Origin of the sequence: Streptomyces gobitricini, assembly GCF_039532985.1 — a bacterium.
GTDB lineage: Bacteria > Actinomycetota > Actinomycetes > Streptomycetales > Streptomycetaceae > Streptomyces > Streptomyces gobitricini.
Map to the genome: position 1 here is coordinate 1 of NZ_BAAASR010000032.1, position 57,087 is coordinate 57,087.

Sequence of the window (57,087 nt, forward strand, 5' to 3'; positions counted from 1 at the left end):
GTGAGGGGGCGCGGTGAGGGGGCGGGCGGGGCGGAGGGCGAGGTTCGGGAGGGCGGCGGGGGCGGGGGGAGCGAGGGCGGGGGCGGACGGCGGGGGCGGACGGCGGGGCAAGTGAGGCGTGGGGCCGCCGAGCAGGGCGCCGCGTCAGTAGCGGCCCGCGAACCAGTTGGCGGCCGCCGCCGTGTGGAGGGGGAAGGCGAGTTCCGCCGGGGCGCGCAGGAGGTGGTGGCCGGCCGTTTCGTCGGTGGCGGCGGAGGGCGGGAGGTCGCGGGCCGGGCGTTCCGGCAGGAGGCCGAAGACCAGCAGGTGGCCGGCGGGCGAGCTCATCACGTCGGCAAGGGTCACGTCACCGGCCGGGGCCTCGATGCCGGTTTCCTCCTTCAGTTCACGCACCACCGCGTCCCGCCAGTCCTCGGCGTGGTCGATGAAGCCTCCGGGCAGGGCGATGCCGCCGCGCTGCGGCTCGATGGTGCGGGTGATGACGACGAGGCCCGTGCCACGCGCGTCGGCCGCGGGCAGCAGTGCCACGGCGACGGGCAGCGGGTTGCGGTAGGCGACGGCGCCGCAGGCCGGGCAGGCGCGTGGCCGGCCGGAACCGGCCGGGTAAGGAGCGCCGCAACTGGTGCAGTGGGAGTCCTTCACGGAGTGGGACTGTACCGATTCCTCCCCCACCTGGTAGATGGTGTGCATGACAGGTCTTGCTTCCGTGGCTTCCCGTCCCCGGGCTCTGGTGGCGGCCGCCGCCGCGTTCCTCTCCGTGTCGACGGCCGCTGTGCCCGCAGCGCGGGCCACGTCCGAGCCGAGGGCCCCGAGGGAGTTCGTGGCTCTCCGCTCCGTCGACCCGACGATCATCCAGGAGATGCGCTACACGACCGAGCACAACTTCGTGGGGGAGCCGGTGGACGGCTACCGGCAGCCGGTGTGCATCCTGACCCGGCCGGCCGCGCGGGCGCTGCACCGGGCGCAGGTGAAGCTGCTGCGGCAGGGTTATTCGCTGAAGGTGTACGACTGTTACCGGCCGCAGCGGGCCGTGGACCACTTCGTACGGTGGGCGAAGGATCCGCGGGACGAGGAGATGAAGGCGGAGTTCTATCCGTTGGTGCCCAAGTCCCGGCTCTTCGCGGACGGGTACATCGCCGAGAAGTCCGGGCACAGCCGGGGCTCCACGGTGGACGTGACGATCGTGAGGCTCCCCGCGGCGCCGACCCGTCCCTACGAGCCGGGTGAAGTGCTGGTGCCCTGCTACGCCCCGCGGGGGGAACGGTTTCCCGACAACTCCGTGGACATGGGGACGGGTTTCGACTGCTTCGACTCCCTCTCCCACACCGACGACCCGCGCGTGCGCGGGGTGCAACGGGCGAACCGGCAGATGCTGAAGAGCACGCTCGGCACGGAGGGGTTCGTCAACCTCCCCGAGGAGTGGTGGCACTTCACGTACCGGCCGGAGCCGTTTCCCGGCACGTACTTCGACTTCCCGGTCTCCAGGCGGTCGGTGGCGGGGCGCTGAGTCACGGTCTCGCGGGTCGTCGGCGCGGGCGGCCGGGGCGGGCGGCCGGGGCGGGTGCTCGCGGCCCGCACCCCGGCCGGTGGGGGTACGGGCCGCCGTGGCTCAGGTGGTGACGGGCTCGCGGGTGCGGGCGGCGCGGGTCAGGGCGTGTTCGACCACGGCGACCAGTACCGCCTTGACCGACTCCCGTTCCCGCGCGTCGCACATTATCAGCGGCACCTCCGGGTCGAGGTCGAGTGCCGCCCGGACCGTCTCGGCGGGGAAGCGGGCCGTTCCCTCGAAGCAGTTGACGGCCACCGCGAAGGGGATGCCGCGCCGCTCGAAGTAGTCGATCGCGGCGAAGCTGTCCTCCAGACGACGGGTGTCGCACAACACCACCGCTCCCAGGGCGCCTTGTGCCAGCTCGTCCCAGAGGAACCAGAAGCGGTCCTGGCCCGGCGTACCGAAGAGGTACAGCACCAGGTCCTCGCGGACCGTGATGCGACCGAAGTCCATGGCGACCGTGGTCGTGGACTTGGTCTCCACACCGTGCAGGTCGTCGACCGGCCGGCCGGCCTCGGTGAGGGTCTCCTCCGTGCGCAGCGGCCTGATCTCGCTGACCGCGCCCACCAGGGTGGTCTTGCCCACCCCGAACCCGCCCGCGACCAGGATCTTCAGCGTCACCGGCTCGACCGGTCGCTTCTTGCGGCCGGTGCTAAAGCGCCCGAAGGCCATTGATCACCTCACGGAGGATGCTGACGTCCGGCAGCTCGGCCGGCGGTACGGGACGGGTTACGTGGACGAGTTCGTCCTCGACGAGGTCGCCGACCAGGACGCGGACCACCCCCACGGGGAGGTCCAGGCCGGAGGCCAGCTCCGCGATCGACCGGGGGAGGTCGCTGCACCGCTCGACGATCTCCACGTGTTCCGGTGACAACGTCTGGTCGCGGCCGGGGTCGTCGGCCGCGGGCTCGGGGACGACCACCGCGATCAGGTCGAGGCGGTGGCGGGTGGCGCTGCTGGTACGGCCGCGTGTCATCGCGTACGGGCGGACCACCGGGCCCGCTTCGTCGTCGAACCAGTGGTGCGGTTCATGGCGGCCCCGGCGTCTGTGCCGGTTCCGCGGACCTGCTGCGTCACTCATCGCATCCCCCTCACCCTCCGGTGTGCGGTCCGGTCCGAGGTGCCGTCGCCAGGTGGGCCCCGACCCGCTTGACCATCAGCGTCATCTCGTACGCGACGAGCCCGACGTCGGAGTCGGCGTCCGCCAGCACGGCGAGGCAGCTGCCGTCGCCGGCGGCCGTGACGAAGAGGAAGGCGTCCTCCAGCTCCACCACGGTCTGCCGCACACGGCCGGCGTCGAAGTGGCGGCCGACGCCCTTGGCGAGGCTGTGGAACCCCGAGGCGACGGCTGCCATGTGCTCGCTGTCCTCACGGCTGAGGTCCCTGGAGGCCCCGGTGGCGAGGCCGTCGCTGGAGAGCACCAGCGCCTTGCGGATGGAGCCGACCCGGTCGACCAGCTCGTCGAGGAGCCAGCTCAGCTCGCCGGTGGAGCCGGTTGAGTCGGGTACTGCTGCGGCGTTCGGTGCGGTCATCGACCGTCCCCCTCGGGTGTCGTTCCTCGTGCTGTTCCGCCGTGGCCGGCGGGCGGGGCGCTCTCGGCGTTCTGCCTGCGGCCCCGCTGCCAGCCTCGTTGCATCGCTGCCATACGGCTGCGTACTTCTTCCGCTTCGCGCTCGGTGGCGTCTTCCGAGCCGCGATCGGTGTCCTCGTCCTCCACGGCGGCGCGCCGGGCAGCCTCCCGGAGCTGGGGCGCGAGGCTCGCCTGGCGTACGCGCCGGGGAAGGCCGCGAAGCAGCAGGGTGGCGTCGTCGTCGGACGCAGCGGGGGGAAGGTTCCCCTCCGGCCCTCTGGACGCGGTTTCGGCCGGTGCGCCCGATGTGGTCCCGAACGGTGTCCCGGGCGCCGACGGCGTCCCGTGTGCGGTGCGAGTGGGGGCCGTCTGCGCGGGGGGCGTCTGCGCGGGGCCGGTCTGGGCGGGCGCGCCCGGCGCCGGGTGCGTGCGGCCGCGTTCGTCCAGGCGTCGGCCGCGGTGTGCGACGAGCGTCGGCGGTTTGCGGCGCGGGAGCGGGACGAGGCCGCCCGTCGTCGCCTCGGGAGCCTGGTCGGTGGCCTGCTGGTGCTGCTCGTGGTCGGTGTGGCGGCCGGTCACGGGGCGCAGCGGCGGGCGGGCGCGGAACAGCCCGCCGCCCGTGTTGTCCTTCTCCACCAGGTCGCTGAGCCGGTCGTCGAGGTCCGTGAGGCCGGCGAGCCGGTCGTCGGCGTCGAGCGCGCCGACCGGGGCCTCCAGCTCGACCGGTCCGTCGAGGACGGACGGGCCGGTGGCGGAGGACAGGCGGGAGGGCGCCTTGGAGAGGGGCGCCCGCCGGTGCGGGGCCTCCTTGCCGCTCTTGCGGTCGAGCCGGAAACCGGCGCCCTGGGTCTCGGGTGCGTCGGTGAGCAGCGCGGCCGGAATGAACACGACCGCGGTGGTCCCTCCGTACGGAGAGGGCTGGAGCGAGACCCGCACGTTCTGGCGCTGGGCGAGGCGGCTGACGACGAAGAGGCCGAGCCGGTCGGTGTCGGAGAGTTCGAACTCGGGGGTCTCGGCGAGCCGCAGGTTGGCGTCGAGCAGCGCTTCGGGGGCCATCCCGAGGCCACGGTCGTCGATTTCGAGGGTGAAGCCGTTGGCGACCCGCTCGCCGTGGACGTGGACGGCGGTGTGCGGTGGGGAGAACACGGTGGCGTTCTCCAGGAGCTCGGCGATGAGGTGGGTGAGGTCGGCGACGGCCGGGCCACCGACGCCGATACGCGGCAGACGCCGCACCTCTACGCGTTCGTAGTCCTCGACCTCGGCGACCGCGGCACGTACGACGTCCATCAACTGGACCGGCTTGCGCCACTGCCGTGAGGGCGCCGCGCCGGAGAGGATGACCAGGCCCTCGGCGTGGCGGCGCATGCGGGTGGTCAGGTGGTCCAGGCGGAACAGGTCGGCGAGTTCCTCGGTGTCCTCGGTGCGCCGTTCCATGGTGTCGAGCAGGGTGAGCTGGCGGTGGAGGAGTACCTGGTTGCGGCGGGCGAGGTTGACGAAGACCTCGGACACGCCGCGGCGCATGTCGGCCTGCTTGACGGCGGCCTCCACGGCGGCCCGCTGGAGGGTGTTGAGGGCCTGGCCCACTTGGCCGACCTCGTCCCTCTCGTACTCCAGGTGCGGCACCTCGGTCTCGACGTCGACCTGCTCGCCGGCGGCGAGGCGGCGCATCACACTGGGCAGCCGTACGCCGGAGACCTCCTGGGCCTCCTTCCGCAGCCGGCGAAGGTCGCGCACGAGGCCGCGGCCGACGCGTACGGAGACGACGACCGATATGAGCAGGGCGAGGAACCCGAGCACGCCGGCGACACCCGCCTTGAGCAGCACGCTGTGGGCGGCGGGCTCGACGCGGTCCTGGTAGCGGTGGCCGGCCTCGGCGTTCTCGCGGGCGAGTTCGTCGAGGACGGGGGCCGCCAGCTTCTCCCAGCGCGCGGCGTCGATGGTGCGGGTCTCGCCGGTGGCCCCCTCGGCGAGCAGCGCGTCCTCGGCGTCGCGCAGCGGTTCGGTCCGGGGGCCGCGCCAGTACGCCTCGAAGACCTCGCGTTCGGAGCCGGGCATGAGATCCAGGTTGACCTCGTAGAGCAGCTCGCGGTGGGCGGCGAGGTCGGAGATGGCACGTATTTCCTGGGCGGTGATCCTTTTGCTGATGAGTGAGGAGACCACCAGGGCGTCCTCGCGGGAGAGCATCTCGCGGGCCCGTACGACACCGGTCAGAGCCCGCCCCTGCTTGTACACCTCCACGTTCTCCAGGGCGTGGAGGTTGCCGAGGAAGCTGTAGCAGGGGTCCACGAGGCGGTTGTAGAAGTCCAGTGCCTGGAGGCGGCCGACGGCGCGGTTCTCGACGGAGCGGCGCAGTGCGCCGAGGTCGTCGAGGGCCGCGAGGAGGGAGGTGAGCCTCGCGGACGCCTGGGTGCTCAGGGCGTCGACGACACCGGGGTCCTTGGCGCTGGCCCGGATCCTGGCGATGGCCCGGTCGGTCGCGGTGCGGTCGCGGCGGAGTACGGGCAGGGCCTCGGCGGAACGTGGGTCGGCGAGGTAGATCAGCGTCTGGCGGCGCTCCCGCTGGATGACGTTGACGGTCTCCTCGAGCGGGTGCGCGACCCTTTCGACGATACGGCCGACGTCCAGGAGCCGGCCGGCCTCGCGGCCCGTGATGTAGGTGGCGAATCCCCACAGGCCGGTGAGGGAGAGGAGCGGCACAAGGAGCAACGCCACGATCTTCCTGCGGATCGACTTCCCGCGAAAGCGCATGGCCTCCCCCACTCGCACCCGCCTGTCGCCCGGCGTGGGTGTACACGTCAACACAGCAATAAACGGCGCGAGCCTACTACTGCATCACGGACAACTCGAAGGGACGTCCGGGCGATTTTCAGCCGCACTGTTCCGCGCAGATCGTGAGTTGTCCTGGTATTCGGCGAGTTGACGGTCGCCACTGGGGCGGATGGCCCCTGGCAGGGCGTCATTTCTGCGTGATGGCCGGATGGCTGGAATTGCATGTTCCGGGGGAATCTTCCCCGACCGTCGATCGTCCTCCTGTACGGGAAGGCGAGAACTGTCGGCGTAAAGCGGCTCAAGGCGGGCAGCCACCCCTTGAGACGGTCGGGCGTGGGGAGTGGCGGTTCGGATGGAGACGGCGGCGCGACGCGAACTGTGGGTGGAGGAACCGGTGGGGAGGCGGAGGCTCCCCGATCCCGTGCGTATGGCGGCGGTGCGCGCCGTGCTCATCACGGCGCTGACGCTCATACAGGCGATGGTGGCGTTCTTCTGTACGCTCACGGCCTCCTGGCTGGCCTTCCCGACGGTGCTCAGCAGCATCGGCAGCACGGTGGTCGCGACCTGGTCCGTACTGGACGTGTGGGTGACCCGGCAGGTGTGGAACCAGCGCCACGGCGTCGTGTCGACGCCGAGCAGTACGGCACGTCACCTCCGCCGGGAGCGCCGCAGGGCCCAACGGGCCGCCCGCACGGAGGCACGCGGGGAAGCGCGTGGGGAGGCCCGTGGGGAGGCCCGTGGGGCGGTGCGCGTACCGGGCCGGCAGGGCGCGCGCGACAATCGGCTGTCGCGGGCCTGACCCCGGCACGGCCGGGCTGCGGACGGGCCCCCTGCCTGGCGGGACGGAGCCGGCCCACGCTCGGCCGGGCTGTACGGGCCGGGTGGCGCGGGGCGGCGCGGGGGCCGGTGCGTACGGGCCGGGTGGCGCGGGGCGGCGCGGGGGCCGGTGCGTACGGGCCGGGTGGCGCGGGGCGGCGCGGGGGCCGGTGCGTACGGGCCGGGTGGTGCGGGGCCGGGTCACGCGGCCTCGCCCGCCCGTCGGAGCCGGGTCGCGCGGCCCCGCTGGTGGAAACCGGCTCGTGCGGGGCCGGTTCGTCTGCGGTGCGCGGGCGTGTGTGCGATACGGCTAGTCGCTGAGCGCCGGTTCCGGTGCCGGGCCGCGCTTGAACATGCGGGTGGCGGTGATTTCGCCGTGCACCACCGCTTCCCCCTCGGTCGCCGGCTGCGGCAGGCCCGGGCGCAGATGCTCCTCCACGCTGATGTACTTCAGCCCCGCCCGGAGGTCCGCGTCGTTGCGCAGGCGGATGACCAGGGGGAACTCCGCGAGAGCGGTCGTGTCGAACAGGCCCGTGGTGTAGAGCAGCTGGACGCCGAGCGCGTCCGAGACCGCGCGCTGGAGCTCCAGCAGGTACGTGGCGTTGGCTCGGCCGATCGGATTGTCGAGGAACAGCGTGCCGGCGTGCCGGTGCTTGTCTCGGCCCCGGTCGTTGCTCCGCAGGGCGGCCATCGTGCAGTACAGGGCGATGGCGGCCGTGAGCAGCTGACCACCGGAGAAGACGTCGCCCATCTGCCCGACCGGAACCCGCTCGGCCCGCAGCACCGCGTCGGGCTTCAGGATTTCCACCGCCACCCCCTTGGGCTGGAGGGCGGCCTGGACGCCCCGCAGCAGCAGCGACATGCCGTCGCGGCGGAGGTCGGAGTTCTTCTTGACGGCCGCGCGGGTCGCTTCGTCGATGACCTCGCCGAGCCGCTCGACGAGCGTCGCCTGGTCGGGCTCCTCGAACCGGATGCGCAGGAACTCCTGGCCGGACCACTCGCCGAGGCCCTCCGGGAGCCGCGACAGCCGCTGCGCCGAACGGAGCGTGGCCAGCGCGGACTCGACCAGGCCCCGCAGCCGGTCGACGATCGAGTCGCGGTTGCGCTCCAGCTGCGCCAGCTCATCGGTGAGGACGCGCAGGCGGGGTGCGAAGGCGTCGGCCCACTTGGCGGCGTGCTCCGGCAGGGCCGACGCGGGCAGTTCCCGGATCTGTTGCCGGGCAGGGGTGCGAACCTGCTCGTAACGGGTGGAGTTGGCGTGCCGTACGAGGACGTCGCAGGCTTCCCGTACGCCGGCGTCCGCGGCCGACAGGTCGGTCGCGCAGCCGCGCAGGGAGCGCCGCGTCTCGGTGGCGGACCGGCGTGCCTCCTCCAGGCTGCCCGGGTACGGTTCGGGGCTCTCCTGGTCCTCGTCGGCGTGCTCCCTGAGCAGGTCGCGCAGGAGGGCGGCCGTCTCGTCGAACCCGCTCGCGGCGTCCTCGGCGACATGGTGGGCCTGGAGGAGCCGGGCGTGCGTGGCGCGGGCGGTCTCCAGCGCCTCGGTGCGGATCGCCAGTTCGGTGGTGGCGGTCCGCAGGAGGGACTGGGCGTGGTCGGCGTCGGTGGGCACCAGCTCCTCGGGCAGCTCGGTGTGCGCCTCGCCCTCCGTGGGGGCCAGGCGCTCGGCCTCGCCGCGCAGTCGGCCGAGCTTCTCGCTGGCCTCCGACGTCCGGGACTCCAGCATCTGGACCAGGGACTCGGCGCGGGCGGCCGCGGCCTGACGCGACGGGCCGTCGGCGCCGTCCGGGCTCTCCAGCAACTGGGCGGCGCGGGTGCGGACCTTGTTGGTGAGGCGGTCCAGTTCGGCGAGGGCGGCGCTCTCGTCGCTCTCGGCCCGGGCCTGCTCGGCGCGCAGGTCCGCGCCGACGCCGACCTTCTCGTACAACTGGGAGGCCGCGCGGTACGCCTCACGGAGGGCGGCGAGAGGCACGCGGGGAGCGTCGGCGTCCTCCTCCGGCAGGTTCTCGGGGGCGCCGGCGATCTCGGCGCGTTCGGCCCGTAGGGCGCGGGCGGTGCGATGGGCGTCGTCGGCGGCACGCTGCGCCGCGCGGCGGTCCTCGTCGGCGGCACGGGCCCGTTCCAGGCAGGTCTGGGCGCGGGCCTCGGACTCGGCGGCCTCGTCGGCCAGCTCGCGGAGCCTGGCCTGCCAGCCGGCCCGCTCGCGCAGCCGGAACGCGAGGCCGGCGAGGGCGTCGGCGACCCGGCGGGCCCGCTGCGCGGCTTCCTGCCGCTCGTCGCGCACGCGGGCGGTGTCGGCCGCCACCTCGTCGGCCTCCGCCCGCACGGTGCGGGCCTCGGCGAGCGCTGCCTCGGCGGCTTCGGCGGCCACGCGCGCGGTGGTGGCGGCTTCCGCGAGTTCGGTGAGCATGCCGGGCGGGCAGTCGTCGCGCCAGGACCCGATGCGGGCGGCGAGCGACCGGTCGCCCGTGAGGCGGGCGGCGAGGGTGCGGATCTCCTCGTCGCGGGCGGCGGCGCGGGCCCGCAGCGCCTGGCGCTCCTCGTCGGCGGCGTGCTCGTCGTGCATGGCCGGGTTCGGCGGGACGAGGAAGACGTCCGTGTCCGTGTCCGTCCCCGGGCCCGTCGGCGCCGGGACGGGCGCGAGCAGCGCGGCGGCGGTGCCCACGGCCACCGCTGAGCGCGGCAGCAGGGCCGCGCCGGCCAGGACCTCGCGGGCCCTGGCGTACGAGACCGGGTCGGTGATCACGATGCCGTCGACCAGCTCGGGGCGGGCGGTCAGCACGGCGGCGTGGTCGGCGGGCGCGACCGCCTGCGCGAGGTAGCGCCAGCCGGGGAGGGCGGGGATGCCCTGCTCTCCGAGGTACTCGACGGTGGCGAGGACGTCGGGACCCGGCGGCAGGAGACCGCCGTCACCGAGGGCGCCGAGGATGCGGGAGTCGTCGGCGGCGGCGGTACGCAGCTCGAAGAGCTTGCGTTCGGCGGAGGCGATGCCCTGGTCGAGGAGGTCGCGCAGTTCATCGGCGTACCGGTCGAACTCCTCCACCGTGAGCGGGCCCTGGCCCGCCCGCGCCGGTCCCGGTGCCCCGTCGCCGCCGGACCGGGCGTCCGCGCCCTGGCGGGGTCCCGGTACGGCGGGCCGGGCGGTGGACGGTTCGGCGTGCCCGGGGGCGGACGGCTCCCCGGTCGAGGGCCTGCCGGTCACGGGCCCCGCGGCGGCGGGCTGCGCGGCGGACGGCAGGCTCAGCAGTTCGGCGAGGCGTTCCTCGGCGGCGATGGACTCGGCGGCGCGGCGCTCGGCCTGGTAGGCGTTCTCCGCGGCCTGGGCGGCGTCCGCGGCGCGCGCCGCGGCCAGTTCGGCACGGGACTCCGAAGCGGCGGCCTCGCGGGCGCGGTCAGCCGCCGCGCGGGCGGCGTCACGGGCCGCGTCCCAGGCGGCGACGGTGGTCTTCTCGGCGTCGCTGGCGGCGAGCGCGGCGCGGGCGGGGTCGGCGTCCGGGGCGGTGTCGTCGAGCCAGCCGGCCCGTACGGCTTCGGCGGTCTCCTGCTCCACCTCGGCGAGGCGCTGTCGGAGGTGGCCGGCTTCGCTGCGGGCGCGCTGGGCCTCGGTGGCGGCGGCGGTGGCGTCGTGGTGGGCGGTCTCACCCGCCTCCTGGAGGGCGGCCGAACGCTCCTCCTCCTCGTCGGCGTGGCGCTCGCCCTCCTCGGCGGCCGCGTGCAGCGCCCGTACGAGGTCGGCGGCGGCCTTCGCGCGGGCGGCGAGCGCGGGGGCGGCGTCCCGCTCGGCCTCGCGGATGGCGGCCGCCACGCGCGCGGAGCGGTCGGCGGCGGCGCGGTGCCTCAGGACCGCCTCGGCGGCCTGCCAGGCCGCGTGGAGAGTGCGGGCGTCGATCAGTTCGCGGCGCTGGGCTGCGGCGCCCTTCTCGGCGGCGGTGAGGGCCAGGGAGGCGTGGCGGTAGGCCAGTTCGGCGGCGACGCGGGAGGCGCGGGCGCGGGCCTGCTCGGCCTCGGTGACCGTGTGGGCGGCCTCGGTGACCCGCTGGGCGAGCTCGGCGGCACGGCCGCGTTCCGCACCGGCGCGGGCGGCGAGGCGGGTGGCGAGTGTACGGGTGCGGCGCTCGGCACCGGCGTGGACGTCACGGGCACGCGCGCGGGTGTCGGCCGCGTCGACGATCCGGCCGAGGAGGTCGACGGAACCGGCGGTGAAGTCCCGCTCGGCGGTGAGCTCGGCGCGGCGGCCCAGCTTGTTGCCGAAGCCGCTGACCAGGTCCGCGAGGCCGTCCGTGTCCCGCGTGTCGGTGACCGCACGCAGCAGGAGGTCGGTGAAGTCGGAGTCCTTCTTGACCGCGAAGAGGCCGGCTGCCTCCCCCTCGTCCGCGTTCATCTCCCGCTGGTAGCGGAAGAGTTCGGGGTCCAGGCCGAGGTCGCCGAGGTGTTCGTTCCAGCGGTCGTGGATCTCCTCCCAGTACACCTCCAGGTGCGGGTACGCCTTGCCGGCCTCCGTGAGGGCGTCACGGAAACCCTTCATGGTGCGGCGGCGTCCCTGGGCGCCGGAGACACCTTCGGCGGGCGGGCGTACGGAGGTGGCTTCGGCGACCGGGAGGGAGTCGAGCCCGAGGCCGGGCCCCGGGCGGAAGGAGTACCAGGCCTCGGCGAACCTGCGCGGGTCGTTGGAGACCTGCCTGCCGCGCCACTCGCTGACCTTGCCGACGACGACGAGCTCGCCGGTGAGCGTGTGCTGCCACTCCAGGGCGACGTGGCCGCAGTCGTCGGCGAGCAGGAACTTGCGCAGCACACCGGAGCTGGCACCGCCGAGGGTGTTGCGGTGGCCCGGCAGCATCACCGAGAAGATCAGCTTGAGCAGGACGGACTTGCCGCCGCCGTTCTCCAGGAAGAGCACGCCCGCGGGCGCGGGGCGGCGCGGCGGGCCGACCGGCTCCTCCTCGAAGAACTCCGCCTGGGTGGGGGCGGGGTTGGGCACCGGCGCGCCCACTCCGCGCAGGTCCAGCACGGTGTCGGCGTAGCGCGCACCGGCCGGCCCGATGGAGTAGAGGCGGACCCGGGACAACTCGTACATGTCGGCGGACTCTCAGTCGTGTGCTGTCGTGTTGCGCTTGCGCGTGTGAGGCGTGGAGTGTCGGACGTGGGCGGGTCAGGCGTGGAAGGGCAGACCGGCGTCGGCGGCCAGCTCGAGGTCGTCCCCCTCCGGAGGCGGCAGGAGGGTGGCGGAGCCGTCGGTGACGGGGACGACGCCCAGGTCCAGGAGTTCGGCCATGGCGGCGCTGCCCGCCATGTCACGGACCTGGAGCTGGTAGCGGGCGGTGGTGCGGTAGGAGCCGCCGCCCTCGTCACCGGTGCGCTGGAGGAAGCCGGAGTCGGTGAGGAAGGCGACGGCTTTGCCGATGATGCCGGTGGTGGATCCGGCGAGCCGGCGGGCGTCCTTGGTGGCGCCGGTGGCGCTGCGCCGCGCGTAGATGCGCCAGGCGGCCTCCAGGCCGGGTGTGTCGGTGGCGGGGTCGGTGTTCTCGCCCTGTTCCTCGGCGCGCTCCTCGAGACGGCGGCAGGCCTGGCGTACGAAGGCGTCGACGCCGTTGACGGTGATGCGGCCGATGTACCCGTCGTCGGCGAGGTCCTCGGGGCGCGGGAACGCCATGGCGGCGACGGCGAGGTGGGCCAGGCCGTGGAGGAACCGGTCGGCGGAGTCGGTGGAGGCGCGGCGGGCGTAGTCCCCCATGCGGACGGCGAAGACGGAGTCCTCCGCGGCGGTGACGGCCATGCCGGCGCGCGGGGAGACCTCCAGGACGATGAGCCCCAGGCCGGTGGCGACGGCGTCGGCGACCCGCGCGAAGGCGGGTTCCTCGCGGTAGCGGCGGAGGAGGTCGGCGTATTCGGCGTCGCGGGCGGGGAGCAGCTTGGGCTGGAGCCCGAAGGAGACGAGGCGGGCGGCGTCGGCCGCGTCGGCGGGTGTGACGGGGGAGCCGCCGAGGGGGGCTCCGGTGGGCGCGGCGGTGCCGGACGCGGCGGGGTGCGCCGCCTGGGTGGCGTCCGGCTCGCTCCACGCGTCGGCGTGCTCGGCGTGGTGGTCGCTCACGGCTGGGGCTCCTCGGTGCGGGTGGATCGGTGTCGTGATGGGGACGTGGGGGGCTGTCCGACGCCCGGAGGGCGGCCGGGGCTGTGCCGTGCGGGCTCGCGGCGGCGGCGCTGGGCGACGGCGGAGCTGCCCGGCGGGCGTTCCGGGGCCTTCGGCTCCGGGGTGCGAGGGCCGGGGAGGCCCTGCACCCGGCGCTGGGCGCCGCCTCCGGCGCGGCGCGCCCCCAGGCGGCCGGGCAGGTGGGGCGCCCCGCCCGGGCCGAGGGGCGGGCGGGACGGCGCGCCTGGGGCGGCGGGCGGGCGCACCGCGTGGTGGTCCGCGGAACTCCGGCGCGCGCCGGAGAGCGGCCCGACGCCCGGAGGGCGGTCGGGGCGCCCGACGGCGGGGCGGGTGAGGGCAGCGGGCCGGAGGGCGGCGCGAGGGGGCGTGCCGCCGACGACGCGGACGAGCACGGGGCTCGTCATGTCGCGTCCGTACGGTCGGCGGCCATGCCCGCCGCGTCCAGCAGAGCGGTGCCGACGATCAGGTCCGCCCCGCCGAACTCGGGGTCGTCCAGCTCGGTGCCGTCGTCGACGGAGAACAGCAGGCGCTCCTCGCCCTGCCGGTAGGCCGTGCCGACCGGGGGGCTCGCCGCGTGTACCGCCAGCAGGGCCACGAGGTAGGGCAGTTCGGGGTCGCGGCGTCTGGCCTCGGCGAGCAGGCCGGAGAGCCGGCGCGGCGCGTCGTGCTCGAGGTCGAGCAGTTCCATGGCGGTGGCCAGCTGTGCCTCGCTGAACCGGCTGTCGTCGGGCGTCGCGATCACGTCGGGTTCCGGCATCTCGGCGCCCAGATGCTCCCGCTCCACCGGCGGGATCAGCAGCATCTCGACCAGGTCGCCCATCCGGACCGAGCCGGGGGCGCGGAGCCCGGTGCCGTGGGCGAAGTACGCGTCGGTGACCCTGCTCGCCTGTTCCACCGGCAGCGGCAGGATCGGTGCGAGCAGCTGGCCGTAGAGGTCGAGTCCGGAACGGGCGGTGGGCTGGGCGAAGGCCTGCCGGTCCTGTTCGGCCCGGAACAGCGGTCCGGCTTCGAGGAGCCGGGACTGCAACTGGGTGTGGCGTCGGATGCAGTCCTTGACGATGTCGACCAGTTCGGCCGCGCGCCGCTTGTGCTCCTGGTCCTCGGCCTCGTCCCGCGCCTTGCGGATGTTGGTGAGGATGGCGTTCTCGTGGCGGTACCGGTCGGCGACGTGGTCGAGCGCCTCGTCGATCATGTCCGGTACCGCGCCGAGCCAGTCGACGGCCCGGACATTGCGCCGGGTGGCCTCCAGGGTCCTGCGGAGCGTCTCCGCGTACTGCACGGTGCGGTACCTCGCCTGTTCCGCGGCGAGCTGCGCGTCGGCGAGCCGGCCGCGGCTGATCAGCACCTCGAGCTTCACCTCGGCCGCGATCTGCGCGCTGGTGACATCGGTGTCCAGGGCGCCGACGAGGACGTTGACCGCCTCGTCGGTCGTACGGAGGTAGACGGCGCCGCCGTAACCGGGGACCTCCTCGATGAGCTTGAAGTCGTAGTCGCGGCGTACGTACACACCGTCGGTGCCGAACGTGCCGTACACCGCGCGGAAGCCCCGGTCGACACTGCCGACGTTGATCAGGTTCTCCAGGACCCAGCGGGCCACGCGCTCGTGTTCGGCGGCGGGGCGCCGCGGGGCCTGGGCGGCGACCCGGGGCAGCAGCCGGGCGACGATCTGCTCGTGGTCGGCGCCGGTGTCGAAGTCCATGTTGAGCGTGACGAGGTCGATCGCGGCGAGGGCGACCTCCGCCATGGCGTACGTCGAGTACTCCCCCGCCAGGTTCGCCTTGCGCGCGTCCAGGTCGTGCAGGGGCGCGGTGCACGCGAGCGCGCGCAGCCGCCGCGCGAGCCCTTCGTCGGCGGCCGGGCCCTGAGCGGGCCGCGGCCCCGCGCTGAGCTGGGGCGGAACGAATTCCGTCGAGGCAGGCGAAGTCACGCTGCACAGATTAGGTCCTCGCACTGACAACGGTCGAAACGGCGCAGATGGCCCGCGCGGCCCCGTCTGCCGACCGGTGCGCGGAAGGGCCGTCGGCCCGCGCGCGAAAGGGCCGCGAGTCCGCGCGCCGGAGCGCCGTGAAGGCGTACACGCGGGTACCGCAGCGCGTGCGCCGGAAGCGCCGTCAGTCGTCGGCCGTCACCGGACCGCTCTCCATCACATGGGCATAAACCTGGACCAACTGGTCACGAGAGTCGTCCAGGTACTCCACGAGCAGCCGCTCGGCCTTCACCCGCTCACCCGCGCCCAGTGCGTCCAGAATCTCCCGGTTGCGCAGGAGATAGGGCTCGTGCAGCGCACGGGGGTCGTCGACGATGTGGAAGACGAGCCTGAGTTCGGCGAGGACGCCGCGCATCAGTTCGTCCATGCGGTCACTGCCGGCGAGGGCGACCAGCTCCCGGTGGAAGTGGATGTTGGCGGTGGAGACGCCTTTCCAGTCCCCCGCCCGCGCGTCACGCTCACCCGCGGTCACCGCCCGGACCAAGCCGTCGAGGAGGAACGGGGGCTCCCCGAGGTCGTGCACGACGGCGCGTTCGACGAGCCGCCGCGTGCGGTAGATGTCGACGACGTCCTCGACGGCGAGGACCCGCACGAACACCCCCCGGTTCAGCTCGTGGACGAGCAGCCGCTCATGCGTGAGCAACCGGAACGCCTCGCGCAACGTGTTGCGGGACACCCCCAGCGCGCCGCCGATGCTGTCCTCCGACAGCCGTGTGCCGGGCCGGAAGAACCCCTCGGCGATACGGGTGCGCAGGATGTCCGCGACCCGTTCCGCGGTGCTCGTACGCCCCAGGAGCGCCCGGTCGTCGGCCAGTCCACCGCTCTCGGCGCCCGTCTTCCCCACAGCGTCCTCATCTCGTCCGTCCGCGGCTTCCGCTCCGCTCATCGTAAAAGGAAACGAGGAGCCGGGAACGAGAGGACGAACCTCTTGTCGGATCGTTCAACGATCCCTACCTTGGGGACACCGCACCGATCCGCTTCACCCTCCACCGCTCAGTCCCGCCTCCCCCACTGCGAGGTGCAGATGAGTACGACCCAGACCCCTCGGCCGGCCAAGGGCGAACTGCCCGACGACACCGGAGCGTTCGCCTGGCTGCGCGCCCTCGGTCCACGCGGCCGGCGCGCCTTCGGCGGCGCGTTCGGCGGCTACGCCCTGGACTCCTACGACTTCTTCACGCTGCCCCTGAGCATGGTGGCGATCTCCGCGTACTTCAGCCTGAGCAGCGGCCAGACCGGCCTGCTCACGACCGTCACTCTCGTCGTGTCGGCCGTCGGCGGCGTCCTCGCGGGCATCCTCGCCGACCGGATCGGCCGGGTGAAGGCGCTGATGATCACCGTCATCACCTACGCGCTCTTCACCGTCCTGTGCGGGTTCGCGCCCAACTACGAGACGCTGCTGGTCTTCCGCGCCCTCCAGGGGCTCGGGTTCGGCGGCGAGTGGGCGGTCGGTGCGATCCTCGTCGCCGAGTACGCCTCCGCCAAGCACCGCGGCCGGACCCTCGGCGGCATCCAGAGCGCATGGGCGGTCGGCTGGGCCCTGGCGGTCATCGTCTACACGCTGGTCTTCCACTTCCTCGACCCGGACACCGCGTGGCGCGTGATGTTCTGGACGGGCGCCCTGCCGGCGCTGCTCGTGATCTGGGTCCGCCGGAACGTCGAGGACGCCCCGCACGCCGCCGAGATCCGCAGGTCCAGCGGCGAGCGCGGCTCCTTCACCGCCATCTTCCGGTCAGGCATGCTGCGGATCACGTTGTTCGCCACACTGCTCTCCACCGGCGTCCAGGGCGGCTACTACACCCTGGCCACCTGGGTGCCGACGTACCTCAAGAACGACCGCGGACTGACCGTCGTCGGCACCGGCGGCTATCTGACCTTCCTGATCTCCGGCGCCTTCATCGGCTACCTGACGGGTGGTTACCTCACCGACCGGCTCGGGCGGAAGCGCAACATCGTCATCTTCGCCGTCCTGTCGGCGGTGTGCATCCTCGCGTACACCAACATCCCCTCCGGGGCGAACGGCCTGGTCCTCGTCCTGGGTTTCCCCCTGGGGTTCTGCATGTCGGCGATCTTCAGCGGGTTCGGCTCGTTCCTCGCCGAGCTGTACCCGACGGCGGTACGCGGCACGGGGCAGGGGTTCACGTACAACACCGGCCGCGCGGTGGGCGCCTTCTTCCCCACCCTCGTCGGTTTCCTCGCCGGCAGCTGGGGCGTGGGCGGAGCGCTGGTCTTCGGCGCGGTCGGCTACGGCATCGCCGTACTGGCCCTGCTGGGCCTGCCCGAGACACGCGGCCGCGAGCTCAGCTGACACACCAGTAGGGAGACACCACCATGACCTGGGCCTCGATCGACCTCAACGCCGACCTGGGAGAGGGCTTCGGACGCTGGCGGCTGACGGACGACGAACAGCTCCTGTCGGTCGTCACCAGCGCCAATGTGGCCTGCGGCTTCCACGCCGGTGACGCCGTCACCATGCGGCGCGTCTGCGAACTCGCGGCCGGGCGCGGGGTACGGATCGGCGCCCAGGTCTCCTACCGCGACCTCGCCGGCTTCGGGCGGCGCTCCATGGACGTCCCGTACGACGAGCTGGCCGCCGAAGTGGCGTACCAGATCGGTGCCCTGGAGGTGTTCGCCAGGGCGGCCGGCGCGCGGGTGTCCTACGTGAAACCGCACGGGGCCCTCTACAACCGCGTCGTACGGGACGAGGGGCAGGCACAGGCGGTGGTGGACGGGGTGCTGCTGACCGGTGAGCGGCTCCCCCTGCTGGGGCTGCCCGGCTCCCGGCTGCACGAGGTGGCCGAGAAGGCCGGACTCCCGGTGGTCACCGAGGGGTTCACCGACCGTGCCTACACCGCCGACGGCACGCTCGTGCCGCGCGGCGAGGAGGGCGCCGTCATCACCGATCCGGCGGCCGTCGTGGAACGATCCGTGTCCTTGGCCCGGTTCGGTGTGATCACCTCCCGGTGCGGGCGCTCGGTGCCCGTCCGCGCCCGGTCGTTGTGCCTGCACGGCGACACCCCCGGCGCGGTGGGCCTGGCCCGCCGCGTGCGGACGCAGTTGGAGGCCTCCGGTGTCCGCGTGGAGGCCTTCGTATGAGGACCGTCGGGGTGGGCGAGCGGGCCCTGCTCGTCGAGTTCGACGGCGGCGAGGAGGCCGAGGCCTTCCACGCCGAGCTGCTGCGCCGCCGAGCGGCCGGTGCGCTGCCCGCCGTGACCGAGATCGTTCCGGCGGCGCGGACGGTGCTGCTGGACGGCGTGGAGGAGCCCGGGCGGCTCGCCGCGCTGATCGCCGGGTGGGAGGTCGCGCCGGCGCACGCACGCGTGGAGCCGGTCCTCGACATCCCGGTCCGGTACGACGGGCCCGATCTCCCGGACGTCGCGGCGCTGTGGGGCGTGACGCCGCAGGAGGCGGCGCGGATCCACTCGGCGGCCGGGTTCCGGGTGGCGTTCTGCGGCTTCGCGCCCGGGTTCGGCTACCTGACCGGTTTGCCGGAGGGGTACGAGGTGCCCCGGCGGGCCACCCCGCGCACGGCGGTCCCGGCCGGCTCGGTGGCGGTGGCGGGCCCCTACACGGGGGTGTACCCGCGTGCGTCGCCGGGCGGCTGGCAGCTCATCGGGAGGACGGACGCGGTGCTGTGGAACCCCGAGCGGGAACCCGCGGCGCTGCTGTCGCCGGGCACCCGGGTCCGGTTCGTCCCGCAGGACGTGCCCCGGGACGTGAGGGGCCGATGACCGACCGGGCCTTCGCCGTGGTACGGGCCGGGGCGCTGACCACCGTGCAGGACCGGGGGCGCTCCGGCCACGCCCACCTGGGGGTGCCGCGCTCGGGCGCCCTCGACCCGTACGCGAGCGCCCTGGTCAACCGGCTGGTCGGCAACCCGGCGGAGGCGGCCGTGCTGGAGACCACGGTCGACGGGTGCGCGGTGCGGCCGCGCTGCGCGGTGACCGTCGCGGTGGGCGGCGCTCCGTGCGCCGTCAGGGTGGACGGGCGCCCGGCCGCGTGGGGTGCGCCCGTGCGCGTTCCCGCGGGCGCCGTGCTGGAGGTGGGTGCGGCGGTGAGGGGCCTGCGCTCGTACGTGGCGTTCGGCGGGGGCGTCGCGGCGGAGCCGGTGCTCGGCAGCCGCTCCACGGACCTGCTCTCGGGGCTCGGCCCGGCACCCCTGCGGGACGCGGCCGTGGTCCCGCTCGGACCGGAACCCGCGGGCGGGCCCGGCCCCGACGTCGTGCCCTGGCCGGCGGCGCCCGGGGAGCTGGTGCTGCGGGTCCGGCTGGGCCCGCGTGACGACTGGTTCACGAGCACGGCCCTGCGCCTGTTCGGCACGCGCGCGTACCGGGTGTCACCGGCGAGCAACCGCATAGGGCTGCGTACCGAAGGCCCGCCCCTGGAGCGTGCCGTGGCCGGCGAGCTGCCCAGCGAGGGCATGGTCCTCGGCGCGGTCCAGGTCCCTCCGGACGGGCGCCCGGTGGTGTTCCTCGCGGACCATCCCACGACCGGCGGCTATCCGGTGGTGGCCGTGGTCCGCGAGCGGGACCTGGCGGCGGCCGCGCAGGCCGTGCCGGGAACACCGGTCCGCTTCATCGCGACCCGGTAGGGCGCGCGGCGCTGCGGAGGGGAGCCCCGTAGCCGCCGCCTCCGGGGGTCGCGACCACCAGCACGTCTCCGGGGGCGACGTCCACCACGTCCACGCCCTCCAGCCTCCGGACGGTTCCGTCGGCGTACTCCACCGCGTTCTCGCCGAGCGCCCCGGGAGCACCGCCCGCCATGCCGTACGGGGGGACTCTCCGGTGCCCGGTGAGGAGCGTCACCGTCATGGGCTCGAGGAACCGGATGCGCCGTACGACGCCGTTGCCGCCGCGCCACCGGCCGCGCCCACCGCTGCCGTCCCGTATCGCGAAGGCGTCCACCCGGACCGGGTGGCGCCATTCCAGGACCTCGGGGTCGGTGAGGCGTGAGTTGGTCATATGGGTCTGTACGGCGTCGGCACCGTCGAAGCCGTCCCCGGCTCCCGCGCCGCTCGCCACCGTCTCGTAGTACTGCACGCGGTCGTTGCCGAAGGTCAGGTTGTTCATGGTGCCCGAGCCCTCCGCCTGGACGCCCAGCGCGGCGTACAGGGCCCCGGTCACGGCCTGCGAGGTCTCCACGTTGCCCGCGACGGTCGCCGCCGGGTGGGCGGGGGCGAGCATCGAACCGTCCGGCACCCGTACGTCCAGCGGTTCCAGGCAGCCGCTGTTGAGCGGGATGTCGTCGTCGACGAGGGTCCGGAACACGTACAGGACGGCCGCCATGACCACGGACGTGGGAGCGTTGACGTTCCCCGGCTGCTGCGGTGACGTTCCGGTGAAGTCCAGGACGGCGTCGCGGCGCTCGTGGTCGACGCGGAGGGCCACCTGGATGACGGCGCCCCCGTCCGTCTCGTACCGGCAGGAGCCGTCCCGGAGGGTGGCGACGATCCGCCGCACGGACTCCTCCGCGTTGTTCCTCACGTGTCGCATGTACGCGTGGACGACGTCGAGGCCGTACCGGTCGGCCATGTGGCGCAGTTCGTCGACGCCCTTCTCGTTGGCGGCGATCTGGGCGCGCAGGTCGGCGAGGTTGGTGTCCGGGTCCCGGGACGGGTACGGGGCCTCGGTGAGGAGCCTCCTGGTCTCGTCCTCGCGCAGCCGGCCGTCCCGCACCAGCAGCCAGTTGTCGAAGAGGACGCCCTCCTCGTGGATGCTGCGGCTGAAGGCCGGCATGGACCCGGGGGTGGTGCCACCGATCTCGGCGTGGTGGCCTCGTGAGGCGACGAGGAAGCGCAGGTCGCCCGGTGGTCCGAAGACGGGCGTCACGACCGTCACATCGGGCAGGTGGGTGCCGCCGTGGTACGGGTCGTTGATCGCGTACACGTCTCCGGGGCGCATGGTGCCCGCGTTGCGCCGCAGCACCTCCTTGATGGACTCCCCCATGGACCCGAGGTGGACCGGGATGTGGGGCGCGTTGGCGATCAGGTTGCCGTCCGCGTCGAAGAGCGCGCAGGAGAAGTCGAGGCGTTCCTTGATGTTGACCGAGTGGGCCGTGTTCTCCAGTCGGACGCCCATCTGTTCGGCGATGGCCATGAAGAGGTTGTTGAACACCTCCAGGAGGACCGGGTCGACGTCCGTACCGACGGCGCTCCGGCTCGGCCTGGGGCGGGCCCGTGTCAGGTGCAGATGACCGGTCGGGGTGGCGAGGGCCTGCCAGCCGTCGTCGACGACGGTGGTGGCGTCGGCCTCGGCGATGACGGCCGGTCCCGGCACCGTGCCGGCCGGACGGATGTCCTCCCTCCGGTACAGCGGGGTGTCCCGCCAGGCGCCGGCCACGAAGGTCGTCACGGTGGCGTGCGGCCGCGGCCGGCCCTCCGCAGGGGGGTTCGGGGCGTCGAGGGGGTGCCGCGCGCCGGCCCGGCCGACCGCCTCCACCGAGACGGCCTCCACCACCAGCGGCTTGTCCATGGTGAAGGCGTACCGCGCGCGGTGAGCCTCCTCGAACGCCTCCCTCATGGCCTCGGCCGAGTCGAGGGGGACGGGCAGGCTCGCGTCCGTTCCGGCGTAGCGGATCAGCACGCGCGCGTGAGTGGTGATCGCGCCGGGGGGCAGACCGTCGGCGCGCAGTTCGTCGGCGGTGCGCTCGGCGAGCCTCCCGCAGAGGTCCTCCACGCGCGCATGGAGGGGGGCGTCCAGTTCCGCCTCGACGGACTGCTGGCGCGTGGCGGTTGCGTCGGCGAGCCCGATGCCGTACGCGGAGAGCACGCCGGCCAGCGGCGGCACCAGGACCGTGTCGACACCGAGGGCGTCGGCGACGGCGCACGCGTGCTGGCCGCCCGCCCCGCCGAAGCTGGTCAGCGCGTAGCGCGTGATGTCGTGGCCGCGCTGTACGGAGATCTTCTTGACGGCGTTCGCCATGTTGAGGACGGCTATCTCGAGGAAACCGGCGGCGACCTCCTCGGGTGCGGGGTCCGTGCCGGTGTGCCGCCGCACCTCCTCCGCGAGGGCGGTGAAGCGGGTGCGGGCGACCTCGGCGTCGAGCGGCTGGTCACCGTCCGGCCCGAAGACGGCGGGGAAGTGCTCCGGTTGCACGCGGCCGAGCATCACGTTGGCGTCGGTCACCGTCAGCGGGCCGCCGCGCCGGTAGCAGGCGGGGCCCGGGTCGGCGCCGGCCGAGTCGGGGCCGACCCGATAGCGCCTGCCGTCGAAGTGGAGGACCGACCCGCCGCCCGCCGCGACGGTGTGGACGCTCATCATGGGCGCGCGCATCCGTACGCCCGCCACCTGGGTGCCCAGCTCGCGCTCGAACTCGCCCGCGTAGTGCGACACGTCGGTGGACGTGCCTCCCATGTCGAAGCCGATCACCCGCGCGAAGCCCGCCTGCTCGGACGTACGCGCCATACCCACGACCCCGCCCGCGGGGCCGGACAGTACGGCGTCCTTGCCGCGGAAGTGGGCGGCCTCGCGCAGTCCGCCGCTCGACTGCATGAACAGCAGGCGCACCCCGGCGAGTTCGCTCGCCACCTCGTCGACGTACCGCCGCAGGATCGGAGAGAGGTACGCGTCGACGACCGTGGTGTCACCGCGCGGCACCAGCTTGATCAGCGGGCTGACCTCGTGCGAGCAGCTGACCTGCGTGAACCCGGCCGCCCGGGCGGCCTCGGCGACACGCAGCTCATGGTCGGGACGGCGGTAGCCGTGCATGAGGACGACCGCGGCGCTCCGGAAACCGTCGTGGTGGGCGGCCTGCAGCCGCTCGTCCACGGCGGGCGCGTCGAGCGGCCGGACGACCGTGCCACGGGCGTCGACGCGCTCGGGGACCTCGATGACCCGGTCGTACACCGCTTCCGGGAGCAGGATGCGCCGGTCGAAGATTCGCGGCCGGTTCTGGTAGGCGATGCGCAGCGCGTCGCGGAAGCCCTCGGTGATGAGCAGGACGGTGGGCTCTCCGCGTCGCTCCAGGAGGGCGTTGGTGGCGACCGTGGTGCCCATCTTGACGGTGGCGATCCGGTCCGCCGGTACGGGTTCGCCCGGCGCGAGCCCGAGGAGGAGCCGGATGCCCGCCACGGCCGCGTCCCGGTACCGGGCGGGATCGTGGGAGAGCAGCTTGCGGGTGACCAGGTGCCCGTCGGGCCTCCGGGCCACGATGTCGGTGAAGGTACCGCCGCGGTCGATCCAGAACTCCCAGCGCCCGGTCATTGCTCCATTGTGGCAAGGGGGGCCCGCGCGGGCACGGTCCGCCGCACGCGCGCGTGCGGCGTCCGCCACGGCGCGGCGCCGCGTCACCGGTGGCGCCCTCGCAGGGGCCGGTCAGGTGACGCCGGGGCGTCCTGGAACGGCCGCGGCCGTCGTGGAACGGCGCCAGCCGTCGTGGAGCGGCTCCCGACCTCCGGGCCCGGGTCCCGCCCCGCGCGGCTCCGGCGACGTGTGCCTTTCCGTACGGGGGACGGCCCATGAGCGGTTGCCCGCGCGTCCCCGCGCGTCACACCTTGGGCAGGTCCGGGCCGATCCTGCTCCGTACGGCGCTCTGCACCTCGTCCTCCTCGGCGGGGTCCGCGGCGAGGCGGCGCAGCCGCTCGGCCACGCGTACGTCACCGGTCTCGGCGTGCAGGGCGGCGACCTCCCTGGTGGTCTCCTCGCAGTCCCACAGGCACTCGACGGCGAAGCCGGTCGGGAAGGAGGGGTCCGTGGCGGCGAGGGCGCGGGCCGCGCGCCCCCGCAGCTGCGACGACGCGGTTTCACGGTAGATGTGACGCAGTACGGGCGCGGCGCAGGCCACACCCAGCCTGCCGGTGCCGTCGACGAGCGCGTAGAGCGACTGCGCGTCGGGGCCGTCGGACCGTACCGCCTCGCGCAACGCCCCGAGGACGAGCGCGGCGTCGCGGGCGTCACCCCGGCAGGCGAGCACGCCCGCCGCCGAGGCACCCAGCGGGTCCGGCCGGTGTGCCCAGCCGCGTGCGCGGTCGACGGCCTCGTCGCCGCACATGCGCTCGAAGGCGGCGACGGCCGCCTCCGCGACGACGCGCGAGTCACTGACCGCCGCGGCCTCGATGAGGTCGAGCACGACGGGGTCACGCGCCTCGGCGAGGTAGTGCAGGGCGGCGCAGCGGGCGCCGTCCGGGCCGCGGCGGGCCGCTTCGACGATGAGCGGGCGGTCCTCGGGGCCGGCGACGGCGGTGAGACATCGGGCGGCCGGCACGTGGAGCGCGGAACCGCGCTCCAGCCCCTCCTGGGCCCACTCGAAGACCGCCTGGACGCTCCAGCCGGGCCGGGGCCCGGTGGGGCGCAGCTGGCGCTGCCAGCGGTCGAAGGAGCCCTGCTCCCGGGCCGCGCGCACCCGGGCGCCGATCGTGTCCCGCCGGTCGTCGGCCCACAATCGCCACGGGCGCGGCTCGAAGGCGTCCCGTACGGCGGCGGCCAGCTCGGCGTCGCCCTCGGGGGTGGCGGGGAACCTGGCGAGGACGGGGGCGGCGAGGCCGCGCAGTGCGGAGTCGTCGTCGCGCAGGGCCAGCTCGTCGAGCGCCCACGACCAGTTGGTCCCGGTGGCGGCGTACCGGCGGAGCAGCACGAGGGCGTCCTCACGGCCGTACGCGGCGAGGTGGCCGAGAACGGCGAGCGCGAGACCGGTCCGTGACTCCTCGGTGTCGAGGTGGTCCTCGGCACCGAAGAGGTGGGCCTCGATCTCCTCGAGCCCGCCGTGCAGATCCAGATAGAGGCGTGCGTAGTAGAGGGAGCGGTTCTCGACCTGCCAGTCCTGGCGGGGATCGTGGAGAACACAGTGGCCGAGGGCCGCGAGGGCTTCCGCCCGTGGCGCGGCCAGCGCGTGCAGCGTGCCGTCGCCGCGACCCCTCTGCAGCAGGCCGAGCAGCGTACCGCTCGGCGCTATGACTGGATCGAACATGGGAAATGCCTCACATCAAGCTGTCGACGCACCCGGAGGAGACCGGGGACCCCGGGGTGGCCGGGGAACGGTGATTACCTAGGCCGCGCAGCAACATGTGGAGCCGCCCGTCGTCTTCCGCTTGGTGATGACCATCTTCCTCTGCCTCTCGTCGGTGGCCCCGTGCGGGCCCGACGCCATGATGACCCAGCCATTTCGCCACCGCGACCACATTTACGGCACCGCTCTCACCTGGCGTTCAGCGCCCGTTCACCGGGCCCCGAAGAGCTCCAGGAGGTGTGTCTTCCCAAACATCCTGGCGGTATCCACGGCGGACGGAGTTCCGGCTTCCGGATCGGCCCCGGCGGCCAGGAGGTCACGGACGATGGTGTCCTCGCCCTTGAAGACGGCGCCGGCGATCGGCGTCTGGCCCCGGTCGTTGATGCGGTTGGGGTCGGCGCCCCGCTCCAGGAGGGCCGCCACCGCGTCCTCCTGACCGTGGTAGGCGGCGAGCATCACCAGGGAGTCGCCCTTGTCGTTGGTGAGGTTCGCGGGCACACCCGCGTCGACGTAGGCGGCGAGCGCCTCGGCGTCGCCCTGCCGTGCCAGGTCGAAGACCTTCGACGCCAGCTCGATCACCTCGGGATCCGGGGTTTCACTCATCGGACGTACCGCCTCTCAACTCGTTGACGCGCCATGGACGCCATGGACGCGCGCGGCCTCGAGAGCCGCGTTGACCTGCATGGACCCGGTTGCCCCGGTACGCACGGCGGGAGCGCCGTACGAGTGAACCGACAGGGTACTGCCCGGCTGTACACATGACCCGGCCCGCCGGTGGCAAAGGATGGCCCGCGGCACGCAGGCGTGCGCCGCACGGCCGACCATCCGCCAATGAAGTGAAAAGAGCATAATTTCACCCATTTGCATCTTTAATCATATAGATACTTGCTGTGAGGCTGGAAGAACTGAAGGTGACTGTCCCCTCACCCAGGAGATCCCCTCATGATCCTGTCCATCTCAGGCGTGGTTCTGCTCGGCATCATCGTCTTCCTGTTCTTCAGGAAGGACGGGCTCAAGGCCTCCCACGCCCTCGTCTGCTCACTCTTCGGCTTCTACCTCGCGGGCACCGCGATCGCGCCCAGCATCACGGCGGGCGGCGCCAGCCTGGCCAGCCTGCTGGGCGGGATCAAGTTCTGACCCGCAGCGGCCCCTTCCACGACTTCAGGATCAGGAGTACGACGTGGCCCGGCGCCCTCTTCCGCGCATCTCGAACCTCCCGGGCATCGCGAGCATTCCGAGCAGCGCCACTGCCCGGATCGCCCGCGGTCGGGAAATCGCACGAACGGCCGCCGACGGCGCCACGGACGTCCTCCATCCGCTGATCACGATCACCCGTGGCCTGCGGAAACTGGGCGGGGCCGGACGCGCCAAGTGGGCCGCGACCCCCAAGGAACGGCGCGGTCCCGCGCTGTTCGTGGTCGCGGCCTGCGTGCTGGCCGTCGCGCTCGTCCCGTACGGGCCCCTGCTGGCCCTGGTGTCGGTGATGGGCGCGGCGGCGTGGCACGGGCGCGAGCGCCCGGTCGTGAGGACGGGGCCCGACGAGGCGGAGACCGAGCGGCTCCGGGCGCTGTACGAGGCGCTGGTGCCGTACTTCTCCGTCCCGGAGGACCCGAACCCGCTGTTCACCCACGGCGGTGACTGGGCCACGACGTTCAGCGACTTCACGTTCGACGGCGACGGACGGCCGACCCGCCTGCGTATCACCTACCCGGCGTACTTCACGGACGGCGAGGCGGAGTCCCGGGCGCGGATCGAGCACGTACTGCACGCCAAGTCCGGGCGAGGCCGGGAGTACCTCTTCGACTGGGACGAAGAAGGAAACCAGCTCCTTATGCGAGTGCTTCCGGCGCTCTCCACCTCGGTGGCCGCGCAGCGTTTCGTCACCGTTCCGGGCGAGACGGTACTGGGATTCACGGACCCCGAAGCGGTGCAGCGGACCGTACCGGTCCTGGACGGGGACGAGTCCCGGGACGCCCCGCCCGTGGTGTGGCGCACGGGTCCGCGCTCGACCGAACCGCACCTGCTGGCCGTAGGGCAGCCCGGCAGCGGCACCACCACGCTGCTGCGGTCCATCGCCCTCCAGGCCCTTCAGTACGGCGACATCCTCGTCGTCGAGGGCAGCGGGACCGGCGAGTACGCCTGCCTCACCGGGCGTGCCGGGGTCCTGGCGGTCGAATGCGGGCTGGGCGGCGCGCTGTCGAGTCTGGAGTGGGCGGCGCACGAGACGGAGCGGCGGCTCATCGCGGCCAACCGGGCGCGGCAGGCGGGGCACCCGGCCCCCGAGGACACCAGGCGGCCGCTGTGGATCCTGCTGGACCGGCCGAGCGTGCTGGGCCACCTGGCCGCGGCCGACGGGCGGCTGGACCCGCAGTCACTGCTCCAGGTTCCACTGCGGCACGGCCGGGCGGCCCATGTGACGGTGGTCGTGGCCGAGCAGTTCGACAGCCTGGACACGCTCGGCGAGGCGGTCCTGACCCACACCCGCGCCAGAGTCGTCCTGGGGTCCGCCACGCCCGAGCAGGTGCGGTGGGTCCTGGAAGCCGCCCCGCACACCACACCGATCCCGCACGTCCCGCCCGGACGCGGGTACGCCCGGCTCGGCACGGGGCCGGTGCTCCGGCTCCAGGTCCCGGCGACGCCCGACCCGTACGACGACGCGACGACGGAGGCGCACCGACAGGCCGTCCTGGACCTGCTCCCCGAGCGCCCGCCCGCCCCGGCGCCGCCGCAAGCACCTCGGGCGCCGGAGCCGGCACCCGCCCCGGTGGCCGTACCGGTACCGGCGGCCGTACCGGTACCGGCGGCCGTGCCCGCCGTCGTAGGGGTCCATCCGGACACCGCCGGCGCTCCGGCCCCGGACACCGCCCCTGAAGCCGCCCCTGGACCCGCCCCGGAAGCGGCTCCCGCCCCCGAGTGTCCCCCTCCCCCGCCGCCGCCCGATCCCGAAGCCGCGGCAGGCCCGGGCGCCGCCACAACCCCCGCCCCGGCCACGCCCCCGGCACCCGCCGCAAGTGCGGTTGCAGCCCCGGCACCCGCCACACTTCAAGCACCCGCCACAAGCCCGCCCCCGCCCTCGACCACGCCCCCGGCCACGGGCGGCAGCCCCGGCACCGGCGCCGCCCAGGGCGCCACCGGCTGACACGCCGCACACCTCACGGGCGGACGCCCCGCCTCCACGCGACGGGCGCCCGCCCTCACACGGCGGACGCCCCTGTCACGCCACGAACGTCCGCAGCGACTCGCCCGAGCCGGCGCTCGCGCCCGCCTTCACCAGCCGCGCCGCCGCGGCAAGGCGCACCGCGGCCTCGTCGGCGACCGGACCGGCGACGGTGAAGGGCAGCCGGACGTACCCCTCGAAGGCGCCGTCCACCCCGAAGCGGGGCCCTGAAGGCACCCGCACGCCCACCCGCTCGCCCACTTCGGCCAGCCGGGAACCGGACAGGCCGCCGGTGCGCACCCACAGGGTCAGACCGCCGCGCGGCACCTCGAACTCCCAGTCGGGCAGCTCCCGGCGTACCGCCGCCACCAGCGCGTCCCTGTTCTCCAGCGCCTGAGTGCGCCGCAGGGCGACCGCCTTCTCCCAGCCGCCGGTCCGCATCAGCCAGTTGACGCCGAGCTGCTCCAGGACGGGGGTGCCGAGGTCGGCGTACGCGCGGGCGGCCACCAGCGAGCGGATCACGTCGGGCGCGGCGCGCACCCAGCCGATGCGCATGCCGGCCCAGAAGGCCTTGCTCGCCGAGCCGACGGTGAGCACCGTGCTCCCTGCCGGGTCGAAGGCGCACACCGGGCGGGGCATGTCGAGCCCCTCGTCCAGGTGGAGCTCGGTCATGGTCTCGTCGACGACGAGGACCGTCCCGGCCGAGCGGGACGCGTCGACCAGCGCACGCCGCTGGTCCTCGCCGGCGAGCGCCCCGGTCGGGTTGTGGAAGTCCGCCACGACGTAGGCGAGCCGGGGGGCGGCGTCCCTCAGGACCTGGCGCCAGCGCGGCAGGTCCCAGCCCTCCAGTCCCTCGGACATGGCGACGGGCACCAGGCGGGCACCGGCCTCCCGCATCAGCTGGAGGATGTTGGCGTACGACGGCGACTCCACGGCGATGCGCTCACCGCGTCCGGCGAAGAGGTGGCAGATGGCGTCGATCGCCCCCATGGCACCCGTCGTCACCATGATCTGCTCGGGCATCGTGGGAATGCCCCGTTCCGTGTACCGGTCGGCGAGCATCTGCCGCAGCGCGGGCAGCCCGGCCGGGTAGTCCCCGTGCGTGTGGGCGTACGGCGGCAGCTCCTCGAGGGCGCCCTGGAAGCCGCGGGTGAGCCAGGGCTCGGGTGCCGGCAGGGAGGCACAGCCCAGGTCGATCATGGACCCGAGGGACTCCGGGGGCAGGGGCTCCAGGCCCCGTGCGGGCAGCGGGTTGCCGGCGGGCACGGCCGTCCAGCTCCCGGCGCCCCGGCGCGACTCCAGGAACCCTTCGGCGCGCAGCGCCTCGTACGCGGCGGCGACCGTCGTACGGCTCACGGAGAGCGCGAGGGCCAGCTCCCGCTCGGCGGGGAGCCGGGCGGCGACCGGGACACGCCCCTCCAGCACCAGCAGGCGGATGCCGTCGGCGAGGGCACGGTAGGCGGGCGGCTTCCGGGTGCCGGGGCCGGCCGGGCGGGGCTGCTGCGCGTTGAGCTGTCGGGCCAGCTGGGCGGGGCCCACCGCCGAAGTCCACTCAGCCATGGAATTCAGTCCACCTTCCTCGAATTGGACCTGGTTGGCATCCAGGGCCCGGCCACAGGGTGACATGAGCCAGTCCACCACCATCACCTCGGGGGGCACAACACATGTCGACGACATCCGGCACACCGGATCCCGGCACCGCGCCACGGCACCTGATCCGCCGACTGCTCCAGCTGTACGTCGGACTCACCCTGTACGGGTTCAGTTCGGCGCTGCTCGTCCGCAGCGGTCTCGGCCTGGAACCGTGGAACGTCCTGCACCAGGGGCTCGCCGAACGGACCGGCCTGACCATGGGTGTCGTCCTGACCGCCGTCGGCGCCGCCGTGCTCCTGGTGTGGATCCCGTTGCGGCAGAAGCCCGGCCTGGGCACCGTCTCCAACGTGCTCGTCATCGGCATCGCGATGGACGGCAGCCTGTGGTTCCTCCCCCACGCGCACGGCCTCCTCGCCCAGGTACCGCTGATGGCGGGTGGAATCGTGCTCAACGGGGTGGCCACCGGCCTCTACATCGCCGCCCGCTTCGGCCCCGGCCCGCGCGACGGACTCATGACGGGGCTGCACCGGCTCACCGGCCGCTCCCTGCGCCTGATCCGCACGACGATCGAGGTCGGTGTCGTCCTCACCGGGTTCCTCCTGGGCGGTTCCCTGGGGATCGGGACCGTGCTGTACGCCGTGACGATCGGCCCACTCGCCCAGTTCTTCCTGCGTCTCTTCACCGTCCCCGGCCAGGGCGGCGCCGTCGTCGGTCGACGGGCCGGAAGCACCGTGGTCGCCGCCGGGAAACCCACGCAGGCCATACTGCGGCGGTGACTCGCGTACGCCACCCCTATCTGGACCACCCCTCTCCCCTCATACCCTTCGCCCATCGCGGCGGAGCGGCCGACGGGCTGGAGAACACGGCGGCCGCCTTCCGGCGCGCCGCCTCGGCCGGTTACCGCTACTTCGAGACGGACGTGCACACCACCGCGGACGGCCGGCTCGTCGCGTTCCACGACGCGACGCTGGACCGGGTGACGGACGCCCGCGGCCGGATCCGGGACCTCCCCTGGAGCGAGGTGCGCCACGCGCGCGTGGCGGGCAGGGAGCCACTGCCCCTCTTCGAGGAACTGCTGGAGGAGTTCCCGGACGCCCGCTGGAACGTGGACATCAAGGCGGAGCCCGCGCTGGAGCCGCTGATCGGCGCCGTACGCAAGGCGGGCGCCTGGGACCGGGTGTGCGTCGGCTCGTTCGACGAGGGCCGGGTGGCCAGGGCGCTGCGCCTGGCGGGCCCGCGGCTGGCCACCTCCTACGGGGTACGGGGCGTGGTGGGCCTACGGCTGCGGTCGTACGGGATCCCGGCCGCGCTGCGCGCGGGTGCGGTGGCGGCACAGGTGCCGGAGAGCCAGGGCGGGATCAGGGTGGTGGACCGCCGGTTCGTGAGGACGGCGCACGAAAGGGGCCTCCAGGTGCACGTGTGGACGGTGAACGATCCCGACCGGATGGCCGCGCTGCTCGACCTCGGGGTGGATGGCATCATGACCGATCATCTGGAGACGCTGCGCACGGTGCTGACCGACCGGGGGGTCTGGGTCTGAGCGTGCCTCCCGTCTCCCGTCACGGGGACGAACGAGGGGGACGGGCGTGAGCGACGCCGACACCGCCGACCGGACCGCCGGCGCGGCAGAGCCGCCCGACCGCCGGCGCGAGCAGCACGGCTGGTACTTCTACGATTTCGCGTGCTCCGTCTACTCGACGAGTGTGCTGACGGTTTTCGTCGGCCCGTACCTGACGTCGGTCGCCAAGGCCGCCGCGGACGCGGACGGCTTCGTCCACCCTCTGGGAGTGCCGCTGCGCGCGGGATCGGTCTTCGCGTACGCGGTGTCCGCCTCCGTCGTCCTCGCGGTGCTGGTGATGCCACTGGCGGGTGCGGCGGCGGACCGTACGGGCCGTAAGAAACCGCTGCTGGCGGTGGCCGCGTATCTGGGGGCGTCGGCCACGGCGGGCATGTTCTTCCTGGACGGGGACCGCTACCTCCTGGGCGCCTTCCTCCTGATCGTGGCGAACGCCTCACTGACGGTGTCGATGGCGCTGTACAACGCCTATCTGCCGCAGATCGCCGGACCGGAGGAGCGCGACGCCGTCTCCTCACGGGGCTGGGCGTTCGGCTATACGTCGGGGGCTCTCGTCCTGGTCCTGGACCTCGTCCTGTACACGGGCCACGAGTCGTTCGGGCTCTCGGAGTCGGAGGCGGTGCGGATCTGCCTGGCTTCGGCCGGCCTGTGGTGGGGTGCCTTCACCCTCGTCCCCCTGCGGCGGTTGCGTGACCGGAGGGTGGCGCCCGGCAGTGAGGGCGTGCTCGGTTCCGGGTGGCGGCAGCTGCTGGCGACACTGCGCGACATGCGCAGACATCCGCTGACGCTCTCCTTCCTCCTGGCGTACCTCGTCTACAACGACGGCGTCCAGACGGTCATCTCCCAAGCGTCGGTCTACGGTTCGGAGGAGTTGGGCCTTGATCAGACGACGCTCATCACGGCCGTGCTGCTGGTGCAGGTCCTGGCCATCGCCGGGGCCCTGGGCATGGGGCGGCTGGCGCGGTCGTACGGCGCGAAACGTACGATCCTCGGTTCGCTCGCCGTATGGACGGTGATCCTGGCCGCCGGGTACTTCCTGCCGGCCGGGGCACCGGTGTGGTTCTACGCGCTCGCCGCGGCCATCGGGCTGGTCCTGGGCGGCAGCCAGGCGCTGTCCAGGTCGCTGTTCTCGCACCTGGTGCCGCGCGGCAAGGAGGCCGAGTACTTCTCGGCGTACGAGATGAGCGACCGGGGTCTCAGCTGGCTGGGCCCCCTGGTGTTCGGGCTCGCCTACCAGCTGACCGGTAGTTACCGGGATGCCATCATCTCGTTGGTGGTCTTCTTCGCGCTGGGATTCGTCCTCCTCGCGCGGGTACCCGTGCGGGAGGCGGTGGCCGCGGCGGGAAACCCCGTCCCGGACCGGATTTAGACGCGGAAGTGAAAGGCCGGTAGTATACGCCTTTGGCCTGCCAGGCGGACCGTTACTGCGTGCTCTTGCAGCAAAGACGCTGGGTGACATCTGCTGCCAGATGTGACAAACCGGGCACTGGTGGGTACAACAAGGGGCGGCACGACGGGCGACGCATGACCCGCAACGGGAATCTTTACCGCCGACCGGACGTTGACCGGATGACGACGACAGCGACACCTGTCCTGTGGGCGACAAGCCCGGGAGGCACGATTCATGAGTGAGCGAGCTCTTCGCGGCACGCGCCTCGTGGTGACCAGCTACGAGACCGACCGCGGCATCGATCTGGCCCCGCGCCAGGCGGTGGAGTACGCATGCGAGAAGGGGCATCGGTTCGAGATGCCGTTCTCGGTCGAGGCGGAGATTCCGCCGGAGTGGGAGTGCAAGGTCTGCGGAAGCCAGGCACTCCTCGTTGACGGGGACGGCCCCGAGGAGAAGAAGGGCAAGCCGGCGCGTACGCACTGGGACATGCTCATGGAGCGGCGCACCCGCGAGGAGCTCGAGGAGGTGCTGGCCGAAAGGCTGGCGGTCCTGCGCTCCGGCGCCATGAACATCGCCGTGCATCCGCGCGACAGCCGGAAGTCCGCGTAAGCGAACAGAAGCGACCGCGTACACAGCGAGCGCATACAAGAGCAAGAGCCGCGGGGCGGCGGTACACCAGGTGTACCGCCGCCCCGCGGCTTCCTGCCGTACGCCCGTGCCGGACGCCCGGCTCGATCAGCGGTTCAGCGGCGGCCGGGGGCCCTCGTCGTCGTAGGCGCCGGGCCGGCGGGGCGTGTCGTCACGGATGACCTCACCCTCCACGACCTTGCCGTCGGGACGGTGCATACGAGCCTTCTGGAAGGCGTCGTCCAGGGATCCGTAACCGGCCACGGCCGCCCGCATACGGCGTTCCAGGGTCCGCTCCGCGTACCGTCCGGCCCACGTGCGCACACCGGGCACCAGGAGCAGCAGCCCCGCCACGTCGGAGATCAGGCCCGGGATCATCAGCAGCAGCCCACCGAGCATGAGGAAGCCGTTCCCGGTGCTCGCCCGGTCCGGGCCGGCGGGGGACGTGGGCGCGGCGCCCGGCTGCCGCTGCTGGAGCGTCTCGGTCAGCGTACGGAAGGCGCGGCGCCCGGCACGCTTGATCACCGCGGCGCCGAGCACGCCACCGCCGACGAGCAGGGCGAGCACGGTGAGGCCACCGGCCGCATCCGCCACAAGGGTCAGCAGCCAGATCTCCAGTACCAGCCAGGCGGCGGCGCCGAGCGCGACGGTGCGGGCGCGTGAGCGCGGTTTGCGGGCGGGAGGGGGCGGTGAGCCGGTCATCATGTCTCCCAGTGTGCCTGGGGGCATGCCAGGACGGCGTAAAGGCCCTGTCAACGCGTCGGCCGCCGCGACAGGGGCGCGCGCCGGGCAGGTGGCCGGGGCCGGAAGCCCCCGCCGGCCCGTACGCGCCGGGGCGACGGTCGCGGCCACGGGCTCGTCCGCGGGACCGGCCCGTCACCGCCGGACCGGGCTCAGGGCCGCACCCGGCCTTGCCGGACCCGACTCAGGACCGGGCCGCGCCCGGATCGCCGGACGGGCCGGACGAGCCGTTGCCGGACGAGCCGTTGCCGGACGGGCCGGACGAGCCGGCGGAACCAGGACCGTCGGCCGGACCCGCGGACCGGGCGGAGTCCGAGCCGCCGGAGGCACCGGAGGGCCCCGCCACGGAACCCTCACCACCGGACGCGCCCGAGGACTCCGCGCCGGGATCGACGGACGCGCCGGAGGGCCTGGAGCCGGGGGCCGGGCCGGAGGGCCTGGAGCCGGGGGCCGGGGTGGAGGGGGTGCGGCCGAGGAGACGGTCGGCTCGGGAGCCGAGGCCCCACGCCGTGACCCGCCACAGCGCCTCCACGACGATGTCCCGGCTCATCTTGGAGTCGCCGAGCTCCCGCTCGACGAAGGTGATCGGGACCTCGACCACGTGGTACCCGGCGGCGACCGCGCGGCGGGCCAGGTCGACCTGGAAGCAGTACCCCTGGGACGCGACCGCGTCCAGCCCGAGGCCCTCCAGGGTCTCCTTGCGGAAGGCCCGGAAGCCACCGGTGACGTCCCGGATGGGGACGTCGAGCAGGATGCGCGAGTAGGTGCTGCCGCCACGGGAGAGGAACTCACGCGACTTGGGCCAGTTCACCACCCGGCCACCGGGCACCCAGCGGGAGCCCAGGACGAGGTCGGCGCCCTTGAGTGCGGTCAGCAGCCGGGGCAGTTCCTCGGGCTGGTGGGAGCCGTCGGCGTCCATCTCGACGAGGACGCCGTAGCCGCGCTCGATGCCCCAGCGGAACCCTGCCAGGTAGGCGGCGCCGAGCCCCTCCTTGCCCTTGCGGTGCAGGACGTGGACGTGGTCGTCCGCGGCGGCCAGCTCGTCGGCGAGTTTGCCGGTGCCGTCCGGGCTGTTGTCGTCGGCGACCAGGACGTCGACATCGGGCACGGCGGCGCGCACCCGGGACACGATCGGCTTGATGTTCTCGGCCTCGTTGTAGGTCGGGATGATCACCAAGGCTCTACCGAGCGGGCCGTAGCGCCTCTGGCCACCGTCGTTCACTGCTGCCCCTTACGTCCGTACACGGATCACCACCATAGCGAGCCCCTGGCGGGGCCCGTCGCGGCGGCGGTACGGAAAGCGCCGGGACCGGCCCGAACGGGACACGGAACGGCACGGGCGCGAGGGGGGGCCCGACGTCCTTCGGGCCGACCTGGGGCCCGCTGGCTGCGGGTCGACCGAGAGCCGTTGTCTACTGAACGTCCGGGCCCCACCCGGGTCGCACCTCCCCCGAGCTCCTGGGAGCAGGGGGGACCTCCAGCCGGCAAAAACCTTCCCTCGCCCCCGAGGACGCGGGCGCTGAACCTGGCTCCCAGTGGTGGTGCGCCGGTGCGGCACACCGCCCCATGGCCCAGCGGCGTTCGACGACTGCGTGAAGGCCGGCCGGCCGGACGTCCTGTGGTGGACCCGGCCGAACCTACCCGCCGCCGACCGCTCGCTGTCAACAGCCGTTCCACCTGCGGCGATTGCGAGAAACAGCAGGTCAGAGGGGAAGATCCGCAGGTCGCGGGGGACCCTCCGGAACGACACCGGGAAACCCGGAATGTCCTTACGTCACTCGTTCGGTCGTACGAACACCGTGCGTCCGGAGACGACGGTCCGCAGGCAGACCGGGAGGTCGGCACCAGGGGTCAGATCGGGCAGGCCGGGCGTTCCGGAGCGCGGGTCGGTGGACCAGCGGGCGACACGGTCGTCGGGCGCCTGGACGACCAGCTCCTCGGCGCGCCAGACCGCGTAGTCGGCGGGAGCGCCCGGTACGAGGACGCCGGCGTCGTCCCGGCCGGTGGCCCGCCAGCCGCCCCGGGTGTGGGCCGTGAAGCCCGCACGGACGGAGATGCGGTGCTCCGGCGTGCGGTGGAACGCGGCGGCCCGGACGGTGCCCCAGGGGTCCAGCGGGGTGACGGGGCTGTCGGAGCCGAAGGCCAGGGGCACGCCGGCGCGCAGCATCGCCGCGTACGGGTTGAGGGTGCGCGCCCGTTCGGCGCCCAGGCGCTCGGCGTACATCCCGTCGTCGCCGCCCCATGCGGCGTCGAAGGCGGGTTGTACGGAGGCGGTGAGGCCGAGTTCGGCGAAGGCGGCGATCGTCTCGGGGGTGAGCATCTCGGCGTGCTCGACGCGGTGGCGGGCGGCACGCACGCGTGCCAGGCCGACCGTCTCGGCAGCGGCCCGTACGCCCTCGACGACCGCGCTGACGGCGGCGTCCCCGATGGCGTGGAAGCCGGCTTGGAGCCCGGCCTCGGTGCAGGCGGCGACGTGGGCGGCGACGGCCGCCGCGTCTAGGTGCGCGGTGCCGGTGTGGGCGGCGTCGGCGTACGGCTCGTGCAGGCAGGCGGTGTGGGAGCCGAGGGAACCGTCGACGAAGAGGTCCCCGGCCGCGCCGATCGCGCCCAGTTCGCGGACCCGCCGGGCGTCCTTCTCGCCGGACACCGCCTCGGCCCAGTAGCCGACTACCCGGGGGCCGGGCTCCTCGGCGGCCAGCGCCAGCAGGGCGGTGAAGTCGTCCTCGTCGGAGATCTCGGGGCCCGCGCACTCGTGGACGGTTCCGATGCCGAGGGCGGCCGCGCGGCGCAGCGCCGCCCGCTGTGCCTCGGCGCGCTGTCCGGGTGTGACGGCGGCGTGGGCGGCCGCCCGGACGGCATGGTGGGCGGCGGCGGTGAGCGGCTGGTCCGGGTGGTGGCCGGGCAGTCCGGTGACGCCGGGGACGAGGTCCAGGAGGGCGGTGGTCACGACCGCGGAGTGGACGTCGACGCGGGGCAGGTAGAGCGGCCGCCCGCCGGTGGCCTCGTCGAGTTCGGTACGGGACGGGGGGCGTCGTTCGGGCCAGCGGGCGGCGTCCCAGCCGTGCCCGAGGAGGACCTTGTCGGTGGGCCGGGCGGCGCTGTGGGCCCGTACGCGCTCCAGGGCTTCGGCGAGCGTACGGGCGCCCGACAGGTCGAGGCCGGTGAGGGCGAGACCGGTGGCCGTGGTGTGGACGTGCGCGTCGGTGAAGGCGGGGGTCACGAGGGCGCCTTCGAGATCGATCACCTCGTCCACGCCGGAGGCGAAGGCGTCGGCCGCGCCCTCGGATCCCACCCAGGCGACATGGCCGCGTTCGACGACCATCGCGGTGGCGAAGGGGTCGGCGGGGCTGTGGACGTCTCCACCGCGCAGGAGCACGGTGCGGTGTTCGCTCTCGGTCATGGTGACCAGCCTAAGTACGTGGTCACACGCGCGGTGGCCGGGCCTCGTACGGGGTGGACAGGACGACCGTCGTACGGGTGGAGACGCCGGACTGCGAACGGATCCGGGTGAGCAGGTGCTCCAGCTCCAGGGGGGTCGCCACGCGCACCTTGAGGATGTAGTTCTCGTCGCCGGCGACACTGTGGCAGGCCTCGATCTCGGGGATGTCGGCGAGCCGCTCCGCGATGTCGTCGGGGGCGCTGGGGTCGAACGGTTTCACCGAGATGAACGCGGTCAGCGGCAGGCCGACCGCCTCGGGGTCGACGACGGCGGCATAGCCGCGGATGACTCCGCGCTGCTCGAGGCGCCGGACGCGCTGATGCACCGCCGAGGTGGACAGGCCGGTGGCCTTGCCCAGGTCGGTGTAGCTCATGCGCCCGTCCTTGACGAGCAACTCGACGATCTGACGATCCAGCTCCTCCATGCGGTCAACCTATTGCCCCAGGTGCTTCGCGGCACAGCCGGAGGTGTCGTGGGAGGGCGCCTGCGGGTCACATGTGACGAAGGCCACAGGTTGGAGCCGTGTCCTTTCGTGACCGGATGGTTATTCGCGCGGGTGAATGGGAATTGCTTGCTGTGGTCGAGGCCGCAAGAGCCTGGTCGGCCCACCCGAGGGGGAGATTCTCCATGCAGGAGTCTGTTGATTCGGTCGTGTCCCACGAGGACGACGAACTCGACGCGTATGACACGTTCGAAATGGTCAGGGTGATCTGCCCGGACTGCTCGCAGCCCATCGCCCTGCTGGCGGACGAGGACGTGCTGCCGGAGCACGCCCTGTGCCCGACGCCGTGGAACCCGTTCGTACTGACGGTGTGCACCGGTACGGGGCGGGCGGCGTCGGACGCGCGTCCCGCCGACGAGTCACTGGAGCTCCAGGAGCAGGACACCGCCCTGCTGCTGACCCTCCCCCAGGGACTCGACTGGCGCACGCAGCCCTTCTCGCACGTGGGCGGCCCCGGCTCGCGCCCCATGAAGGTCTCCCAGCCGGCGCAGCGCCAGATGCCGCAGATGCGACACGCGGCCTGAACCGGCCCCGGCTGCTCCGCCTGATCCTTCACGTTCCCGCACCATCGCCCTGAGCGCGGCGCGGCGTGGTGCGGGATCCGGCAGTCCGGCACACCCACCCGGCACACGTACGTGACGTGACGGTGGGTTCCCCGGCGCCGGTCCGCCGGCGAGCCCGCGCCGGCGGGACCGTGCCGCGCCGCCGCGGCCAGGAGTGGACCAGGCTCACGGCAGCACCGGCATGGGCGCTCCCCGCAGGGATCAGCGGCTCTCGGGGCCCACGACGTGACGGGCGACGACCATCCGCTGGATCTGGTTGGTGCCCTCGACGATCTGCAGCACCTTCGCCTCGCGCATGTAACGCTCGACCGGGAAGTCGGCGGTGTAGCCGTAGCCGCCCAGCACCTGGACCGCGTCTGTGGTGACCTTCATCGCCGCATCCGTGCAGAACAGCTTGGCCATGGCCGCCTCCCGCGAGAAGGGCAGACCGGCGTCGCGCAGTCGCGCGGCGGCCAGGTACAGCGCCCGCCCCGCCTCGATCCGGGTGGCCATGTCCGCCAGCATGAAGCGCAGCCCCTGGAAGTCGGCGATGGGACGGCCGAACTGCTGCCGCCCGGTGGCGTAGGTGACCGCCTCGTCAAGAGCGGCCTGGGCGACACCGATGGCGCAGGCGGCGATCCCGAGGCGGCCGGAGTCCAGTGCCGAGAGGGCGATGGCGAAGCCCTGCCCCTCCTCCCCGATGCGGCGGGCGTCGGGGACACGTACACCGTCGAAGTGCAGCTGGGCGGTGGGCGAGCCCTTCATGCCCATCTTCTTCTCGGGCGTGGCGGCCGAGAGGCCCTCGGCGTCACCGGGGACCAGGAAGGCGGTGATGCCCCGCGGGCCTTCGACGCCCGTGCGGGCCAGCACCGTGTAGAAGTCGGCGACGCCGCCGTGGGTGATCCACGCCTTGGTGCCGGTGATGACCCAGCCGGCGCCCTCGCGGACCGCCTTCGTGCGCAGCGAGGCCGCGTCGGAACCGGACGAGGGCTCCGACAGGCAGTACGCCCCGAGGAGTCCGCCGCCCAGCATGGCCGGCAGGTGTTCGGTCTGCTGCTCCTTGGTGCCGTAGCCGGCCAGGGCGTGGCAGGCGAGGGAGTGGACGCTGACGCCGAGGCCGACGGTGAGGCGGGCGGCGGCGAGCTCCTCGAGCACCTGGAGGTAGACCTCGTAGGGCTGGTCGCCACCGCCGAAACCGGAGTCGTACGGCAGGCCGAGCAGCCCGGACTCGGACAGCAGGGCGAAGACCTCACGGGGGAAGTGCCCGGCGTCCTCCTCCTCCGCCGCCCGCGGAGCGATCTCCCGCTGGACGATGTCACGGACCAGGGCGATCAGATCCCTGGCCTCTTCGGTGGGCAGCTGTCGTTCCACCGGCTGCGGGGCGCGGTCGGGCATGGGGGCGCTCTCCTCCCTGTCGGGCGCTGCGGCGGGCGCGCGCGAAGGGTTGGGCGGCGCCGCCGGGTCTCACTGCTTCGCCGATGCTGCCTTCCCGGATCACGGAACCGGCTGACCAGCGGCTGTGGCGGGTTGAGTATGCCCGATCGAGGGAGTTCCGTCACTGGGGTGCTGTTGATCGTTCCCGCGCCCTTGGCACTCCGGCAACGTCGGTACGCGCCATTGGCGGTAATGGTCCGGCCCTCTTACGGTCCCGGGCGGCACCATGCCGCGTCCATGGGAGGCACCGGCCGCTCTCCCGCCCGTACGAGGAAGCCCGCACGCCCGTACGGCTCCCCCGCCGCCATCGCCGGGAGGACGGCCCACAGGTACCGGCAGGGCGCGGCGGCACGTTCTGGCCGAAGCTCGGCGGCGACACAGCGAACGGAGAACCGAGCCGGGCGATCAGGCAGCCGCACGCCGGCGGGCTCGTGTCACAGCAGGCCGACCTGGGTGACGAGCATGGCGAAGACGATGACGAGCACCCAGCCCAGGGCGTACTCCAGGAGCTGGGGGCCGTCGTCCTTCGGCCCTCCGGTACGTACGCGGGGAGCGGCGACGGCGGCGGCGTTCGTGGTCATGGGTTCTCGCTCTTTCGACCGGCGGGGGGTGTCCCCCACAGTGCCAGCGCGGACGGCCTCCGGGGTAGAGACGTTCATCACGGTCCCGGCGGCCGCCCGCACCCGGGCGCCGGTGCTCAGCGGACGCCGACCGCCGCCAGTGCCCGGCGCTGCGCACTGGTGGGGTGGGCCGGCCAGTACAGGTAGCAGACGCCGCCTGTGCCCGAGACCACCTTCCCGGTGGAGTTGTAGCGCTTCGTCCGCAGCCAGATGTTCTCCCACTCACGGCGCCGGTAGACCCGGCGGACGGCCTCGTTGCTCGGGGACGCCGGGTCGTTGGCGATCACGTCGCCCTCGGCGGTGAAGCCGATCACGGTCATCAGGTGGCCCGCCGTGCCGTAGCCCGCCCCCGTCAGCTCCTCCGCGCGGAACGACTGCGACGTTATGGCCGGGATCCCCGCCCCGATCAGGGTCTCCAGCTCGGTCAGCGACCGCAGCCGGGTGACGACCGCGCTCATGTCGTCGTACGTGGCGGCGTAGGCGGCGTTGAAGGGCCAGTTGCCGCAGCCGTCGTACTGGTAGTCGAAGGTGAACCGGGCCGCGTGGCAGACCTGCGGGTCGGCGTAGTCCGGGTTCACCCAGGACAGTTCCTCGGCGGTCGGCCGGCGGCCCCAGTACTCGATGATCATCTGTGAGGAGGTGGGGCTGCACCACGCCTCGCCACCGTTGTCGTACTCGGGGTACTGGCCGATGTGGGTGTTCTGCGAGTAGCGCGGGACCACCAGCTCGCGGGCGAGGCCCGGCTCGGAGGCGGGCACGGTGAAGCGGTCCGGGACGTCCGAGGCCATGGCGCCGACCCGCCACACGGTCGGCGTGAGCCCGGTGCCGGGCTTGCGGTGGAGCGTGAGCCGCAGCCGGTACGACGCCAGGCGCAGCCCGCTCGCGGCGTCGTCGATCGCCAAGGTGTCGGTCCAGACGGTGCTCCTGCCGTCCTTCTGGTCGTCGACCGAGGTGCGCCGGATGTCACCGTCGCCGGCCGCCCAGCGCCCCATGACGTACCAGGGGGACTCGGAGCCGTCCGTGTAACGGCCCTTCAGCTCGACCGCGATCCACGTGCCGGGCGGGGTGTCGGCGTTCCACGAGGGGATGACCTCGGTGGCGGGCACGGTCGAGCGGTGCTCGGGCGACGTCCAGGTCGCGTACTCCCAGGTGGTGGCCGCGCCGGTGTGCGGATCGGTGTAGTCGGTGCGCCCGGCGGGGGTGCCGATCACCAGCGCGGGGCGGCGGGAGAGGACGGGGCGGGTGCCGACGCAGGCGCCGGAGCGCCAGTCGGTGTACGACGTCCAGAAACGGTTGTCGACGGGGCCGGCCGACGCCCGCGGGTCCCGGCCGGAGCCGGGGCCGGTGGCGCCGGCGGTGCCGGTGGTGCCGGTGGTCAGGGCGGTGGCGGGCGTCGAGGTGGCCGCGGCGGTGCCGACGGCGGCGAGCGCGGCCGCCAGTACGGTTCTGCGAGCGGCGGACGACGCTCCGGACGGCGGGGAACTGGTCATGGCGAGACCCCCGGTCGGTCGGGATGCACGACAGTGCACGACGTGGGTACGGCAGGTGCGCCCACTATCCCGGTTCGGGCGGCGGCTCGGCCAGCGATCCGGCGCGCGTCGCCCCACCAATATTGGTCTCCACCTGTGGCTTTGTAGGGTGGTCGGCATGGACGACCTCGACCGGCCCGCCGCCGCCCTGCGCGCGTTGCCGCCCTCCTGCGGCCCCGTCCGGCTGGTCGCGGTCGACGGTCACGCCGGTTCGGGCAAGTCGACGTTCGCGGGGCGGCTGGCGGCGGCGCTGGGCGGCGCCCCGGTGCTCCACCTCGACGACATCGCCACGCACGAGGAACTGTTCGCGTGGACGGAACGCCTCCGGGTCCAGGTACTCGAACCACTGACCCGGGGCGAGGCCGCCCGGATTCACCCGTACGACTGGAATCTGCGGCGCTTCGGTCCCCCGAGGCCGCTCCCTCCCGCCCCGGTCGTGCTCATCGAGGGCGTGGGTGCCGGCCGCCGTGCTCTGCGGCCCCATCTGGCCCGGCTGCTGTGGATGGAGCGGACCGCCGAGGAGGCGTGGGACCGGGGCCGCCACCGGGACGGACCGGCTCAGTACGCCTTCTGGGCCGGATGGACGGCGGCGGAGACACGCCACTTCGCGGCGGACCCCTCCCGGCCCTTCGCCGATGTGCTGGTACGCGAGAGCGCGGAGGGGTACGAGTGGCTGCCCGGACCTGCTGTGACAGCAGGCCCGGACCAGATCGTCACGGAGAGTGGCCGACTTTCGCCCCCCTCCGGTCCACCGTACTGAGCAGTCGGAAATCGGCCTGGAGAGTGCCCCAACTTCGCTTGACCGCCGGGGCTTACAGGTCTTACGTTTCCCATGTGCGGCTTTTCGGAGCCGCCGCAGACGCGAAGCCCCCGGTTGTTCCCCCGTGATCGGGGGCTTCGTTCTGCCCCCACGTTCCCTTTTCAGCGCCGTCCGGGCACCCGACACTCACTGTCGGTCACCATCCCCAGCGGGCTCGCGCCGCTCTTCCGCGCCCTTAAGCGAACACCCTCCGTACAGGTACGATGCCCCTCGGTGCGGTCAATTCCCGTCCGGGAGAGGGCGCTTGGGAACGCTGCCGCCGGGCGGCCGCCCGGTGGAGAGGCACGGGGGCACGGTTTGTGGGGGACCCGATGGACATCGGCACACAGCGGACGCACGCCCCGGCCGACCTCGCCTGGCTGCGCGGGGTGGACGCCTACACCGTGGGGGCGTACCCGCAGGCGGAGGAGGAGTTCCGGGCGGCGGTGCGGATGGATCCCGGTATGGCCGACGGCTGGCTCGGGCTGCACGCCCTGCGCGTCGACACGACCACCGCTCTGCTGCGGATGTACCGCGACCGGGACCGCTTCGGCGAGCAGCGCACCCGCTACCGCCGCACGCTGAACTCCTGGTACTGGCTGGGCTGGTGGGTCCAGCCCGTGCTGGAGTCCCCGCGCGACCTGTTGCTCGCGCACGCCTCGCACTGGCTGGACGGCCGCCATGTGCCGGAGCTCGACCGGGCGCTGGCCGGTCTGCCGCCCGTCGACACCGACCCGCAGGTGCGTTTCCTGCACGCCTGCCGGGCGTACCTGGTCAAGGACTGGGAGCAGCTCGTACGCCACACCGAACCGCTGGTGAACGACCCGCTGCTCGGCATCGAGGCCGGGCTGTTCGGCGGCATGGCACGGGTCCGCCTCGAGATGTACGGGCAGGCCGAGCCCCTGCTCTCCGCCGCCCTGATGCGCTGCCGCAGCGAGCAGCCGCAGCGCAAGGAGCTGCGCTACTGGCTGGCCCGCGCCCACGAGGGCACCGGCCGCAGCGCCGCCGCCCTCCCCCTGTACCGGGCCGTGCACCGGATCGACCCAGCCTTCATGGACACCGCCGCCCGGCTCGCCGCGATCACCGAGTACGACGGGCTGGACGGTTCCGACGACCCGGCGGCCGACCTGGCGACCGTCTCGCTCGCCGGGCTGGGCCAGGACGCCGTGGACCTCCCCGACGCCTCGGACGTCCCGCCCGGCGACGTACTCCGCCGCGGCGGCGACCCGCAGCCACCGGCCCAGCCCGCCGGCCAGCCACCGGCCCAGTCCACCGGCCAGCCGCCGGGCCGGCCCCCTGCCCAGCCGCCGGCTCCCTCCCACAGCGCACGGGAGCAGGCACCCGCCCCCCGCCGGCCACGGCCTCCGGCGTTCCCCGCGAGCCCCACCGACCCGGCGCTGCTGGCCGAGGCGCTCGACGAGCTGGAGCGCATGGTGGGGCTGGAGCCGGTCAAACGGCAGGTCAAGGCGCTCTCGGCGCAGTTGGAGATGGCGCGGCTACGGGCCGAGCAGGGCCTTCCGGTACAGCCGCCGAAACGTCACTTTGTCTTCTCCGGCCCCTCCGGGACCGGGAAGACCACGGTCGCCAGGATCCTCGGCCGGGTCTTCTACGCCCTCGGGCTGCTCGGTGGCGACCACCTGGTGGAGGCCCAACGCTCCGACCTGGTGGGGGAGTTCCTCGGCCAGACCGCCGTCAAGGCCAACGAGCTGATCGACTCGGCCCTCGGCGGGGTGCTCTTCGTCGACGAGGCGTACTCCCTGTCCAACTCCGGATACAGCAAGGGCGACGCGTACGGCGACGAGGCGCTCCAGGTGCTGCTCAAACGCGCCGAGGACAACCGCGACCATCTGGTGGTCATCCTCGCCGGTTACCCCGAGGGCATGGACCGGCTGCTCGCCACCAACCCCGGCCTGTCGTCCCGCTTCACCACACGGGTGGACTTCCCCTCGTACCGGCCGCCCGAACTCACCGCGATCGGCGAGGTGCTGGCCGGGGCGAACGACGACGCCTGGGACGACGAGGCCCTCGACGAGCTGCGCTCGATCAGCGGGCATGTCGTCGAGCAGGGCTGGATCGACGAGCTGGGCAACGGCCGGTTCCTGCGCACCCTGTACGAGAAGTCGTGCGCGTACCGGGACCTGCGGCTGTCCGGCTACGCCGCGACGCCCACCCGCGAGGATCTCGCCACGCTCCGCCTGCCGGACCTGATGCAGGCGTACGGCGAGGTCCTCTCGGGCCGCGGTCCCACGAACCGCGCGCCCCGGGACACCAGTGGGCCCGGCTCCCCGGGCCCGACGGGCTACTGACCGGGCCCGACCACCGGACCACGGCCGAGCACCCGGCCCCCGCGCCGCCGGACCGGAGGCCGGGGGCGGGCGCCGGGGGCCGGGGCCAAGGACGGTCCGGCGGCCGCGACCACCGGGGCGCCCGGCCGCCGGAGCCGGCGGACCCGACCAGTGGCGGGCCTGCGGTCAGGCCGTCAGGACTCCCTGCGCCGGCTCCGGGCCCACGACCGTCCCGGACGCTGGACCGGCGCGACCGGCGGGCCCACGGCCCGGCCCACGGCCCGGCTCGGGGGCCGGTTCGGCGGCCGCGACCACCGGTACGGCCGGCGTGCCGGGGACGACGGCCGGCACCAGCGGCGTCGCCGACCGGTGCGCCGGGTCGCGGACCTCGCCGACCAGCATCTCCAGCACGTCCTCCAGCGCCACCAGGCCCAGGATTCGGCCCGACGCGTCGGCGACCTGGGCCAGGTGCGTCGCGGCGCGGCGCATCACGGTGAGGGCGTCGTCGAGCGGCAGCTCCGTGCGCAGCGTGGCCATCGGACGCCACACGTGCTGCGGGACGGCCCGGTCGGCGTCCTCCAGGTCCAGCACGTCCTTGACGTGCACGAAGCCCATGAAGGCCCCTCCGCCCTCCGCGCACACCGGGAACCGGGAGTACCCCGTGCGGACGGTGAGTTCCTCGACCTCGGCCGGGGTGACCGACGGGGCGACCGTCACCAGGGACGTACGGGGGATGAGGACGTCCGACACCGGGCGGCTGCCCAGTTCCAGGGCGTCCTCCAGGCGTTCCTGCTCCGCGGGGCCGAGCAGCCCGGCCTGGCCCGCGTCCTCGACGAGCCGGCCGAGCTGGACGCTGGTGAACACCGCCTCCACCTCGTCCTTCGGCTCGACGCGGAACGCCTTGAGCACCAGCCGGGAGCAGGCGCCGAGCGCCGCGGTCACGGGACGGCACAGCCGGGCGAAGCCGACCAGGCCGGGGCTGAGCCACAGCGCCGTCCTCTCGGGCGCCGCCATGGCGAGGTTCTTCGGGAGCATCTCGCCGATGACGAGGTGCAGGAAGACCACCACGGCGAGCGCGATGACGTAGCCCAGCGGATGGATCAGGCCCTCCGGCAGGCGCACGGCGTGGAAGACCGGCTCCAGGAGGTGCGCCACGGTCGGTTCGGCGACCGCGCCGAGAGTCAGCGAGCAGACGGTGATGCCGAACTGCGCGGCGGCCATCATCCGCGGCAGGTTCTCCAGGCCGTACAGGACCTGCCGGGCCCGCTTGGAGCCGGGGCCGAGCGGCTCGATCTGGCTGCGGCGTACGGAGACGAGGGCGAACTCGGCGCCCACGAAGAAGCCGTTCGCGAGCACCAGCAGGCCCGCGAAGAGAAGCTGGAGGACGCTCACCGTGCGGCCTCCGCGAACTCCGGGACGGCCGCGTCGGCGGTGCGGATCAGCCGGACGCGCTCGGCGCGGTACCGGTCCACCTGACGCACGGAGAGGCGCCAGCCGGGCAGTTCGGCCCGGTCGCCGGGGGCGGGGATGCGGCCGAGCAGGTCGGCGACGAGCCCGGCGACGGTCTCGTACGGCCCGTCGGGGACGTCCAGGCCTATCCGCTTCAGGGTGTGGACGCGGCAGCTGCCGTCGGCCTCCCAGGCCGGGTGGCCGTCCTCGGCGGGAACGGCGGCGAGTTCGGGCAGGTCGTCGCCCTGGGCGTCGTGCTCGTCGCGGACCTCGCCGACGAGTTCCTCGACGATGTCCTCCAGGGTGACGACCCCGGCCGTGCCGCCGTACTCGTCCACGACGACGGCTATCGGCTGCTCGCTGCGCAGCCGCTCCAGCAGTGCCTGGGCGGGCAGCGTCTCGGGGACGAGCAGCGGCGGGACGGCGACCCGGCCCACCGGGGTCCGCGGCCGCTCCCGCGCGGGCACGGCGAGCGCGTCCTTCAGGTGGGCCATGCCGACGATCTCGTCGATGCGCTCCCGATACACCGGGAACCGGGAAAGGCCGGTGGCCCGGGTCAGGTTGACGACGTCCGCCGCGGTGGCGTCGGTCCGCAGCGCGTTGACCTTCACCCGTGGCGTCATCACGTGCTGCGCGGTGAGACCGCCCAGCGACAGGGTCCGGACGAAGAGGTCGGCCGTGTCCTGCTCGAGGGCGCCGGCCCGCGCCGAGTGCCGGGCGAGCGAGACCAGCTCGCCGGGCGTACGGGCGGAGGCGAGCTCCTCGGTGGGCTCGACGCCCAGCAGCCGCACGAGCCGGTTGGCGGCGGCGTTGAGGGCGGTGATGACCGGCCTGAAGGCGGACGAGAACAGGGTCTGCGGCGTGGCCACGAACCGTGCCACCTGCAGGGGCCGGGAGACGGCCCAGTTCTTCGGGACCAGCTCGCCGATCACCATCTGGACGGCGGACGCGCCCAGCATGCCGATCGCCACCGCGACGCCGGGTACGACCCTTTCGGGCAGCCCGGTCGCGGTCAGCGGCCCGTCGAGGAGGCGCGCGAGTGCCGGTTCGGCGAGCATGCCGACGACGAGCGAGGTGATGGTGATGCCCAGCTGGGTGCCGGACAGCTGGAACGACAGCTCCCGCAGGGCCTTGACGACGGTACGGGCCCGCCGGTCGCCCTCGGCGGCGGCGCGTTCGGCGTCCGCCCGCTCCACGGTGACGAGGCCGAACTCGGCCGCCACGAAGAAGCCGTTGGCGAGGATCAGGAGGAAAGCCGCGGCGAGCAGCAGGAGGGGGGTGGTCATACCGCCGCCTCCTCGGAGGGGGCGGCGCGGGTACTACCGGACGATCCGTCCATTGCTGGAGGGAATCACTCCTCGGGTCGCAGGGGCCCCGCCGGGCCGGTGGTGCGTGGTACGGCCGTGTACGCGAGGCGGTGGCGCGCTCGGCGCCACCGCCACAAGAGTAAACACGCCTGCCCCGGGTGGGGCAGAGGGTCGGCGCCCATACGGGCGACACGCCGGGCCGGGACGGCCGCCGTCAGCCGGTGTCGGTGCCGGTGCCGCGCGTCTCCGCGAGCGCGCGCAGGGCACGCGCGTCACGGATGGCCTGCTGCTTGCCGATGCCGGGCTGGATGCCGAGCGCGGGCATGCTCGTGCCGTCGCTGAGGTCGAGGAAGACCCAGGGGTCACCCTCGCGGAGGTTCACCTGGAGGATCTCCGCCCAGGCCAGCCGGCGTGTCCGGGTGAGGTTGACGACGGTGACGCCCTCCTGGTCGGCGACGACCTTGGGGCGGCTGAGGAGCGCCAGGACACCGAAGAAGAGCGCCGCCGTGAAGATGAAGCTGGCGCGCTCCCCCGCGCCGAGCTTCTCCAGCATGAGGGCGACGGCCGTGATGGTCACGAACATCACCGTGCCCACCGTCAGCAGGACGGCCCTGGTCCGGGTCGGCCGGAAGGTGACCGGGAGGGAGGGGGCGTGGGGGTCGGACATGTGGCGTACCGGTTCTGGCTCGGGCCCCGGCCTCGGGTGCGGGCGGGGGGCGGGGTGGGCGTCAGAGGCGGCAGGCGTGGATCTCGGTCGTCAGGATCGCGCGTGCGCCCAGGGCGTACAGGTCGTCCATGATCCGCTGCGCTTCCCTGGCGGGGACCATGGCGCGGACGGCGACCCAGCCCTCGTTGTGCAGCGGCGAGACCGTCGGGGACTCCAGGCCGGGGGTGAGGGCGACGGCCTGCTCCAGGTGCTCGGCGCGGCAGTCGTAGTCCATCATCACGTACGAGCGGGCCACGAGGACGCCCTGGAGGCGGCGGAGGAACCGCTGCACCTTCGGGTCGTCGGTGGGGGCGCCGGTACGGCGGATGACGACGGCCTCGGATTTGAGGATCGGCTCGCCGATGACCTCCAGGCCCGCGTTCCGCAGCGAGGTGCCGGTCTCCACGACGTCGGCGATGATCTGCGCGACACCCAGCTCGATCGCGGTCTCGACGGCCCCGTCGAGGTGGACGACGGAGGCGTCGATGCCCTGGTCGGCGAGGTGCTTGGCGACGATGCCCTCGTAGGAGGTGGCGATCGTCATGCCGCCGAAGTCGGCCGGGCCGCTCGCGGTGCCGGGCCTGGTGGCGTACCGGAAGGTGGAGCGGGCGAAGCCGAGCTGAAGGATCTCCTCGGCGTTGGCGCCGGAGTCCAGGAGCAGGTCGCGGCCGGTGATGCCGATGTCGAGCTTGCCGGAGCTGACGTAGATGGCGATGTCGCGGGGGCGGAGGTAGAAGAACTCGACCTCGTTCCCCGGGTCGACCATCACCAGCTCCTTGGACTCCTTGCGCTGCTGGTAGCCGGCCTCATGGAGCATCGCCGACGCAGGTCCGGACAGTGAACCCTTGTTGGGGACGGCGATGCGCAGCATGAGGTGGGCTTCCTAACTGTGAAAAGGAGGTTCTGGGGGAACGGGGGTGGGCTCAGAGGTGGGCGTAGACGTCGTCGAGCGAGATCCCGCGGGCGACCATCATCACCTGGACGTGGTACAGCAGCTGCGAGATCTCCTCGGCGGCGGCTTCCTTGCCCTCGTACTCGGCGGCCATCCAGACCTCGGCGGCCTCCTCGACGACCTTCTTGCCGATGGCGTGGACGCCCTTGTCCACCAGCTCGGCGGTGCGGGAGGTGGCGGGGTCGCCGGTCTTGGCCTTGAGCTCCAGCTCGGCGAAGAGCTCTTCGAAGGTTTTGTTCGCCATGATGGTCCTAAGAGTACGGGGTGGGGCGTGCCCACTCAGCGCCAGGGTTCGCTGACCGTGCGCAGTGTGGTCGCGGTGGCGACGGCGGCGGTGACCGCCTCGTGGCCCTTGTCCTCGCTCGAGCCCTCCAGGCCGGCCCGGTCCAGGGCCTGCTCCTCGGTGTCGCAGGTCAGTACCCCGAAGCCGACGGGGACGCCCGTGTCGACGGAGACCTGGACGAGGCCCTGGGTGACGCCCTGGCACACGTACTCGAAGTGGGGGGTGCCGCCCCGGATGACGACGCCGAGCGCGACGATCGCGTCGTAGCCGCGGCCGGCGAGGACCTTGGCGACGACCGGGAGTTCGAAGCTGCCGGGGACCCGCAGCAGGGTCGGCTCGTCGATGCCGAGCTCGTGCAGGGCGCGCAGGGCGCCGTCGACGAGGCCGTCCATGATCTTGTCGTGCCACTGCGCCGCGATCACGGCGACCCGGAGGTCGCCGCAGTTCTTCACGCTCAGTTCGGGTGCGCCCTTGCCGCTCACGTGCGTACTCTCCTCGGTGCTGTTCGTTCGCTCGTTCGTACTGGTTGTTGCGTGCCTACTGGTTGTTGCAGGGCGACGCGCCGGCGGCGGCGTCGAGCCACGGCAGGTCGTGGCCCATCCGGTCGCGCTTGGTGCGCAGATACCGGAGGTTGTGCTCGCCCGCCTGGACGGGCATGGGCTCGCGGTCGTTGACCGTCAGTCCGTACCGGACCAGGGCGGCGACCTTGTCGGGGTTGTTGGTCATCAGCCGCAGGCTGCGTACGCCGAGGTCGGCGAGCATCTGGGCGCCGGCGGCGTAGTCGCGGGCGTCGGCGGGCAGGCCGAGTTCCAGGTTGGCGTCGAGGGTGTCGTGGCCGCGCTCCTGCAGTTCGTAGGCGCGCAGCTTGCTCAGCAGGCCGATGCCGCGTCCCTCGTGGCCGCGCAGGTAGACGACGACGCCGCGGCCGGCCGCGGCGACGCGTTCCATGGAGGCCTGGAGCTGGGGGCCGCAGTCGCAGCGCAGCGAGTGGAAGATGTCGCCGGTCAGGCACTCGGAGTGGACCCGTACGAGGACGTCCTCGCCGTCGCCGATGTCGCCGTGGACGAGCGCGATGTGCTCGACGCCGTCGACGGTGGAGCGGTAACCGTAGGCGGTGTACTCGCCGTGCGCGGTCGGCAGCCGCACCTCGGCCTCGCGGCGGACGGTCGGCTCGTTGCCGCGGCGGTAGGCGATGAGGTCCTCGATCGAGATGATCGTCAGGCCGTGCTTGCGGGCGAAGGGGACCAGCTCGGGCAGGCGCAGCATGACGCCGTCCTCACCGGCGATCTCGACGATCGCGCCGGCCGGGCGGAGCCCGGCGAGCCTCGCGAGGTCGACGGCGGCCTCGGTGTGGCCGTTGCGGGCGAGGACGCCGCCGGGCTGGGCGCGCAGCGGGAAGACGTGGCCGGGGCGGACGAAGTCGGCCGGGGCCGCCACGCCGCTCGCGAGGAGCTGGAGGGTGGTGGCGCGGTCGGCGGCGGAGATGCCGGTGGTCACGCCGTGGACGGGGGCGGCGTCGACGGAGACGGTGAAGGCCGTCTTCATGGACTCGGTGTTGTCGCCGACCATCTGCGGGAGCTGGAGGCGGTCCAGCTCGTCGCCCTCCATGGGGGCGCAGATCAGGCCGCGGCACTCGCTCATCATGAAGGCGACGATCTCGGGCGTGGCCATCTCGGCGGCGATGACGAGGTCGCCCTCGTTCTCGCGGTCCTCGTCGTCGACGACCACGACGGGGCGGCCGGCGGCGATGTCGCGGATGGCCTGCTCGACGGGGTCGAGTGCGAGGTCCGTGGCGTCCCAGAGGGGGAGGCTGGTCATGCGGGTGCTCCTTCCAGGGGGGACTCGCTCGCGCGGGAGCGCAGCCACCAGTCGCGCAGGCCCCACAGGACGAGCGCACCGTAGATGACGTAGACGAAGCCGGAGAACGCGTAGCCGTTGGCGAAGTTGAGCGGCACGCCCACGAGGTCGACGAGCAGCCAGGCGAACCAGAACTCGACCATGCCCCGGGCTTGGGCGTACATGGCGACCAGCGTGCCGACGAAGATGTACGCGTCGGGCCACGGGTCCCAGGACAGCGACGGGTAGGCGGTGAACAGCCCGCCGACGGCGAGGGTGCCGAGGAGCGCGCCGCCCGCCATGAGGCCGCGCTCCCGCCAGGTGGCGAAGCGCACGGCGATCGAGCCGTCGCCCGCCCGCCGGCTGCCGCGGTTCCACTGCCACCAGCCCCAGGCGGCGACCGCCATGACCACGACCTGCTTGCCGGCGCTGCCGGTGAGGTGGCCGGCGAAGGCGGCGAAGAGGATGACGCCGGAGAGGAACTGGGCGGGCCAGGTGAGGATGGAGCGCCGCCAGCCGAGGGCGAGGGCGATGAGGCCGATGGTGTTGCCGATCATGTCGGACCACTTGATCGGCTGGTCGAAGGCGGTGAAGGCCACCGTGTTGAGCCAGTTCACCGGGCGTCACCCGCGGCCCTGGCGCCGACGAGCCGCTCGACGTACTTGGCGATGACGTCGACCTCGAGGTTGACCGGGTCGCCGGGCTCCTTGATGCCGAGCGTGGTCAGGGCGAGGGTGGTCGGGATGAGGCTGATGGTGAAGTGGTCGGCGGCGGCGTCGACCACGGTGAGGCTCACGCCGTCCACCGTGATGGAGCCCTTCTCGACGACGTACCGGCGCAGGGGCGCCGGGAGGGAGATCTTGACGATCTCCCAGTTCTCGGAGGGCGTGCGGGCGAGGATGGTGCCGGTGCCGTCGACGTGTCCCTGGACGATGTGCCCGCCGAGGCGGTCGCCGACCGCCATGGGGCGCTCCAGGTTGACCCGGGAGCCGGTGGTGAGGGCGCCGAGGCTGGAGCGGTTGAGCGTCTCGGCCATCACGTCGGCGGTGAACTCGCCGTCGGCGGTTTCCACGACGGTGAGGCAGACGCCGTTGACGGCGATCGAGTCGCCGTGCTTGGCGTCCTCGGTGACGAGGGGGCCGCGCAGGCGGAAGCGGGAGGAGTCGCCGAGGTTCTCGACGGCGGTGACCTCGCCCAGCTCTTCGACGATTCCGGTGAACACGCTCAGCGCTCCTTGGGTGCGGGGGTGGGTGCGGGGGCGGGTGCCACGGTGGCGGTGATGCGGAGGTCGGGGCCGATGCGCACGGTCTCGGTGACGTCGAGCCGCAGCGCTTCGGTGATGGTGGTGATTCCGGCGTCGGCGAGGGCGGCGGGGCCCGCGCCGAGGAGGACCGGGGCGAGGTAGCCGACGACCTTGTCGACGGCTCCCGCGGCGACGAAGGAGCCGGCCAGGGCCGGGCCGCCTTCGAGGAGTACGGAGCGGACACCGCGCTCGTGCAGGGCGGCCAGCAGGGCGGGGACGGACAGCCCCCTGCCCGCCCTCGGCAGCCGCACCACGTCCGGCAGGTCCGTCTCGGCGTCCTCGGCGACCGCGATCAGGGTCGGCGCGGCGTCGTCCAGGACGCGGGCGCCGGGCCGGACCGCGGTGGCCCCGGTGTCGACCACCACGCGCAGCGGCTGGACGGCACCCTCGATCCCGCGTACGGCGAGGTGGGGGTCGTCCGCGCGGGCGGTGCCGGAGCCGACGATCACCGCGTCGGCCTCGGCGCGCAGCCGGTGGACGTCGGCGCGGGACTCGGGCGAGCTGATCCAGCGGCTGGTGCCGTCCCGGGCGGCGACGCGGCCGTCGAGCGTGGCGGCGTACTTCCACAGGACGTGCGGGCGGCCGAGGCGTACGGAGGTGAGCCAGGCGGCGTTGCCGGCCTCGGCCTCGGCCCGCAGCAGCCCGGCGACGACCTCGACGCCGGCCGCGCGCAGGGTGCCGGCGCCGCCGGTGGCCCGCGGGTCCGGGTCGCCGACCGCGTACACGACCCGGGCGATGCCGGCCTCGACGAGGGCCTGCGCGCAGGGACCGGTGCGGCCGGTGTGGTTGCAGGGTTCGAGGGTGACGTACGCGGTGCCGCCGCGGGCGAGGACGCCGGCCCGGCGCAGGGCGTGGACCTCGGCGTGCGGGCCGCCGGCGCGCTCGTGCCATCCGGCACCGACCTCGTGCCCGGAGGCGTCGTGGATGACGCATCCGACGACCGGGTTGGGGCTGGTGGAGCCGAGTCCGCGGGCGGCGAGCGCGACGGCTCGGCGCATGGCGGCGACGTCGGCCGCGTCCGCCGTGCCGGTCGGGTCCACTGCGGTGGCCACCGGGTCCTCCTGCCTCTTCGGGCGCGGACTCCGGGGCCTGTCATTGGTGACAGGGAGCGGGAACGACACCACCGCACGAGGGGACGCGAGGCCGGGCCACACGGGTCGCCGGACGTCGGCGACCAGCGGGCGTACGGCCGGTCGCCCCGTGGAAGGGGTCACCCGCCGCGCACTGCCTCCCATCCGGACTTTCACCGTCGGTCCAGGAATTTCACCTGGTCAACCGGCCACTGGATGCGGCCGGGTCGCGGACTGTAACCGCCGGTTCGGAATTACACCGACCCCGGAGTGCGCTGCTGCTGATACAGGGCCAGTGTGCCACGCCGGGTCGTCACCCATGCGGGCGAAGACTGTGTCCTGCCTCACATGATCACCGGATCCCGCAAAGTGGTCCAGACCTATTGACCGCTTGGTCTAGTCCTTTTAATGTCTGCGTCACCTCCACGGAGACGGCCCGCCGGGTGTGCGCACACCAGGGCTGAACACGACCCACCCCCTTGTCAGTTGTGTGCCCCTCAGCCTCCCCAGGAGGATCCGACCGTGCTGTCCCCCACACGCAGACGAGCCACCCTGCTCGCGTCCGGCGCCGCCGCCGCCGGTCTGCTGCTCGGTTCGCTCTCCGGTGGCGTCTCCCACGCCGCCACCGACCACGAGTCCTGTCGCCCCGACGGCCTGTACAAGACCTCCGGCGTCGCCGTCCCCTACTGCTCGGTGTACGACACCGAGGGACGCGAGAAGATGGGAGCCGACCACCAGCGCCGCGTCATCGGCTACTTCACCGGCTGGCGCACCGGCAAGGACGGGACACCGGCCTACCTCGCCTCGGACATCCCGTGGGACAAGGTCACCCACATCAACTACGCCTTCGGCCACATCGGCTCCGGCAACAAGCTGTCGGTCGGCGGCGACGGCCCGGACAACGCCGCGACCGGCATGACGTGGCCGGGTGTCGCGGGCGCCGAGATGGACCCCGCGTACGGCTACAAGGGCCACTTCAACCTGCTGAACAAGTTCAAGAAGCAGCACCCGGACGTCAAGACGCTGATCTCGGTGGGCGGCTGGGCCGAGACGGGCGGGTACTTCGACGACAGCGGCAAGCGTGTCAACAACGGTGGCTTCTACTCGATGGCCACCAACGCCGACGGCTCGGTCAACCAGGCGGGGATCGACACCTTCTCCGACTCGGCGGTCGCCTTCATCAAGAAGTACGGGTTCAACGGCGTCGACATCGACTACGAGTACCCGACCTCCATGAAGGACGCGGGCAACCCCCTCGACTACTCCGTCTCCAACGCCCGCCGCGCGGGGCTCGTCAAGGGCTACGCGGTGCTGATGAAGACCCTGCGCGAGAAGCTGGACCGGGCGGGCGCGGCCGACGGCAAGCACTACCTGCTGACCGTCGCGGCCCCCTCCTCCGGCTACCTGCTGCGCGGCATGGAGACGTTCCAGGTCCAGAAGTACCTGGACTACGTCAACATCATGTCCTACGACCTGCACGGCGCCTGGAACGAGTACGCCGGACCGAACGCCTCGCTCTTCGACGACGGCAAGGACGCGGAGCTGGCGGCGGCGAACGTCTACGGCAGCCAGCAGTACGGCGGCATCGGCTACCTCAACACCGACTGGGCGTACCACTACTTCCGCGGCTCCATGCCGGCCGGCCGCATCAACATCGGCCTGCCGTACTACACGCGTGGTCACAAGAACGTGCAGGGCGGCACGGACGGGCTGTGGGGCAAGGCGGCCGCGACCACCTGCCCGGCCGGCTCCGGCCTGACCAAGTGCGGTGACGGCGCGGTGGGCATCGACAACCTGTGGCACGACAAGGACGACAACGGCAAGGAGTCGCAGGCCGGCTCCAACCCGATGTGGCACGCCAAGAACCTGGAGAAGGGCGTCCTCGGCGACTACCTGCCGAAGTACGGCTTCGGCGCGGACACCCGGCTGACCGGAACGTACGCCCGCAAGTACGACTCCACGCTGGTCGCGCCGTGGCTGTGGAACGCGGAGAAGAAGGTCTTCCTGTCGACCGAGGACGAGCAGTCGGTGGCCCGCAAGGCCGACTACGTGGTCGACAAGGGCATCGGCGGCACGATGGTCTGGGAGCTGGCCGGTGACTACGGCTGGAACGCGGCCAAGGGGCAGTACGAGCCCGGCTCCACGCTCACCTCGCTGATGTACGACAAGTTCAGGGCGGCCGCGCCGTACGGCGCGAAGGTCTCGAACAAGGCGCTGCCCACCAAGGCGGTGAACATCGGGGTCGAGTTCGGCGAGTTCAAGCTCGGCGACTCCAACTATCCGATCACCCCCAAGGTGAAGATCACCAACAACACGAGGGCCACGCTGCCGGGCGGCACGGAGTTCCAGTTCGACTACTCCACGGCCGCCCCGGGCAACGCCTCGGACCAGTCCGGCTTCGGGACCAAGGTGATCAGCAGCGACCACACCGGCAGCAACGTGGGCGGGCTGAAGGGTGACTTCCACCGCGTCTCGCTGAAGCTGCCCGCGTGGCAGACGCTGGCGCCGGGCGCGTCGGTGGAGCTGTCGTTCAACTACTACCTGCCGGTGTCCACCCCGTGGAACTGGACGGTGAACATCGCCGGCACGACGTACGCGCTCGCCGGCGACCTGGCGCGGGGCACGACGGTGGTGGAGCCGGGCACGAACCCGTCCCCGTCGCCCGACCCGACGAACCCGACGCCCACTCCCACGCCGACGCCCGGCGCGTGCACCACGCCCGCGTGGAGCGCGGCCGCCGAGTACGGCTCCGGCTCCACGGTGTCCCACGCGTCCCGCACCTGGAAGGCGAAGTGGTGGACCAAGGGCGAGGAGCCCGGCACCACCGGCCAATGGGGTGTCTGGCAGGACCTCGGCGCCTGCTGACCCGGTGACGGGACGGGGCCCGGCGGTGGAGATACGGCCCTTGCCACCGCCGGGCCCTCCGGCGTGACCGGCGACCGGCGGGACGCCCCGTTCCGCCGGCCGTCGCGCGTCGGCTCCCGGCGGCTCCCGGCGGCTCCCGGCGGCAGCCGACGGCGCCGACGAGGACACGCGGGCCCACGCGGGCCCGCTGGGCGGGGCCTACCGGGCCGCCGGGGCGAACAGCTGGTCCTGGGCCGCGTCGCGGACCGTCAGCAGGGCGCCCCGCAGGACCGCCGCGCCGCCCAGGGCGCTCGCCCGCACCTCGGTG

At 73.2% G+C, this 57,087-nt stretch carries 46 protein-coding genes, 1 pseudogene and 1 riboswitch (1 of these 48 only partly in view); of the genes and pseudogenes, 16 read left to right on the forward strand and 31 right to left on the reverse strand.

Translation table 11 applies throughout. From position 1 onward, the window contains the following. Nucleotides 1-144: 144 nt before the first annotated feature. Nucleotides 145-690 carry an NUDIX domain-containing protein gene (locus ABD347_RS25770; protein ID WP_344365588.1) on the reverse strand — a complete coding sequence of 182 codons (546 nt, stop codon included), beginning with the start codon at nt 688-690 and terminating at the stop codon, nt 145-147. Between ABD347_RS25770 and ABD347_RS25775 the strand changes: the two genes are divergently transcribed. Continuing rightward, the gene (locus tag ABD347_RS25775; protein ID WP_344365590.1) at nt 689-1,507 is read left to right on the forward strand and encodes a M15 family metallopeptidase; all 819 of its coding nucleotides are present in this window, start codon (nt 689-691) and stop codon (nt 1,505-1,507) included. The two genes, ABD347_RS25770 and ABD347_RS25775, sit on opposite strands and share 2 nt — an antisense overlap. 102 nt (nt 1,508-1,609) lie before the next feature. On the opposite strand, the gene ABD347_RS25780 is transcribed toward ABD347_RS25775, so the two are convergent. The 4 genes from ABD347_RS25780 to ABD347_RS25795 are packed head-to-tail and all read right to left on the reverse strand — an operon-like array spanning nt 1,610 to nt 5,867. Then, entirely contained in the window at nt 1,610-2,221 is a 612-nt protein-coding gene (locus ABD347_RS25780; RefSeq protein ID WP_344365591.1) for a GTP-binding protein, read from the reverse strand. Then, nucleotides 2,202-2,630 carry a DUF742 domain-containing protein gene (locus ABD347_RS25785; protein ID WP_344365592.1) on the reverse strand — a complete coding sequence of 143 codons (429 nt, stop codon included), beginning with the start codon at nt 2,628-2,630 and terminating at the stop codon, nt 2,202-2,204. Before ABD347_RS25785 ends, ABD347_RS25780 begins: the two co-directional genes overlap by 20 nt. 10 nt (nt 2,631-2,640) lie before the next feature. Further along, nucleotides 2,641-3,081, reverse strand: a complete 441-nt coding sequence (locus ABD347_RS25790; protein ID WP_344365595.1) for a roadblock/LC7 domain-containing protein — start codon at nt 3,079-3,081, stop codon at nt 2,641-2,643. Next, nucleotides 3,078-5,867, reverse strand: coding sequence for a nitrate- and nitrite sensing domain-containing protein (locus tag ABD347_RS25795; protein WP_344365598.1), 2,790 nt, complete (start codon nt 5,865-5,867; stop codon nt 3,078-3,080). The genes ABD347_RS25790 and ABD347_RS25795 overlap by 4 nt, the downstream gene beginning before the upstream one ends. A gap of 373 nt (nt 5,868-6,240) precedes the next feature. Between ABD347_RS25795 and ABD347_RS25800 the strand changes: the two genes are divergently transcribed. After that, nucleotides 6,241-6,687, forward strand: coding sequence for a hypothetical protein (locus tag ABD347_RS25800; RefSeq protein ID WP_344365600.1), 447 nt, complete (start codon nt 6,241-6,243; stop codon nt 6,685-6,687). A 327-nt stretch (nt 6,688-7,014) separates the two neighbouring features. On the opposite strand, the gene ABD347_RS25805 is transcribed toward ABD347_RS25800, so the two are convergent. The 4 genes from ABD347_RS25805 to ABD347_RS25820 form a co-directional block, all read right to left on the reverse strand. Beyond that, nucleotides 7,015-11,775 (reverse strand): hypothetical protein, encoded by a 4,761-nt coding sequence (locus tag ABD347_RS25805; protein WP_344365602.1) that lies wholly within the window; start codon nt 11,773-11,775, stop codon nt 7,015-7,017. A gap of 75 nt (nt 11,776-11,850) precedes the next feature. Continuing rightward, nucleotides 11,851-12,789, reverse strand: coding sequence for a hypothetical protein (locus ABD347_RS25810; RefSeq protein WP_344365604.1), 939 nt, complete (start codon nt 12,787-12,789; stop codon nt 11,851-11,853). A 460-nt stretch (nt 12,790-13,249) separates the two neighbouring features. After that, nucleotides 13,250-14,776, reverse strand: coding sequence for a hypothetical protein (locus ABD347_RS25815; protein WP_344365605.1), 1,527 nt, complete (start codon nt 14,774-14,776; stop codon nt 13,250-13,252). 184 nt (nt 14,777-14,960) lie between these two features. After that, nucleotides 14,961-15,680, reverse strand: a complete 720-nt coding sequence (locus tag ABD347_RS25820; RefSeq protein ID WP_425575769.1) for a GntR family transcriptional regulator — start codon at nt 15,678-15,680, stop codon at nt 14,961-14,963. 180 nt (nt 15,681-15,860) lie between these two features. On the opposite strand from ABD347_RS25820, the gene ABD347_RS25825 reads away from it, so the two are divergent. Genes ABD347_RS25825 through ABD347_RS25840 form a run of 4 tightly spaced genes read left to right on the forward strand, consistent with a single transcriptional unit; the run spans nt 15,861 to nt 19,424 of the window. Beyond that, nucleotides 15,861-17,141: an MFS transporter gene (locus ABD347_RS25825; RefSeq protein ID WP_344365607.1), complete on the forward strand. Its 1,281-nt coding sequence runs from the start codon at nt 15,861-15,863 to the stop codon at nt 17,139-17,141. Between the two features lie 23 nt (nt 17,142-17,164). Further along, entirely contained in the window at nt 17,165-17,929 is a 765-nt protein-coding gene (locus ABD347_RS25830; protein ID WP_344365610.1) for a LamB/YcsF family protein, read from the forward strand. Then, a complete protein-coding gene (locus ABD347_RS25835) occupies nt 17,926-18,564 on the forward strand; it encodes a 5-oxoprolinase subunit B family protein (RefSeq protein ID WP_344365612.1) in 639 nt (212 codons plus the stop codon). Before ABD347_RS25830 ends, ABD347_RS25835 begins: the two co-directional genes overlap by 4 nt. After that, complete coding sequence (locus ABD347_RS25840) at nt 18,561-19,424, forward strand: 5-oxoprolinase subunit C family protein (RefSeq protein ID WP_344365614.1); 864 nt, start codon at nt 18,561-18,563, stop codon at nt 19,422-19,424. Before ABD347_RS25835 ends, ABD347_RS25840 begins: the two co-directional genes overlap by 4 nt. Here the strand turns inward: ABD347_RS25840 and ABD347_RS25845 are convergent. The 3 genes from ABD347_RS25845 to ABD347_RS25855 all read right to left on the reverse strand — a co-directional run bounded on the left by ABD347_RS25845 (nt 19,408) and on the right by ABD347_RS25855 (nt 25,378). Continuing rightward, entirely contained in the window at nt 19,408-23,034 is a 3,627-nt protein-coding gene (locus ABD347_RS25845) for a hydantoinase B/oxoprolinase family protein (protein WP_344365616.1), read from the reverse strand. The genes ABD347_RS25840 and ABD347_RS25845 overlap by 17 nt on opposite strands. A 283-nt stretch (nt 23,035-23,317) precedes the next feature. Continuing rightward, nucleotides 23,318-24,736 carry a HEAT repeat domain-containing protein gene (locus tag ABD347_RS25850; protein ID WP_344365618.1) on the reverse strand — a complete coding sequence of 473 codons (1,419 nt, stop codon included), beginning with the start codon at nt 24,734-24,736 and terminating at the stop codon, nt 23,318-23,320. A 249-nt stretch (nt 24,737-24,985) separates the two neighbouring features. After that, nucleotides 24,986-25,378, reverse strand: coding sequence for an ankyrin repeat domain-containing protein (locus ABD347_RS25855; protein WP_344365620.1), 393 nt, complete (start codon nt 25,376-25,378; stop codon nt 24,986-24,988). 339 nt (nt 25,379-25,717) lie between these two features. On the opposite strand from ABD347_RS25855, the gene ABD347_RS25860 reads away from it, so the two are divergent. Together ABD347_RS25860 and ABD347_RS25865 are read left to right on the forward strand one after the other, a co-directional pair. Next, nucleotides 25,718-25,912: a hypothetical protein gene (locus ABD347_RS25860; protein ID WP_128378460.1), complete on the forward strand. Its 195-nt coding sequence runs from the start codon at nt 25,718-25,720 to the stop codon at nt 25,910-25,912. 43 nt (nt 25,913-25,955) lie between these two features. Next, the gene (locus tag ABD347_RS25865) at nt 25,956-27,914 is read left to right on the forward strand and encodes a hypothetical protein (RefSeq protein ID WP_425575767.1); all 1,959 of its coding nucleotides are present in this window, start codon (nt 25,956-25,958) and stop codon (nt 27,912-27,914) included. A gap of 75 nt (nt 27,915-27,989) precedes the next feature. On the opposite strand, the gene ABD347_RS25870 is transcribed toward ABD347_RS25865, so the two are convergent. After that, on the reverse strand, nt 27,990-29,492 hold the full coding sequence (locus ABD347_RS25870; protein ID WP_344365625.1) for an SCO1417 family PLP biosynthesis transcription factor: 1,503 nt from the start codon (nt 29,490-29,492) through the stop codon (nt 27,990-27,992). 104 nt (nt 29,493-29,596) lie between these two features. On the opposite strand from ABD347_RS25870, the gene yczE reads away from it, so the two are divergent. The 4 genes from yczE (at nt 29,597) to ABD347_RS25890 (ending at nt 33,100) form a co-directional block, all read left to right on the forward strand. Beyond that, complete coding sequence (yczE, locus tag ABD347_RS25875) at nt 29,597-30,301, forward strand: membrane protein YczE (RefSeq protein WP_344365627.1); 705 nt, start codon at nt 29,597-29,599, stop codon at nt 30,299-30,301. Beyond that, entirely contained in the window at nt 30,298-31,065 is a 768-nt protein-coding gene (locus ABD347_RS25880; protein WP_344365630.1) for a glycerophosphodiester phosphodiesterase family protein, read from the forward strand. Before yczE ends, ABD347_RS25880 begins: the two co-directional genes overlap by 4 nt. 46 nt (nt 31,066-31,111) lie before the next feature. Then, the gene (locus ABD347_RS25885) at nt 31,112-32,470 is read left to right on the forward strand and encodes an MFS transporter (RefSeq protein WP_344365632.1); all 1,359 of its coding nucleotides are present in this window, start codon (nt 31,112-31,114) and stop codon (nt 32,468-32,470) included. A gap of 255 nt (nt 32,471-32,725) precedes the next feature. Beyond that, nucleotides 32,726-33,100 (forward strand): RNA polymerase-binding protein RbpA, encoded by a 375-nt coding sequence (locus ABD347_RS25890; RefSeq protein ID WP_026278069.1) that lies wholly within the window; start codon nt 32,726-32,728, stop codon nt 33,098-33,100. 126 nt (nt 33,101-33,226) lie between these two features. Here ABD347_RS25890 and fxsA read toward each other — a convergent pair whose 3' ends face one another. The 4 genes and pseudogenes from fxsA to ABD347_RS25910 form a co-directional block, all read right to left on the reverse strand. After that, on the reverse strand, nt 33,227-33,823 hold the full coding sequence (fxsA, locus tag ABD347_RS25895) for an FxsA family membrane protein (protein WP_344365635.1): 597 nt from the start codon (nt 33,821-33,823) through the stop codon (nt 33,227-33,229). Between the two features lie 493 nt (nt 33,824-34,316). Further along, a pseudogene (locus tag ABD347_RS25900) lies at nt 34,317-35,081 on the reverse strand (polyprenol monophosphomannose synthase); the annotation flags it as partial. A 552-nt stretch (nt 35,082-35,633) separates the two neighbouring features. Beyond that, nucleotides 35,634-37,259, reverse strand: a complete 1,626-nt coding sequence (locus tag ABD347_RS25905; RefSeq protein WP_344365638.1) for an amidohydrolase — start codon at nt 37,257-37,259, stop codon at nt 35,634-35,636. Between the two features lie 22 nt (nt 37,260-37,281). Further along, nucleotides 37,282-37,722, reverse strand: a complete 441-nt coding sequence (locus ABD347_RS25910; RefSeq protein ID WP_071268090.1) for an Lrp/AsnC family transcriptional regulator — start codon at nt 37,720-37,722, stop codon at nt 37,282-37,284. Nucleotides 37,723-37,925: 203 nt separating this feature from the next. Between ABD347_RS25910 and ABD347_RS25915 the strand changes: the two genes are divergently transcribed. Beyond that, nucleotides 37,926-38,324, forward strand: a complete 399-nt coding sequence (locus ABD347_RS25915) for a hypothetical protein (protein WP_344365644.1) — start codon at nt 37,926-37,928, stop codon at nt 38,322-38,324. A gap of 240 nt (nt 38,325-38,564) precedes the next feature. Here ABD347_RS25915 and ABD347_RS25920 read toward each other — a convergent pair whose 3' ends face one another. From ABD347_RS25920 to ABD347_RS25930, 3 genes are all read right to left on the reverse strand, one after another. Then, nucleotides 38,565-39,737: an acyl-CoA dehydrogenase family protein gene (locus ABD347_RS25920; RefSeq protein WP_344365646.1), complete on the reverse strand. Its 1,173-nt coding sequence runs from the start codon at nt 39,735-39,737 to the stop codon at nt 38,565-38,567. A gap of 473 nt (nt 39,738-40,210) precedes the next feature. Beyond that, entirely contained in the window at nt 40,211-40,357 is a 147-nt protein-coding gene (locus ABD347_RS25925; protein ID WP_344365649.1) for an SCO1431 family membrane protein, read from the reverse strand. A 116-nt stretch (nt 40,358-40,473) separates the two neighbouring features. After that, nucleotides 40,474-41,886, reverse strand: a complete 1,413-nt coding sequence (locus tag ABD347_RS25930; RefSeq protein WP_344365651.1) for a peptidase C39 family protein — start codon at nt 41,884-41,886, stop codon at nt 40,474-40,476. 157 nt (nt 41,887-42,043) lie between these two features. Here ABD347_RS25930 and ABD347_RS25935 point away from each other — a divergent pair, with 157 nt between their 5' ends. Beyond that, complete coding sequence (locus ABD347_RS25935) at nt 42,044-42,685, forward strand: uridine kinase family protein (protein ID WP_344365654.1); 642 nt, start codon at nt 42,044-42,046, stop codon at nt 42,683-42,685. A 371-nt stretch (nt 42,686-43,056) separates the two neighbouring features. Further along, the gene (locus ABD347_RS25940; protein ID WP_344365656.1) at nt 43,057-45,030 is read left to right on the forward strand and encodes an AAA family ATPase; all 1,974 of its coding nucleotides are present in this window, start codon (nt 43,057-43,059) and stop codon (nt 45,028-45,030) included. A 165-nt stretch (nt 45,031-45,195) separates the two neighbouring features. Here the strand turns inward: ABD347_RS25940 and ABD347_RS25945 are convergent, their stop codons facing one another. From ABD347_RS25945 to ribD, 10 genes are all read right to left on the reverse strand, one after another. Beyond that, complete coding sequence (locus tag ABD347_RS25945; protein ID WP_344365659.1) at nt 45,196-46,401, reverse strand: hemolysin family protein; 1,206 nt, start codon at nt 46,399-46,401, stop codon at nt 45,196-45,198. After that, nucleotides 46,398-47,744 (reverse strand): hemolysin family protein, encoded by a 1,347-nt coding sequence (locus ABD347_RS25950; protein WP_344365662.1) that lies wholly within the window; start codon nt 47,742-47,744, stop codon nt 46,398-46,400. The genes ABD347_RS25945 and ABD347_RS25950 overlap by 4 nt, the downstream gene beginning before the upstream one ends. A 235-nt stretch (nt 47,745-47,979) precedes the next feature. Continuing rightward, on the reverse strand, nt 47,980-48,432 hold the full coding sequence (locus tag ABD347_RS25955; protein ID WP_344365665.1) for a PH domain-containing protein: 453 nt from the start codon (nt 48,430-48,432) through the stop codon (nt 47,980-47,982). Between the two features lie 61 nt (nt 48,433-48,493). Then, nucleotides 48,494-49,342 (reverse strand): ATP phosphoribosyltransferase, encoded by an 849-nt coding sequence (hisG, locus tag ABD347_RS25960; RefSeq protein WP_344365666.1) that lies wholly within the window; start codon nt 49,340-49,342, stop codon nt 48,494-48,496. A gap of 52 nt (nt 49,343-49,394) precedes the next feature. Next, complete coding sequence (locus tag ABD347_RS25965; RefSeq protein ID WP_031078175.1) at nt 49,395-49,667, reverse strand: phosphoribosyl-ATP diphosphatase; 273 nt, start codon at nt 49,665-49,667, stop codon at nt 49,395-49,397. A 35-nt stretch (nt 49,668-49,702) separates the two neighbouring features. Further along, on the reverse strand, nt 49,703-50,188 hold the full coding sequence (gene ribH / locus ABD347_RS25970) for a 6,7-dimethyl-8-ribityllumazine synthase (protein ID WP_344365669.1): 486 nt from the start codon (nt 50,186-50,188) through the stop codon (nt 49,703-49,705). A gap of 55 nt (nt 50,189-50,243) precedes the next feature. Then, nucleotides 50,244-51,524: a bifunctional 3,4-dihydroxy-2-butanone-4-phosphate synthase/GTP cyclohydrolase II gene (locus ABD347_RS25975; RefSeq protein WP_344365671.1), complete on the reverse strand. Its 1,281-nt coding sequence runs from the start codon at nt 51,522-51,524 to the stop codon at nt 50,244-50,246. Continuing rightward, a complete protein-coding gene (locus ABD347_RS25980) occupies nt 51,521-52,159 on the reverse strand; it encodes a nicotinamide mononucleotide transporter family protein (RefSeq protein ID WP_344365673.1) in 639 nt (212 codons plus the stop codon). The genes ABD347_RS25975 and ABD347_RS25980 overlap by 4 nt, the downstream gene beginning before the upstream one ends. After that, entirely contained in the window at nt 52,156-52,764 is a 609-nt protein-coding gene (locus ABD347_RS25985) for a riboflavin synthase (protein ID WP_344365676.1), read from the reverse strand. The genes ABD347_RS25980 and ABD347_RS25985 overlap by 4 nt, the downstream gene beginning before the upstream one ends. Before the next feature lie 2 nt (nt 52,765-52,766). Next, complete coding sequence (gene ribD / locus ABD347_RS25990) at nt 52,767-53,843, reverse strand: bifunctional diaminohydroxyphosphoribosylaminopyrimidine deaminase/5-amino-6-(5-phosphoribosylamino)uracil reductase RibD (protein WP_344365727.1); 1,077 nt, start codon at nt 53,841-53,843, stop codon at nt 52,767-52,769. A gap of 219 nt (nt 53,844-54,062) precedes the next feature. Then, a riboswitch (FMN riboswitch) is annotated at nt 54,063-54,193 on the reverse strand. A 244-nt stretch (nt 54,194-54,437) separates the two neighbouring features. On the opposite strand from ribD, the gene ABD347_RS25995 reads away from it, so the two are divergent. Next, nucleotides 54,438-56,780, forward strand: a complete 2,343-nt coding sequence (locus ABD347_RS25995) for a chitinase C-terminal domain-containing protein (RefSeq protein WP_344365679.1) — start codon at nt 54,438-54,440, stop codon at nt 56,778-56,780. Nucleotides 56,781-56,978: 198 nt separating this feature from the next. On the opposite strand, the gene ABD347_RS26000 is transcribed toward ABD347_RS25995, so the two are convergent. After that, on the reverse strand, nt 56,979-57,087 hold the 3' end of the coding sequence (locus tag ABD347_RS26000) for an ROK family transcriptional regulator (RefSeq protein WP_344365680.1). 1,067 nt of this gene lie beyond the right edge of the window; 109 of the gene's 1,176 nt are visible here — the last part of the coding sequence; its start codon lies beyond the right edge, outside the window; its stop codon occupies nt 56,979-56,981.

Excerpts from the sequence above, each read along its gene's own strand:
- ABD347_RS25775 (WP_344365590.1), top strand. The coding sequence starts at position 689 with ATGACAGGTCTTGCTTCCGTGGCTTCCCGTCCCCGGGCTCTGGTGGCG.
- ABD347_RS25770 (WP_344365588.1), bottom strand. The coding sequence starts at position 690 with ATGCACACCATCTACCAGGTGGGGGAGGAATCGGTACAGTCCCACTCC.
- ABD347_RS25780 (WP_344365591.1), bottom strand. The coding sequence starts at position 2,221 with ATGGCCTTCGGGCGCTTTAGCACCGGCCGCAAGAAGCGACCGGTCGAG.
- ABD347_RS25785 (WP_344365592.1), bottom strand. The coding sequence starts at position 2,630 with ATGAGTGACGCAGCAGGTCCGCGGAACCGGCACAGACGCCGGGGCCGC.
- ABD347_RS25790 (WP_344365595.1), bottom strand. The coding sequence starts at position 3,081 with ATGACCGCACCGAACGCCGCAGCAGTACCCGACTCAACCGGCTCCACC.
- ABD347_RS25795 (WP_344365598.1), bottom strand. The coding sequence starts at position 5,867 with ATGCGCTTTCGCGGGAAGTCGATCCGCAGGAAGATCGTGGCGTTGCTC.
- ABD347_RS25800 (WP_344365600.1), top strand. The coding sequence starts at position 6,241 with ATGGAGACGGCGGCGCGACGCGAACTGTGGGTGGAGGAACCGGTGGGG.
- ABD347_RS25805 (WP_344365602.1), bottom strand. The coding sequence starts at position 11,775 with ATGTACGAGTTGTCCCGGGTCCGCCTCTACTCCATCGGGCCGGCCGGT.
- ABD347_RS25825 (WP_344365607.1), top strand. The coding sequence starts at position 15,861 with ATGAGTACGACCCAGACCCCTCGGCCGGCCAAGGGCGAACTGCCCGAC.
- ABD347_RS25830 (WP_344365610.1), top strand. The coding sequence starts at position 17,165 with ATGACCTGGGCCTCGATCGACCTCAACGCCGACCTGGGAGAGGGCTTC.
- ABD347_RS25835 (WP_344365612.1), top strand. The coding sequence starts at position 17,926 with ATGAGGACCGTCGGGGTGGGCGAGCGGGCCCTGCTCGTCGAGTTCGAC.
- ABD347_RS25840 (WP_344365614.1), top strand. The coding sequence starts at position 18,561 with ATGACCGACCGGGCCTTCGCCGTGGTACGGGCCGGGGCGCTGACCACC.
- ABD347_RS25845 (WP_344365616.1), bottom strand. The coding sequence starts at position 23,034 with ATGACCGGGCGCTGGGAGTTCTGGATCGACCGCGGCGGTACCTTCACC.
- ABD347_RS25850 (WP_344365618.1), bottom strand. The coding sequence starts at position 24,736 with ATGTTCGATCCAGTCATAGCGCCGAGCGGTACGCTGCTCGGCCTGCTG.
- ABD347_RS25855 (WP_344365620.1), bottom strand. The coding sequence starts at position 25,378 with ATGAGTGAAACCCCGGATCCCGAGGTGATCGAGCTGGCGTCGAAGGTC.
- ABD347_RS25860 (WP_128378460.1), top strand. The coding sequence starts at position 25,718 with ATGATCCTGTCCATCTCAGGCGTGGTTCTGCTCGGCATCATCGTCTTC.
- ABD347_RS25870 (WP_344365625.1), bottom strand. The coding sequence starts at position 29,492 with ATGGCTGAGTGGACTTCGGCGGTGGGCCCCGCCCAGCTGGCCCGACAG.
- yczE (WP_344365627.1), top strand. The coding sequence starts at position 29,597 with ATGTCGACGACATCCGGCACACCGGATCCCGGCACCGCGCCACGGCAC.
- ABD347_RS25890 (WP_026278069.1), top strand. The coding sequence starts at position 32,726 with ATGAGTGAGCGAGCTCTTCGCGGCACGCGCCTCGTGGTGACCAGCTAC.
- fxsA (WP_344365635.1), bottom strand. The coding sequence starts at position 33,823 with ATGATGACCGGCTCACCGCCCCCTCCCGCCCGCAAACCGCGCTCACGC.
- ABD347_RS25905 (WP_344365638.1), bottom strand. The coding sequence starts at position 37,259 with ATGACCGAGAGCGAACACCGCACCGTGCTCCTGCGCGGTGGAGACGTC.
- ABD347_RS25910 (WP_071268090.1), bottom strand. The coding sequence starts at position 37,722 with ATGGAGGAGCTGGATCGTCAGATCGTCGAGTTGCTCGTCAAGGACGGG.
- ABD347_RS25915 (WP_344365644.1), top strand. The coding sequence starts at position 37,926 with ATGCAGGAGTCTGTTGATTCGGTCGTGTCCCACGAGGACGACGAACTC.
- ABD347_RS25920 (WP_344365646.1), bottom strand. The coding sequence starts at position 39,737 with ATGCCCGACCGCGCCCCGCAGCCGGTGGAACGACAGCTGCCCACCGAA.
- ABD347_RS25925 (WP_344365649.1), bottom strand. The coding sequence starts at position 40,357 with ATGACCACGAACGCCGCCGCCGTCGCCGCTCCCCGCGTACGTACCGGA.
- ABD347_RS25930 (WP_344365651.1), bottom strand. The coding sequence starts at position 41,886 with ATGACCAGTTCCCCGCCGTCCGGAGCGTCGTCCGCCGCTCGCAGAACC.
- ABD347_RS25935 (WP_344365654.1), top strand. The coding sequence starts at position 42,044 with ATGGACGACCTCGACCGGCCCGCCGCCGCCCTGCGCGCGTTGCCGCCC.
- ABD347_RS25940 (WP_344365656.1), top strand. The coding sequence starts at position 43,057 with ATGGACATCGGCACACAGCGGACGCACGCCCCGGCCGACCTCGCCTGG.
- ABD347_RS25950 (WP_344365662.1), bottom strand. The coding sequence starts at position 47,744 with ATGACCACCCCCCTCCTGCTGCTCGCCGCGGCTTTCCTCCTGATCCTC.
- ABD347_RS25955 (WP_344365665.1), bottom strand. The coding sequence starts at position 48,432 with ATGTCCGACCCCCACGCCCCCTCCCTCCCGGTCACCTTCCGGCCGACC.
- hisG (WP_344365666.1), bottom strand. The coding sequence starts at position 49,342 with ATGCTGCGCATCGCCGTCCCCAACAAGGGTTCACTGTCCGGACCTGCG.
- ABD347_RS25965 (WP_031078175.1), bottom strand. The coding sequence starts at position 49,667 with ATGGCGAACAAAACCTTCGAAGAGCTCTTCGCCGAGCTGGAGCTCAAG.
- ABD347_RS25975 (WP_344365671.1), bottom strand. The coding sequence starts at position 51,524 with ATGACCAGCCTCCCCCTCTGGGACGCCACGGACCTCGCACTCGACCCC.
- ribD (WP_344365727.1), bottom strand. The coding sequence starts at position 53,843 with ATGCGCCGAGCCGTCGCGCTCGCCGCCCGCGGACTCGGCTCCACCAGC.